41 protein-coding genes (1 of these 41 running past the window's edge) are annotated in these 57,671 nt (G+C 59.4%); 19 read left to right on the top strand and 22 right to left on the bottom strand.

Features of this window, described 5'->3' with window-relative positions; all coding sequences use genetic code 11:
• Positions 1 to 325: the 5' portion of a zinc-binding dehydrogenase gene (locus AAF358_17225; protein MEM7707303.1), read on the bottom strand. Its footprint begins 680 nt before the window's first position; only the first 325 of its 1,005 coding nucleotides appear in the window; it begins with the start codon at positions 323 to 325; its stop codon lies beyond the left edge, outside the window.
• A 96-nt stretch (positions 326 to 421) separates the two neighbouring features.
• Here AAF358_17225 and AAF358_17220 point away from each other — a divergent pair, with 96 nt between their 5' ends.
• Positions 422 to 1,093 (top strand): GntR family transcriptional regulator, encoded by a 672-nt coding sequence (locus AAF358_17220; protein MEM7707302.1) that lies wholly within the window; start codon positions 422 to 424, stop codon positions 1,091 to 1,093.
• Here the strand turns inward: AAF358_17220 and AAF358_17215 are convergent.
• Together AAF358_17215 and AAF358_17210 are read right to left on the bottom strand one after the other, a co-directional pair.
• A complete protein-coding gene (locus AAF358_17215) occupies positions 1,071 to 2,324 on the bottom strand; it encodes a CaiB/BaiF CoA-transferase family protein (protein ID MEM7707301.1) in 1,254 nt (417 codons plus the stop codon). The genes AAF358_17220 and AAF358_17215 overlap by 23 nt on opposite strands.
• Entirely contained in the window at positions 2,321 to 3,097 is a 777-nt protein-coding gene (locus AAF358_17210) for an enoyl-CoA hydratase-related protein (protein MEM7707300.1), read from the bottom strand. Before AAF358_17210 ends, AAF358_17215 begins: the two co-directional genes overlap by 4 nt.
• 85 nt (positions 3,098 to 3,182) lie before the next feature.
• On the opposite strand from AAF358_17210, the gene AAF358_17205 reads away from it, so the two are divergent.
• The 5 genes from AAF358_17205 (at position 3,183) to AAF358_17185 (ending at position 10,020) form a co-directional block, all read left to right on the top strand.
• The gene (locus tag AAF358_17205) at positions 3,183 to 4,013 is read left to right on the top strand and encodes a M55 family metallopeptidase (protein MEM7707299.1); all 831 of its coding nucleotides are present in this window, start codon (positions 3,183 to 3,185) and stop codon (positions 4,011 to 4,013) included.
• A complete protein-coding gene (locus AAF358_17200; GenBank protein MEM7707298.1) occupies positions 4,010 to 5,005 on the top strand; it encodes a dipeptide epimerase in 996 nt (331 codons plus the stop codon). Before AAF358_17205 ends, AAF358_17200 begins: the two co-directional genes overlap by 4 nt.
• A 7-nt stretch (positions 5,006 to 5,012) precedes the next feature.
• On the top strand, positions 5,013 to 6,017 hold the full coding sequence (locus AAF358_17195; GenBank protein ID MEM7707297.1) for a DUF1611 domain-containing protein: 1,005 nt from the start codon (positions 5,013 to 5,015) through the stop codon (positions 6,015 to 6,017).
• 154 nt (positions 6,018 to 6,171) lie between these two features.
• The gene (locus AAF358_17190) at positions 6,172 to 8,400 is read left to right on the top strand and encodes a TonB-dependent siderophore receptor (GenBank protein MEM7707296.1); all 2,229 of its coding nucleotides are present in this window, start codon (positions 6,172 to 6,174) and stop codon (positions 8,398 to 8,400) included.
• Between the two features lie 48 nt (positions 8,401 to 8,448).
• Positions 8,449 to 10,020, top strand: coding sequence for a sulfotransferase (locus tag AAF358_17185; GenBank protein MEM7707295.1), 1,572 nt, complete (start codon positions 8,449 to 8,451; stop codon positions 10,018 to 10,020).
• Positions 10,021 to 10,080: 60 nt separating this feature from the next.
• On the opposite strand, the gene AAF358_17180 is transcribed toward AAF358_17185, so the two are convergent.
• From AAF358_17180 to AAF358_17165, 4 genes are read right to left on the bottom strand one after another with little or no spacing between them, the layout of a single operon-like run.
• On the bottom strand, positions 10,081 to 10,377 hold the full coding sequence (locus tag AAF358_17180; GenBank protein MEM7707294.1) for an SCP2 sterol-binding domain-containing protein: 297 nt from the start codon (positions 10,375 to 10,377) through the stop codon (positions 10,081 to 10,083).
• A gap of 17 nt (positions 10,378 to 10,394) precedes the next feature.
• Entirely contained in the window at positions 10,395 to 12,551 is a 2,157-nt protein-coding gene (locus tag AAF358_17175) for a 3-hydroxyacyl-CoA dehydrogenase NAD-binding domain-containing protein (protein ID MEM7707293.1), read from the bottom strand.
• On the bottom strand, positions 12,548 to 13,759 hold the full coding sequence (locus AAF358_17170) for an acetyl-CoA C-acetyltransferase (GenBank protein ID MEM7707292.1): 1,212 nt from the start codon (positions 13,757 to 13,759) through the stop codon (positions 12,548 to 12,550). The genes AAF358_17175 and AAF358_17170 overlap by 4 nt, the downstream gene beginning before the upstream one ends.
• Before the next feature lie 21 nt (positions 13,760 to 13,780).
• Entirely contained in the window at positions 13,781 to 14,923 is a 1,143-nt protein-coding gene (locus AAF358_17165; GenBank protein MEM7707291.1) for an acyl-CoA dehydrogenase family protein, read from the bottom strand.
• 105 nt (positions 14,924 to 15,028) lie between these two features.
• Between AAF358_17165 and AAF358_17160 the strand changes: the two genes are divergently transcribed.
• Genes AAF358_17160 through AAF358_17150 form a run of 3 tightly spaced genes read left to right on the top strand, consistent with a single transcriptional unit; the run spans position 15,029 to position 17,852 of the window.
• Positions 15,029 to 15,697 (top strand): TetR/AcrR family transcriptional regulator, encoded by a 669-nt coding sequence (locus AAF358_17160; protein MEM7707290.1) that lies wholly within the window; start codon positions 15,029 to 15,031, stop codon positions 15,695 to 15,697.
• Positions 15,694 to 16,743 (top strand): CaiB/BaiF CoA-transferase family protein, encoded by a 1,050-nt coding sequence (locus AAF358_17155; protein MEM7707289.1) that lies wholly within the window; start codon positions 15,694 to 15,696, stop codon positions 16,741 to 16,743. Before AAF358_17160 ends, AAF358_17155 begins: the two co-directional genes overlap by 4 nt.
• Positions 16,704 to 17,852, top strand: a complete 1,149-nt coding sequence (locus AAF358_17150; GenBank protein ID MEM7707288.1) for a DUF819 family protein — start codon at positions 16,704 to 16,706, stop codon at positions 17,850 to 17,852. The genes AAF358_17155 and AAF358_17150 overlap by 40 nt, the downstream gene beginning before the upstream one ends.
• Here the strand turns inward: AAF358_17150 and AAF358_17145 are convergent.
• The 6 genes from AAF358_17145 to AAF358_17120 form a co-directional block, all read right to left on the bottom strand.
• The gene (locus AAF358_17145; protein MEM7707287.1) at positions 17,842 to 19,947 is read right to left on the bottom strand and encodes a TonB-dependent receptor; all 2,106 of its coding nucleotides are present in this window, start codon (positions 19,945 to 19,947) and stop codon (positions 17,842 to 17,844) included. The genes AAF358_17150 and AAF358_17145 overlap by 11 nt on opposite strands.
• A gap of 96 nt (positions 19,948 to 20,043) precedes the next feature.
• Positions 20,044 to 21,639, bottom strand: a complete 1,596-nt coding sequence (locus AAF358_17140; protein MEM7707286.1) for a serine hydrolase — start codon at positions 21,637 to 21,639, stop codon at positions 20,044 to 20,046.
• The gene (locus AAF358_17135; GenBank protein ID MEM7707285.1) at positions 21,633 to 24,041 is read right to left on the bottom strand and encodes a TonB-dependent receptor; all 2,409 of its coding nucleotides are present in this window, start codon (positions 24,039 to 24,041) and stop codon (positions 21,633 to 21,635) included. The genes AAF358_17140 and AAF358_17135 overlap by 7 nt, the downstream gene beginning before the upstream one ends.
• Before the next feature lie 229 nt (positions 24,042 to 24,270).
• Complete coding sequence (locus AAF358_17130) at positions 24,271 to 24,720, bottom strand: hypothetical protein (GenBank protein MEM7707284.1); 450 nt, start codon at positions 24,718 to 24,720, stop codon at positions 24,271 to 24,273.
• Positions 24,721 to 24,748: 28 nt separating this feature from the next.
• Positions 24,749 to 25,540: a DUF3100 domain-containing protein gene (locus AAF358_17125; protein ID MEM7707283.1), complete on the bottom strand. Its 792-nt coding sequence runs from the start codon at positions 25,538 to 25,540 to the stop codon at positions 24,749 to 24,751.
• Positions 25,533 to 26,882: a serine hydrolase gene (locus AAF358_17120; GenBank protein ID MEM7707282.1), complete on the bottom strand. Its 1,350-nt coding sequence runs from the start codon at positions 26,880 to 26,882 to the stop codon at positions 25,533 to 25,535. The genes AAF358_17125 and AAF358_17120 overlap by 8 nt, the downstream gene beginning before the upstream one ends.
• Before the next feature lie 228 nt (positions 26,883 to 27,110).
• Here AAF358_17120 and AAF358_17115 point away from each other — a divergent pair, with 228 nt between their 5' ends.
• From AAF358_17115 to AAF358_17105, 3 genes are all read left to right on the top strand, one after another.
• Positions 27,111 to 28,454 (top strand): acyl-CoA thioester hydrolase/BAAT C-terminal domain-containing protein, encoded by a 1,344-nt coding sequence (locus AAF358_17115; GenBank protein ID MEM7707281.1) that lies wholly within the window; start codon positions 27,111 to 27,113, stop codon positions 28,452 to 28,454.
• Positions 28,455 to 28,537: 83 nt separating this feature from the next.
• The gene (locus tag AAF358_17110; protein ID MEM7707280.1) at positions 28,538 to 30,325 is read left to right on the top strand and encodes a serine hydrolase domain-containing protein; all 1,788 of its coding nucleotides are present in this window, start codon (positions 28,538 to 28,540) and stop codon (positions 30,323 to 30,325) included.
• A gap of 3 nt (positions 30,326 to 30,328) precedes the next feature.
• Complete coding sequence (locus AAF358_17105) at positions 30,329 to 31,606, top strand: MFS transporter (GenBank protein ID MEM7707279.1); 1,278 nt, start codon at positions 30,329 to 30,331, stop codon at positions 31,604 to 31,606.
• Between the two features lie 37 nt (positions 31,607 to 31,643).
• Here AAF358_17105 and AAF358_17100 read toward each other — a convergent pair whose 3' ends face one another.
• Both AAF358_17100 and AAF358_17095 read right to left on the bottom strand, forming a co-directional pair.
• Positions 31,644 to 33,041: a serine hydrolase gene (locus AAF358_17100; protein MEM7707278.1), complete on the bottom strand. Its 1,398-nt coding sequence runs from the start codon at positions 33,039 to 33,041 to the stop codon at positions 31,644 to 31,646.
• Positions 33,038 to 34,024: a hypothetical protein gene (locus tag AAF358_17095; GenBank protein ID MEM7707277.1), complete on the bottom strand. Its 987-nt coding sequence runs from the start codon at positions 34,022 to 34,024 to the stop codon at positions 33,038 to 33,040. The genes AAF358_17100 and AAF358_17095 overlap by 4 nt, the downstream gene beginning before the upstream one ends.
• Positions 34,025 to 34,165: 141 nt before the next feature.
• On the opposite strand from AAF358_17095, the gene AAF358_17090 reads away from it, so the two are divergent.
• From AAF358_17090 to AAF358_17075, 4 genes are all read left to right on the top strand, one after another.
• Positions 34,166 to 36,475, top strand: coding sequence for a DPP IV N-terminal domain-containing protein (locus AAF358_17090; protein MEM7707276.1), 2,310 nt, complete (start codon positions 34,166 to 34,168; stop codon positions 36,473 to 36,475).
• A 43-nt stretch (positions 36,476 to 36,518) separates the two neighbouring features.
• Positions 36,519 to 37,595, top strand: a complete 1,077-nt coding sequence (locus tag AAF358_17085; GenBank protein MEM7707275.1) for a PepSY-associated TM helix domain-containing protein — start codon at positions 36,519 to 36,521, stop codon at positions 37,593 to 37,595.
• A gap of 184 nt (positions 37,596 to 37,779) precedes the next feature.
• On the top strand, positions 37,780 to 38,949 hold the full coding sequence (locus AAF358_17080) for a PepSY-associated TM helix domain-containing protein (protein MEM7707274.1): 1,170 nt from the start codon (positions 37,780 to 37,782) through the stop codon (positions 38,947 to 38,949).
• On the top strand, positions 38,946 to 39,371 hold the full coding sequence (locus AAF358_17075) for a hypothetical protein (GenBank protein MEM7707273.1): 426 nt from the start codon (positions 38,946 to 38,948) through the stop codon (positions 39,369 to 39,371). The genes AAF358_17080 and AAF358_17075 overlap by 4 nt, the downstream gene beginning before the upstream one ends.
• Before the next feature lie 74 nt (positions 39,372 to 39,445).
• On the opposite strand, the gene AAF358_17070 is transcribed toward AAF358_17075, so the two are convergent.
• Together AAF358_17070 and AAF358_17065 are read right to left on the bottom strand one after the other, a co-directional pair.
• A complete protein-coding gene (locus AAF358_17070; GenBank protein MEM7707272.1) occupies positions 39,446 to 41,635 on the bottom strand; it encodes a TonB-dependent siderophore receptor in 2,190 nt (729 codons plus the stop codon).
• A gap of 302 nt (positions 41,636 to 41,937) precedes the next feature.
• Positions 41,938 to 44,022, bottom strand: coding sequence for a TonB-dependent receptor plug domain-containing protein (locus AAF358_17065; protein MEM7707271.1), 2,085 nt, complete (start codon positions 44,020 to 44,022; stop codon positions 41,938 to 41,940).
• 1,196 nt (positions 44,023 to 45,218) lie between these two features.
• On the opposite strand from AAF358_17065, the gene AAF358_17060 reads away from it, so the two are divergent.
• Positions 45,219 to 45,785 (top strand): AP2 domain-containing protein, encoded by a 567-nt coding sequence (locus tag AAF358_17060; GenBank protein ID MEM7707270.1) that lies wholly within the window; start codon positions 45,219 to 45,221, stop codon positions 45,783 to 45,785.
• A gap of 114 nt (positions 45,786 to 45,899) precedes the next feature.
• Here the strand turns inward: AAF358_17060 and fur are convergent, their stop codons facing one another.
• From fur to AAF358_17040, 4 genes are all read right to left on the bottom strand, one after another.
• Positions 45,900 to 46,304, bottom strand: a complete 405-nt coding sequence (gene fur / locus AAF358_17055; protein MEM7707269.1) for a ferric iron uptake transcriptional regulator — start codon at positions 46,302 to 46,304, stop codon at positions 45,900 to 45,902.
• Positions 46,305 to 47,123: 819 nt separating this feature from the next.
• On the bottom strand, positions 47,124 to 48,461 hold the full coding sequence (locus AAF358_17050; GenBank protein ID MEM7707268.1) for an ATP-binding protein: 1,338 nt from the start codon (positions 48,459 to 48,461) through the stop codon (positions 47,124 to 47,126).
• Entirely contained in the window at positions 48,458 to 49,138 is a 681-nt protein-coding gene (locus AAF358_17045; GenBank protein MEM7707267.1) for a response regulator, read from the bottom strand. Before AAF358_17045 ends, AAF358_17050 begins: the two co-directional genes overlap by 4 nt.
• Before the next feature lie 188 nt (positions 49,139 to 49,326).
• Positions 49,327 to 50,955: a pectin acetylesterase-family hydrolase gene (locus tag AAF358_17040; protein MEM7707266.1), complete on the bottom strand. Its 1,629-nt coding sequence runs from the start codon at positions 50,953 to 50,955 to the stop codon at positions 49,327 to 49,329.
• A gap of 197 nt (positions 50,956 to 51,152) precedes the next feature.
• Here AAF358_17040 and AAF358_17035 point away from each other — a divergent pair, with 197 nt between their 5' ends.
• Both AAF358_17035 and AAF358_17030 read left to right on the top strand, forming a co-directional pair.
• Complete coding sequence (locus AAF358_17035; protein MEM7707265.1) at positions 51,153 to 55,499, top strand: Ig-like domain-containing protein; 4,347 nt, start codon at positions 51,153 to 51,155, stop codon at positions 55,497 to 55,499.
• Between the two features lie 4 nt (positions 55,500 to 55,503).
• Positions 55,504 to 56,490, top strand: a complete 987-nt coding sequence (locus tag AAF358_17030) for a hypothetical protein (protein MEM7707264.1) — start codon at positions 55,504 to 55,506, stop codon at positions 56,488 to 56,490.
• Positions 56,491 to 57,452: 962 nt separating this feature from the next.
• Here AAF358_17030 and AAF358_17025 read toward each other — a convergent pair.
• A partial coding sequence (locus AAF358_17025; protein MEM7707263.1) for a hypothetical protein occupies positions 57,453 to 57,671 on the bottom strand: 219 nt, incomplete at its 5' end.

Below are 57,671 nucleotides of genomic sequence, written 5' to 3'. Positions count from 1 at the left end.
GTTCCCTGGCGGCTCCCAGGGTGACTTCACCAAGCATGCCTCGGTCGGGAACCATGGGAAATCCGGTGACGGGATCGCCGACCTTGAGCGGGGTATCGACCTGACTCCCTAGCGCGCAAACGCGACCGGCAAAATCCCCGCAGGGCACCATGGGCATCGGTACCTTAAGGCCGGTCGAACCGGCCAGCATCATGGGGTCGAAACCGTTCAGCGCGACCGCTTCGACTCTCACCATGACCTCGCCTGACGGCAGGTCCGGCTCGGGCCAATCAGCAACGTGAAGCGCCTCCGGACTGCCGTGATCCTGATAAGTCGCGACTTTCATCACACCACTCTTTGGATACGAAATGATCGCTATTGTATACAAACATTCATCGGATAGGTGCAAGGTTATACTGGCAAAAAAGTTGCCGAGAGTTTCATGGACGAGTTTGACAGTGCAGAAGCACTGACCCACAGCCAGCGCATCGCTCAGGCGATCGAAGATGAGATTGTGAGTGGAAAGCGAGCGCCTGGATCCCATCTGAACGAGCAGGAAATCGCCGATCAATTCGACGTATCACGAACGCCGGTGCGGGAGGCGATGCGTCACCTGGCATCCAGCGGTCTGGCGCAGATGCGGCCGCGGCGTGGTGCCGTCGTGGCGCAGGTGCCGGTCACACGACTCATTCAGATGTTTGAGGCAATGTCAGAACTTGAAGGGATCTGCGCGCGCCTGGCGGCACGACGGATGACCGATGAGCAGAAAGCTCAGCTCAAGCATGTTCACGAAGGCTACGCTGAACTCGCGAAACCCGAATCGGCCAACGAGTACTACGATGCGAGTCTGGAGTTTCACCGGCACATCTTTCGAGGAACCCAGAACGAGGTCCTGGCGGAGGTGGCCAACCGGCTATTTCGCCAGCTCAACGCGTACCGTCGCCGGCAGCTGCGCCAGGCTCAGCGAACCAGTCAGTCATTCGAGGAGCATCAAGCGGTGTTGGACGCGATTTTGGCAGGCGATGAGCAAGAAGCGGAACGCCGCATGCGCGACCATACCCACGTCGTGTCCGACAGCGTCCTGGACTTCATCAGTTTGATTGCGCCAGCGTAACCACCGGATCGGTAGTATCGGTAGCAAAGATTGCCTCGTCACGAAGCAGCCCATCAATCGTCTCAGCAGAATAGTCAAGCTCAGCTAGAACTTCCCGGGTATGCTCACCGAGCAATGGCGCAGCGGTCAGCGCTGGGTCGTCGTGATTGGAGAACTTGATTGGACTGCCCATCGTTTTCACGTTGCCCAGGACCGGATGTTCTACATCGCAGATCATCTGACGTGCAGCAACATGCGGGTCCTGCAGCATGTCGCTTGTTCGATTGATCGGTCCGCACGGGACACCGCCGGCGTCTAGGCGCGCGACCCAGTCAGCGGTGCCTCGCTCTTTGAAAACCGGCTCGAGAACCTCGATGAGCGCTTGCAGGTTCTCCACGCGATCGGGGTTGTCGATAAACCGGGGGTCCTCGGCCAGCTCCTGACGTCCGATAACGTCCAGCAACCGAAGCCAGTTTGCCTGATTGGCCGCGCCCACAATCAGCCAGCCATCGCTGGACTCAAAGGCCTGATAAGGAGCGTCGAGCGGGTGTGCCGTGCCCATGGGAACGGTGTCCATACCGTTGGCAAAAAAAGTTGCCGCCGGCCAGGCCATAAACGACAGGCACCCTTCGAGCAGAGAAGTGTCAACGCGCTGACCAAGGCCCGTGGCTTGTCGCTCCGCATGCGCCGCCAGGATGCCGATAGCCGCCAACATGCCGGCACCAACGTCCCCGACCGGCACGCCAGCTTTCACCGGCGGCCGGCCAGGCCCTTCACCGGTAACGCTCAGAATGCCGCTCATCGCCTGCGCAACCAGATCAAAGCCGCCGCGGTTGGCGTAGGGACCGGTTCGGCCGAAGCCCGAAATCTCGCAGTAGATCAACCCAGGGTTGGTTTTTCGCAGCTCCTCGTAGCCGCAGCCCAGCCGATCCAGCGTGCCCTTGCGAAAGTTCTCCAGCAGCACATCTGATCGGGCGGCCAGATCGAGTAGCACCTTGAGGCCGCCGGGCTTTTTTAGATCAACGCAGATCCCGCGCTTGTTCCGGTTCAGCATGAGATAGCCTGCCGCCTCGTCCCCTTGCCAGGGCGGCGCCATCCGCCGGCTGTCCTCACCGCCGGGGCGCTCCAGCTTAATGACATCCGCGCCCAGATCAGCCAGCAGCCGTCCACAGGTCGGGCCCGCCATCACGTGCGACAGCTCGAGCACCTTCATACCGGCCAGAGGTCCCGCTTGATCGCCAGGCTTGGTCATCGGCCAGTGAACTCCGGCTTGGTTTTATCCAGAAACGAGCGGTAGCCGATTCGATAGTCCTCGGTTTCGAAGCTGAGATAGTGCTCGTCGATATCCGCCTGCGTCAGCGCCGGATCGAAGGTCAGTCGATTGAAGAACTTCTTGTGCCAGCGGTGGACGCGCGGTGGACCCTCCGAAATCGCCTGTGCGCACACCGCTACTTCCTCCGCCAAGCGTTCTGGCGGCACGACTCGGTTAACCAGTCCACGCCGCAACGCGTCGTCTGCCTCAATGATTCGGCCTTCGACCAGAAACTCAAACATCGTGGCCCGGTTAGTGATCCGCCAGATCGGCAACATCTCCTCGTACGCCATCGTCAGGCCAAGCCGGTTCAGCGGCGCGCCGAAGCGGCTTGCACTCGAGCAGATACGCATGTCGCACATCGCTGCAATCTCTAACCCCCCGCCGACACACGCTCCATGAATCTGTCCAACAATGGGATGCGGGCAGGCCAACATCGCGTTGCGCCCCCGGTTCATGACCTCAGACAACACCCGCGCTTTGGCAGCGTCAGACCGGAATCGATCGAACTCGCTGATATCGTTCCCTGGGCAAAAGCCCCGCGTACCGTCACCGGTGACCACGATGCAGCGAACGGAATCGTCCTCGTTGAGCTCGAGCCACAGGTCGCCAAAGGACACCCACATGTCGCGAGTCATGGCGTTCAGCTTTCCAGGGTTGCTGAGGATGATTCGGGTGATTCCACCCTCCCGCTCCTGCCGAATTTGTCCCACAGCCCGTCCAGTGTTTTCCAAGAACCTTCGATTGTATACAAAAAAAGCTTAATCAAATACACTTTTGTGGACTTAGGGAGGAGCCGTGCGTCTCTACATTTCTGCGGACATTGAAGGAATTGCTGGCGTGGTGTCCACCGCCCAAACCCTTGAGGATGGCTTCGAATACGAACGGGCATGCCGATGGATGACCGAAGAAGTGCTGGCGGCATGCCGCGGCGCCATGGATGCCGGTGTCACCGAGGTGGTCGTCTCCGACTCTCACGGAAACGGCCAAAATCTGCTGCTTGACCTCCTTCCCGACGGGGTCGAATTGATCCGGCACTGGCCCCGACCTTGGGCCATGATGCAGGGCATCGAGCATGGTACCTACGACATGGCGATGCTGATTGGCCACCATGGCGGTGCTCAGCATCATCCGGCTACCCTGGCCCACACTTTTGCCGGGCGGATGATCACCCAGGTTCGTGTTAACAACGCGGTGGCGAGCGAAACCACCGTCAACGCAGCGATCGCCGCGAACTTTGGCGTACCGGTCGTTCTTGCCAGCGGCGATCAGGCTTATGTCCAGCACGTGAAGGAGCTACTGCCAGACGTGCTGACGGTTGTAACCAAAGAGGCGCACGGCCGCTATAGCGCCCGCACACGTACACCCGCGGCCGTTTGCCGGGAGCTTACGGAAAAGGCTGGTGAGGCGGCGGCCGCAGTCTCCAGCGGACGATCGTTTCGGCCGTTTATGCTTGAGGAGCCGGTCACGCTTGAGATCGATTTCCAGCAGCATGCGGTGCCCGAACTACTTGAGCTGCTGCCCCAGGTCGAGCGAAATCACGCGCTGGGAATTCACTTCGAGGCTCGGTCGGTTGAGGAACTCAGCCGATTCTTAAGCTTTGTAATTGCGCTGGGGCCGCTCCAGTGACGGCGAGCATCAGCGTTGAACCCGCCGTGGTGCGGTGGCCGATGCGGAAACCGTTCAAAGTGTCCGGCTACACCTGGCACGAAATGGCGGTACTGCAGGTAGCGATTACCCGGGATGGCCACCTGGGCCGAGGTGAGGGTGCACCCTTGTTTTATCGGGCTGAGACCGCCGAAGATCTTTGCACCGCAGTCCGGTCGTTGGGTTCTAAGCTACCCGCGGATGCCCTGGAGCCAGGCTGGGTCGAAAGCCTCGATCTACCGGGCGGCGCTCGCAACGCGCTTGACTGCGCACTGTGGGATCTGAACGCCAAGCTTTCAGGGATGCGGGTGCATCAACTGCTAGATTGCCCGGAACCGCAGCCGCTGAATACGGTTGTCACCGTATCGATCGATGAGCCCGACATTATGGCTCGTCACGCAAAGGCGCTGCTGGGCTGGCCGGTACTGAAGCTCAAGCTCGGGCGAACGGCAAAGGATGCCGATCGGATTGCGGCGGTTCGTGAGGCCAATCCCGACAGCGAACTGATTGTCGACGCCAACTGCGGGTGGAGCCGCGACGAACTGGAGTCATTGTCGGACACCCTTATCGATGCCCGCGTCGCCATGCTGGAGCAGCCGCTGCATCCCGACGATGATCACGCGCTCGCAGGTTTGCACTTCCCTTTTCCGCTATGCGCCGACGAATCATGCCAGGCCAAAGCCGACTTACCGAGACTGGCCGGAAGCTACCAGATGATCAATATTAAGCTGGACAAGTGTGGAGGGCTGGGTCCGGCAATATCGCTGGCCGAGGCCGCCGCTCAGCGGGGGTTTGAGCTGATGATCGGCAACATGCTGGGATCATCGCTGGCGATGGCGCCGGCGCACCTGGTGGGACAGCGCTGTCGCTATGTCGATCTCGACGGCCCGCTGAACCTTGCGGAAGACGAAGCGCCCCCTATGCGCTTCGACGGCGCCCGGATCTATCCGGCATCACCAACCTTGTGGGGCTGACGTTGCCATGCACGATCTGAAGCCACCTTATCTGCTGTTTCTGGGTGATGGCACCTCCCGGACGCTGGCCAAGACCGCCGGCGGCCTGGCTCACTGGCGGCCGGATTGGTGCGTGGGCCAGTATCGGCTCAAGCCCGACGCGGTCAACCTGGGCTTACCCAACCTCGACCCCCAGGAGGCCGCGAGCCAGGGCGCGAAAGCCTTGGTGATTGGCGTCGTGAATCACGGGGGCTACCTCGACCCGTCGTGGATTGACGCACTGACCGAGGCGATGGAGTCCGGTCTCGACCTCGTATCAGGTTTGCACCAGCGGCTGACCGACCATCCGGGGTTGCGCGACGTTGCGACACGGACCGGACGCCGGCTGGTGGACGTTCGCCATCACGACGAACCGCTGACCGTCGGATCAGGTGAACCGCGCCCCGGCCGACGCCTGCTGACTGTCGGCACTGATTGTGCCATTGGCAAGATGTTCACCTCGCTGGCGCTCACGCGGGCACTCGAGAAGATCGGCGTACCGGCAGTTTTCCGTGCGACCGGCCAGACGGGGATTCTGATCGCCGGCACAGGCATTTGTGTCGACGCCGTGGTCGCCGACTTCATCTCCGGCGCCGCTGAACAGCTCGCGCCCGCGGGGGTGGCCGATCGGTGGGACATCATCGAAGGTCAAGGATCACTGTTTCACCCCTCCTTTGCCGGCGTCACGCTCGGCTTGGTTCACGGCGCCCAGGCGGAAGCGCTTATCTTGTGTCACCACGCCACGCGCCGGCACATGATCGGCACGAAACGCCCGCTGCCTCCCGTCGACGTCTGCCTCGATGCCTATCGGGACGCGGCCCGACTCACCTGCCCTACATCGCGCTGCGTGGCGATATCGGTCAACACTTCGGAGATGACCGAAACCGAATCCGCCGTCTATCTCCGTCAATTGGAAGATGAGACCGGCCTGCCCTGTGCTGACCCCGGGCGCGGCGGCGATGCAAAGCTCGCGCAGGTTGTGCAGTCCCTCTGAAACGCGCTTCAGACTGCCCGGCAGCTTACTTTACGATTCCCGACCGACCGTACCGGAAATGCCCGGCATGGTGTCTCGCCGAATTTTGTCGTATGCATTGGACCATATTTTGTATACAATCTTTGCCTGATTGAACACACTTGAGGGCGCAACGATGAAAGTCTCCACTCTTTGCCAGGCCATCCGTCGTTCCCTACGAACCGGCTCACACGCTGCCGGGGCTGCCCTCCTCGCCGTTGGGAGTTCTGCCATCGCGCAGGACGAAGATGAACTCATTGAGGAAGTCGTCGTGGTGGCGGAACGGGCTGAATTCTTCCGCCCCAGAAACGCCATGAGTTCGACCAAGTTGAATCTGCCGATCGTCGAGACGCCTCAAGCGATTACCGTACTCACCGACGACATACTCGAACTGACCGGCTCGTTGGATCTGGAGGACACCGTTGGATTGGTGCCCGGCTACGTGAACAAAGGCTCTTATGGCGGCTTTGACAACCGATTTAACGCGCGCGGCTTTGATCTGAGCGTGGCGGAGGGTGTGCTCCTAAACGGACTGCCGATTGCATCAAACGTTGATCGCGACCTTCTGGGCGTGAGCAGCATCGAGTACCTGCGTGGGCCAACCTCGATTGTTCTTGGCACCCTGAATTACGGTGGCGCGGTCAACATCATCACCCGGCGACCCAGCGCGGAAAGGGAAATCGATATTTCTTACCGCGGCGGTTCGTTCAGCGCGCACCGCCTCGAACTCGAGTACTCCGGTCCGCTCAACGAATCGGGAACGGTTCGGGGCTACGGCGGGCTGGGCTATGAGACTCGCAATGGTTTCCGGGACGGCGAGGGACTGGAAAAAACACCGATCAAACTCGCCCTGGACGTCGACTTCGGTGAGAATACCCAGCTGCAGATTGACGCCAGCATCGAGTCTGGCGAAGCCGATCCCGTAAGCTTGTTTTCCCAGGACTATCGCGATGGGTCGGTCCCAGATTTTATTCCTTCGGATTGGAACGGCTGTTCTTTTGTGGAAGGCTGCTTCAACGACTATGACAACCGAGATATTACGGGCCGGGTCCTGCACCGATTCAATGATTCTCTGTCGGGACGAATCACCTCGGGCTACGCTGAAACTGAACGCCGCCACCGGTTTGTGAGTTTCCTGGGTCTGGGCGGACCCGAGGCGTTCGGCTTTGGCGTTCCGGGCCCTTTCGCCTTCTGGTACACCTACGATGACGAAGACACCTTCGAAACCTACTTCACCGAGCTTGCGCTGACCGGGAAGTTCGACGCGTTCGGTCGCGAGAACGACTTTATCCTGCTCGCCGAGTACCGCGATCGGGAGATTACGGAGAACTACCAGCTCCAGGATCCGAGCACCTTTTTTGCCCAGTTCGCCAACATCTTGGCCCCAACGACGAGCTTCGGTGTGGGCGATATTCCGATTTCCGTTCAGCCCGTTTTCCCCTGGGATCAGAGCATGCGCAACGAAGAAAATCTGGCCTTTACGGCGCAGGTTGTGCTCCGTCCGACCGACCGCCTGCAGCTTCTGCTCGGCGCGCGCTACGAATCGGAGGATTTTGATCAGACGGGAATCAACAACGGCGGCTCAGGCGGACCCTTCGGATCCAGCCGGGATGTGAATGTGAGCGGAGACGTCAGCGACACGATCTTCCGCGCCGGCCTGGTGTATGAGGTCACCGACGGGGTGTTTGGCTACGCCAGCTACAGTGAGGGCTTCCTGCCTACCAACGTCAACGACGACGCCGGCCAACCAATTCCAGCAGAAACCGGCACCCAGCTGGAGGTTGGCCTGAAGGGTGAGTTTTTCGATGGTGCGCTGGGCGCTGGCATTACCGCCTTCAGCATCGAGCGCGACGACGTGGCGTCCGTTGTCGGCGACGGCGTACTGGCCAGTCCGTCTACCCGTTCCCAGGATCATGAAGGCGTTGAGCTTGAAGTGATCGGCGCGGTGACAGAACGGCTGGATTTGATTGCCACCTTTTCATACCTTGACACCGAGGTGACGAAAGAGCTCACCGATGACAGTCTCGTCGGCAATGAGATACCCAACGCCCCAAACAATCTGGCCAGCATATTCGTCCAGTACCAGCTGCCGCCGCTGGGCGGCCTGGATGGGTTCAGTGTGGGCGGTGGCGCCCGCTACGTGGGCACGCAGTGGGTCAACGACGACAATAGCCTTCAAATCGATTCGTATACGCTGGTTGAGGCCAACCTCACCTACCAGCCGAAAGACCAGGTCCGAGCACAGATCGGCGTGCGAAACCTCACCGATGAGGAATATTTCGTTCAGTTCCTCGGCACCGGCTTTGCCGGCTGGGGCTATGGTGAAACCCGAGCGCTTTACGGTACCGTCTCCTATCGCTTTTAGCTTTGGCCGAGTTCGGCCCCGTTCCGGGATCTGGCGAAGCGGGTCACGATGGACGGCCTGAGCGCCCAGTTTGCCGACGCCAGTCGCAACCTGCGCCGCGACGTAGCCGCTAGCCTGCGCGCTGGCGACCTCGGCGCGGCGCTGGCCGCCATGCATAAGATGGCTCGTATTCCGGGCGCACCGGCCGCGGTCCACTCGGATCTGGCCAAACTCCTGCTTCAAGCCAAACGCCCCGACCAGGCTATCGCCCCCCTCAAGCGCGCCATCGAGCTCTACCCGGAGGACTTCGAAAGCTGGAACAACCTGGGGGGTGCGTGGCGCCGGCTGGGGCGGCTTGACGACTCGGCGGATGCCTATCAGCGGGCGCTGGCGCTGCGGCCAATGGCCAGCGTTGCCGCCAACCTCGGGCTCGTACTGAGAGATTTAAATGAGGCGGACCAGGCCGCGTCAGCTTTTGCCCAGGCGATCGAACTGGATCCGCAGACGGTGGCCGCCCGGGTGCACCTGGCAAACCTGGAAACGGCTCGCGGACACTTCGATGAGGCCCGTCAGCTTTTGGTGGAGGCACTAGCCGTTAACCCCGACGACCCGGGCGCCCTCGCTGCCCTGCTCAAAATGCGGGGCGGCACGCCAGAGCCGGCGGTTGTGCAGCGAGCTGAAGCACTGTTGGAGCGAGCACAGCCTGGCAGTCACGACACGCGGCTACGCTTTGCGCTGGCCCGGGCCTGGGAACAGCAAGGCTGTTACGACAAGGCTTTTGCGCATGCTCAGCGGGCCAATCAGCAGCTGGCCCGCCAAAGCGGCTTCGATCTGCAGCTGCTGCATAACGAGTGTAGTCAGCTCAAGGCGTCGGTTAAGGCCGGCGGTTGGAACGGCCCAATCGGCAAGACAGGTCCAGGCCCGCAACCGGTTTTTGTCATTGGGCTACCGAGAAGTGGCACCACGCTCGTCGAACAGATTCTGGCAAGCCATCCGCAGGTGACGGGCGTGGGCGAGTCGCCGCTGATACCCCAGCTCGCCAGTCGGCTCCCGACGTTCGGCGCCAGCGCACCTTATCCTGCTGGGATTGAAAACCTGAAGGCACAAGTCCGCGAGCGCCTGGCCCAGGCATATATCGACGGGGCCGGCCGAGGGGTTGAGGAACCTATCTTCGTTGACAAGCTTCCTTTCAACTTCATCTACCTGGGCCTGATTCACGTGCTGTTCCCGGGGGCGCCCGTGGTCCACCTGTCCCGGGACCCCCGTGCCCTTTTCGTATCCAACTACTTCACGGAGTTTTCGGCGCCGCTGCAGGGATTCCGCACCACCCCCGAAAACTTCGTTGGGTTCTTTGAGCTGTATCGCAACCTGATGGCGTTTTGGCAGGAACATCTGCCTGAGCTTCGGCTGGCAACCTTTCGCTACGAGTCGCTGGTCTCGAAACCCGATGAGGAGGTCCAACGACTGCTATCGCACTGCGGACTTCCCTGGGATGAGCGGGTAATGAGCTTTCACCAAACGGAGCGGCTGGTGAATACGCCCAGCCGCTGGCAGGTTCGTCAGCCTATGTACCAGAGCAGCATCGATCACTGGCGGCGTTACGAGCCGTGGTTACCCAAGTCGGTGATCGACCTGACGTAGTGTCGAAATGAGCCGGTCTCCCCGAGCAGGGGAATGATCTTTCGACCATGCTAATGAAAGCTAACCCTTCATGACCGAGCTAAGCTGCACGGCGACCGCCATATCGCCGGTCACCTGAATGCGACCCATCATAAAGGCGTTCGCGGCGTCCAGCTCGCCGTCAACCATGTCGTTCAGGTCATCAGCGCTCACGGTAATCGTACATTCGGTATCTACGGCGTTGTTATGCACGGCCGGCGTTTCGTCCGGCTGAATCACCACAACGCCGTCGTCACCCAGATCAAACTTCACTGATCGAGTCAGGGCGTCCGAGCTTTGAAATTTGTTCTCCACCTTACGGGTCAGATCCGCTAGCATTTTCTTCTTCCTTGGCGTTAATCGTTGAAAAATTGTCGTTGGCCGGACGCGAGCTCCCGCAGCAGGCCGTTCGGTTCAAAGCGGCGGCCATAGGACGCCGCAAACTGCTCGCAGTCCGCGAGAAATCTCTGCCAGCCGACGTGGGTTTCGCCGTAGCTAATGACCCCGCCGGTGTGCGGCGCAAAGCCCCAGCCCAGGATGCTCCCGATATCGGCATCATCAGCCGCCATGACAACGTTTTCTTCAATGCAGCGCAGCGTTTCCAGCGTCTGAATATGAAGAAAGCGCTTCTTCAGATGCTCTGTATCGGGGTTAGCCACCGTACCGGGATAACGCTCGGTCAGGCCGCTCCAGAGGCGAGCCGTCTTGCGACCATCGTAATCAAAAAAGCCGGCGGCCGCTTTCTGGCCTGGGCGGCCCGAATCGTTGACGATCCAGCTCAGAAGGTCGAGGTTATAGAAGTTTTCACCCTGGGCCTCCATAGCCTCCTGGCCGAGCTCGTCGCGCGCCGACTCGTAGATTTTGAGCGCGGTGTCGATCCCAATCATGTCGATCAGCTCAAATGGCCCCATGGGCATTCCCGTCGAGCGGCCGACGTTCTCGATCAACGCCGGCGCAATGCCTTCATGAAGCATTTCAAACGCTTCGCGCCCATAGGTGCCAAACACGCGCGACGTGTAGAAGCCGCGGGCATCGTTTACCACGATGGGTGTCTTCCCGATGGCGGCGACAAAGTCCATCGCCACCGCCGTCGCCCGGTCGTCGGTCTTTTCGCCCCGAATGATCTCCACCAGCGGCATCTTTTCCACCGGCGAGAAAAAGTGCATCCCGATAAACGACTCGGGCCGCCGACTGGCGTCGGCCAGCCCCGTAATCGGCAGCGTTGACGTGTTGGAACCAAAGACCGATTGATAGCTCGTGACCGCCTCGGTTTGCGCGGTGACTTTGGCCTTGAGTTCGCGGTTTTCGAAAACCGCTTCGATGACAAGCTGGGCGTTCTTGAGGTCGGCATAGTCAGCGGTCGGCCGGATGTGTTCCAGGCGTTCTTCCATAGCTGCTTTGGCAAGCCGACCTTTCTTGACCTGGCGCTGCCAGTAGTCTCGAGCGTAGTCTTTCCCTTTTTCCGCGTTCTCCTGCGACACATCCACCAGCCAGCAACGCATGCCGGCCTCCGCCGCACAGATAGCGATGCTGGCCCCCATTACGCCGGCGCCCAGGACACCGACCTCCTTAAGGTCTGACGGATCAATTCCTGGAGGACGTTTGCCCAGCTTGTTGGCTTCATTTCGGGCAAACCACAGCGTGCGGATCATCGTTTTGGAGACGTCGGACCGGACCAGCTTCACAAACTGCCGGCCTTCGTATTTCAGCGCGCTGTCGATCGGGAGCTGCAGCCCCTGATAGACGCAGCTCAGGATCGCCTGCGGGGCCGGCATGTTGCCGTGCGTTCGCCCACGCACAAGCGCCACCGCAGCGCCAAACGTCTGAACCCATTCCGGCGAATCAACTTCGGGCGTAGCCCGCCAGGCCGGCTGGTCCCAGGGTTGCTTGGGCTTCACCTCACCGGCGCGAATCATCTCTGCAGCGCGGTTCACCAGCGCGTCGCGATCGACCGCAGCGTCGATGAGCCCCAGTTTCAGCGCCTTCTCCACCCGGATATTGGCACCGCTGGTCATGGCCTTGATCGCCTCCTGCGCGCCGATCAGCCGTGGCATCCGCTGTGTGCCACCGGCACCGGCCAACACGCCAAGCATTACCTCCGGTAGCCCCATCTTCAGAGGCACATCCGCAGCGGCCACGCGGGCGTGACAGGCCATGGCCAGCTCGAGCCCTCCCCCCAAGGCGTCGCCGTTGATCGCCGCTACCAGGGGTTTGCCCTGGGTTTCCATCCGCCGGAACAGCTGCGTCAACTCCTGATTCTGCGCAAGGATTTCCTCTGGCGGTAGATTGCGAATCTCCGTGAGCACCGAGATATCCGCGCCGACGATAAACTTGTCCTGACCGCTGGTGATCACCACGCCCTTCACAGCGTCGTCTGTCAGCAAGGCCGCCAGGGCTTCGTCAAAAGCCAGCAGCACGTCACGATACAGGCAGTTCACCGGCCGGTTGGGATCATCCCAGGTCAGGACGCCAACGCCGTCAACCGTCTCCGTTGTAATCGCCGGCCTATTCACGACGCCACCCGCTCGATCACCAAAGCGATGCCCATCCCACCGCCGACGCAAAGCGTCGCAAGGCCCGTTTCGAGGTCCCGTCGTTCAAGCTCGTCGAGCAGCGTGCCCAGAATCATGGCGCCGGTGGCGCCCAGCGGATGCCCCATCGCAATGGCACCGCCGTTGACGTTGACTCGGTCATGGTCCAGAGACAGCTCGTCCATGAAGCGCAGTACCACCGCGGCGAAAGCCTCGTTCAATTCGTAGAGATCAACGTCACTCGGCGCCATACCGAGGCGTTTCAGAAGACGTTCCGTCGCAGACTCCGGGCCGGTCAGCATAATGCAGGGCTCGGTGCCAATGACGGTAAACCCCTTAATCACAGCCCGGGGCTTCGCATCGAGCCGGCTGGCGCCCGCTTCGGAGGCCAGCAGAACGGCCGCTGCGCCGTCAACGATGCCGCTGGAGTTGCCGGCGGTATGGACGTGCTCGATCCGCTCGACGTCAGGGTGTTTCTGAATGGCCACGGCATCCATTCCGCCCATCTGACCCATCAAGACAAACGCGGGGTTGAGGCGACCCAGTGATTCTGGCGTGGTGTCCGGCCGCACGAGTTCGTCACGGTCGAGCACGGTGAGTCCGTTTTCGTCGAGCACCGGCACGATAGAACGATCAAAGCGGCGTTCTGACCACGCCTCCCCGGCACGTTGCTGCGAAGCGGCAGCATAGGTATCCACGTCGGCTCGGCTGTAACCAAATTTGGTCGCCATCAGGTCCGCCGCAATACCCTGGGGCACGATGTAGTGAGGCATTGCCAGATCGGCGTCGAGCGCCATCGGAATTCCGGACGCGGTCATCGGCACCCGACTCATTGACTCAACGCCGCCGCCGATCGTGAGGTCTGCCTGGCCGGCCATAATTCGGCTGGCGGCGGTCGCAACGGCCTCAAGGCCGGAAGCGCAGTAGCGGTTGATCTGCATGCCGGCAACGTCTTCGCCCAGCCCAGCCTCAAGTGCGGCGATGCGAGTCAGATTCCCTCCCTGGTCGCCGATCGGCTCAACGATGCCCAGCACCACATCCTCAACCTGGTTGGCGCCGACGTGATGCCTATCGGCGACCGCGCGCAAAACGCCTGCGGCCAGCTGGGCTGGCGGCACTTCATTCAGCGCGCCGTCAGCGCGGCCGCGACCACGCGGGGTTCGCAGCGCGTCAATAATATATGCGTGCAAGAGAGTCTCCCTTTTAGCCGGTCAGAGCGACCGCGCCACAATTTCCTTCATGATTTCCGAGGTGCCGCCGTAGATGCGCTGCACCCGCGCGTCGGCATAGCAGCGGGCGATCGGATACTCCATCATGTAGCCGTAACCACCGTGCAGCTGCACACACTCATCGACGACGCGTCCGAGCATTTCCGAGGTCCAGTATTTGGCGCTGGCCGCGGCGTCGATGGGCAGCTTGCCCTCGAGATCCAGGCCAAGGCATCGGTCCACGAGGCATTGGCCAAGCTGAATCTCGGTTTTCATCTCGGCAAGCTTGAAGCGGGTGTTCTGGAAGCGGTTCAGCGGCTTGCCGAACGCCTCACGGCCCCGCGTGTATTTCACGGTTTCCTCAAAGGCCCGGCGGGCACCGGCCACGCAGGCGACCGCAATCATCAGTCGCTCCCAGGCAAGCTCTGCCATCAGAATCGGAAAGCCCATACCTGGACTGCCTAGGATGTGATCAGCCGGGACCCGGAGATCGCTAAAAAACAGCTCACCCGTGTCTTGGGCCTTCATGCCCAGCTTGTCCAGCGTCCGGCCTTTGGAAAACCCCGGCGCGGCCGATTCCACGACAAACAGCGTAATGTTGTTGCCTTCGGTCTTGCTACCGTCATCAATGCGGGCACAAACGATGGCCAAATCACAGTGATAGCCGTTCGTGATAAACGTCTTGCTGCCGTTGATGACGTATTCGTCACCCTCTTTGACCGCCGTGGTGGCGATGCGCTGAAGATCCGACCCGGTGCCAGGCTCCGTCATGGCAATGGCGCCGACCCATTCGCCCGATCCCATTTTGGGAAGCCAAGCCGCTTTCTGAGCCGCGCTGCCGTATTTGTGGATGTAGGTAGCGACAATGTCGGAGTGCACCGAAAACCCGAGTCCGCTGGACATGCTGTGGGCAACCTCTTCCAGCACAATGGCGCTGTGCAGTCGATCCCCACCTGAGCCGCCGACCGATTCAGGCAAAGCGGTGAGCAGCGCACCCGCTTCGCCGGCCTCACGCCAGATTTCGCGATCCACATGGCCCTGCGCCTCCCAGCTGGCGTGCTTCGGTACAGCGCGCTCATCGAGAAACCGGCGAAAGCTATCGCGAAAAGCGTCGTGTTCTTCAGAAAACAGGGATCGTGGAAGCATCGAATTTATTTACAGTACGGTTGTACTGTATTATTCCGCAATCCCGGCAGTGCGGTCAACGGTATGATGGCGACGCTTCGGGCAAAGGTAGAGGAAAGAACGCACATGTCGGCAAGCCAACCCGCCGGTCGAACTCAGGCCGAGCGAAGTCGAGAGACGCGTGAAAAGATCATCCAGGGCACGTTGCGCTGCCTCCAGCAGCACGGCTACGCCGGCACGACCGTCAGTCGAGTTTTGGCAGAGTCAGGGGTATCCCGCGGCGCCTATCTGCATCATTACCCCAGCAAGGCCGATCTTTTTCGCGATGCAGCGGAGCAGCTGATGCGAGCAGCCTATCGCCGGCTCGGAAAGGCGACACAAAGCACCTCTGGCGAACGCGAGACCCTGGCACGGATGTTCCGGGCGGCGTGGCAGGACGTTTTCAAGCAACCGGAAGCGGACATCTTCATCGAACTCGCGGTGGCCTCGCGCTCCGACGACACGCTCGCGCGAATCTTTCACCCGTTAGCGATGGCCTACGTCACCACGCTGCGCCAATCCGCGGGACATTACTTTGAAGGCCAGGGAACACAGGATCCGGCCGACTTGGTGATGCTGACACAGTGGCTGTTTCGGGGCATGGCCATGGACCTGCCGCTGGCAGACCAGCCCGATTACTTTGACCGTTTTATCTCTCTGTGGATCGAAATGATGTCGAGCCAGCTAAAGCTGCGCAATGAGCTCCCCGAGAAACCGCCCCGGCCTGCCTGGCCCGGCGACCAGGGCCAGTCATGACCAACGCTGGCCCTCTGTCCGGCATTCGTATCGTCGATCTTACCCGGCTGCTGCCTGGGCCTTTCGCCACGCACTACTTGGCCAGTCTGGGCGCCGAGGTGATCAAGGTGGAGTCCGGACCGAACGGCGACTACGCGCGGAACCTCAACCCCGCGCTGTACCAGCTGCTTAACTCCCAAAAGCGCGTTGTGTCGCTGGATCTTCGTTCGGAAGAGGGTCTTGAAGAACTGCGTGCGCTGGTTGCCGAATCCCACGCGCTGCTGGAGTCTTTTCGCCCGGGCGTACTGGAGGCGATGGGCCTCGCGTTGCCGGCCCTGCACAAGATCAACCCGGCCCTCGTGCTCGGTTCGCTCACCGGCTACGGTCAGACAGGCCCCTATCGGAACCGCGCCGGGCACGACCTGAACTACCTTGCGCTCAGCGGCGCACTGGATCAGTTTGGGCGCAATCAGGAGCGGCCTTCCCTCATCAACATCCAGCTTGCCGACCAGGCCGCCGGGGGCCTGACGTTTGCGCTTGGCGTCGTTTCAGCGCTGCTGAAAGCTAAAACGACCGGTCAGGGCAGTCACGTGGATGTTGGCATGGCCGACGCATCCATGGCCCTGCTGTCCGTGGCGGTAGCTGGCTGGAATACGTCAGGAGAAATCCCGCGGCGCGGGGACGAAGCGCTAAACGGCGGCCTGCCAAACTACGACGTTTACGTCTGTGCCGACGGGCGCTGTTTTGCCCTCGGCGCGCTCGAGCCAAAGTTCTGGCTAGCGTTTTGCCAGGCGGTGGAGCGACCGGACCTGATGCAGCTGCCCCTCGGGCGGGGTGAGCAGGGTGCGGCGCTTCGCGCTGCACTGACCGACTTATTTCGGAGCCAGCCGCGGGACTACTGGACCGAGCGGCTGCTGACCATCGATGCTTGCGCAACGCCGGTCCTCAATCTTGAGGAGGCTTTTGCCGACCCGCAAATGCGCCACCGCGGCGTGCCGCGTGGGGAGCCGGGTCAGCGGACCCTCGCGTGTCCAATCAAGGTGACTGCGCTGAACCCGGACACCTGAGCATGGGTTGGGCAGTGCCGATCATGATGCTCGCCACCTGCGGCTTAAGCTGGCAGCTCGGGAAAACTCGGATCGGAAAGCTCTTGTCCCCCATCATGGTGGTACTGATCCTGGCCGCGTTGCTCGCCAATCTGAATGTCGTTCCCCATGGGCACCCCAGCTATACGTGGGCGGCAGCCTTCCTGGTGCCGCTTGCCATTCCCCTGCTCCTCGTTCAGGCGGACCTAAAGCGCATTGCTCGCGACGGCGGACGCCTTCTCGTAGTTTTTTGCACCGGTGCCGTTGCAACCATGGTTGGCGTTATCGTGGCGACGGCCCTGATGTCCCTGGGCCCAGAGCAAGGAGCGCTGGCCGGGGTTTTTGCCGCCACCTACATCGGCGGTTCGGTGAATTTCGTCTCCGTCAGTCAGCTCACCGGATTTTCCGCTTCGGACACGCTGGGCGCGGCGCTGGCAGCCGACAACGTGATTAGCGTGATTTACCTCGGTTTGCTTGGTGTCGCGGCGGGCAATGAGGCTCTAGGCCGCTGGTTTGCGCGGGGCGGTGTACACGCCGAAACCGTTACCCAAGACCAACAGCCAGCGGCTAAAGTTCTGTCGCCGGGTACTTTCCTGGCGCTGGTGGCGGCTGGCGTGATCGGCGGTTTGGGCTACCTGTTCGACTGGGCCAGCGGCGGCTACTCCATGCAGCTCCTGTGGATTACGCTGCTTACGGTGGTCCTGGCGACGCTCTTTCCCCGGCAGGCTGCCGCGATGTCGGGTGCTTTTCCGATCGGGTCCATGCTCCTGTTACCGTTCTTTTTTGTCATCGGCGCAGGTGCAGACCTGGGCGCACTCACCGGTTCAGCGATGCAGCTCCTGGCGTTTGCGGCAGTGATTGTTGTACTTCACGCGATCATTCTCGGTGCTGCCGGGCGACTCTTCGGCTGGCCTCTGGAGTACCTGATTGTCGCCTCCAACGCTTGCGTGCTCGGTCCGGCGCCCGCCGCCGGCATGGCGGCGAGTCGGGGTTGGCCGGGACTCGTCAGTCCCGCGGTGCTGTGCGGCGTGTTCGGCTACGTAGTCGCCAGTTTTCTGGGTGTTGCGATCAGTCGAGTGCTCAGTAGTTGAAGGTGAGCGTGGCGCCGGTGAGCCGGCGCAGCCCGAGCGAGGCGCAGCAGTCGAAGTCGCCGATCACATCTCGATAGACGAAATACTCTTCGTCAAAGGCATTGTCGGCGAATACCGTCAGCGTCCAGCGATCGTTGCGGTAACCGGCTCGAAGGTTCACCACGAAGTAATCGCCCACCTCATCAACCGGCGCGTTTTGCAGGTCGCGCGCCAGATATTCCGACACGTGCTTGGCGTCGAAGCCGGTGAAAAAGCCGCTGTTGTGGTTGTAATCCAGCCCGAAGGCCAGGGTAAGGTCGGGCGACTCGGGAAAGTCGAGGCCCGTAAAATCGCCAGCGGTGCTCACGAAGCTGTCGAACTCCGTGTTCAGCAGCCCCAGCGAGACAAACCCCGTCAGGCTGTCGGAAAAGGTGATCTGACTTTCCAGCTCAGCGCCATAGAGCGATGATTCGCCCGCGTTCAGAGTCACCGCCGAGGTAAAGTCGCCGGGTACAAGCTGCACTTCTACCTGCTGGTCTTCCCAGTCGGTATAAAACACATTCGCGTTGAGGGTCGCTCGACCGTCAGCGATCACGCTGCGGTAGGCCAGCTCCGTCGTCCAGGTGTATTCGGCATCGAATTCAAACGGCGTACCGTCAACAGAGTCGACGCCCGCGCCGCCAATGCGAAAACCACGCTGAACGGTCAGCCCCAGGGAGCGGTCGTCCGCGAACTCCCATTCCACCCCAACCTTGGGCAAGAAATTTGTCTCATTGGCTTCTGAACGACCGGTCACAAAAATATCGGCCGCCTCCGGGTTGAAATTATCCCGCGAAAAGCTGATGTCGGCGTCTGTCTCAACCCGATCGATGCGGCCACCAACAACGGCGGTCCAGTCCCGGGCAAACGGCCAGTTGATTTCGCCAAACAGGGCGTAGTTCTTCAGATCGAAGGTCTGATTGGAAACGTCCTCCCGGCCGCCACCAAAAAAGGTCGAGCGGCGACGGAAGCTGGTGGTGTCTTCCTGAGAATAGTAAAAGCCGGCTACCCAGTTGCGTTCCCCGTCGCTGTTGAGTCGAAACTCTTGGGTGATCAGTTCCTGGTCATCAAACCCCAGCGTCGTAAACACCTCGCCCGGCGTACCTTCGTTGATGGAGGGCACCTCAAGGTCTGTCTGGTTGTAGGAGGTGAGCGACGTGAAGGTCAGCGGCCCGCCCATGTCATGGGTGATTTCCAGTGAAGCCGTATCGTTGTCAGCTTCACGGTTTTCCTGAAAAAACGGCAGTGAGGCGTTCAGATCACCGCGGCGCTCGCTATATTCGAAGCCAAGACCCGGGCCGGCAATATCGTCGTAAAGCGGTGAGTCCTCGGCTGTGGAGATCGTCAACAGCGCACGCGTGTCGCCAAAGTCGGCCAGCAGCTTACCGCGAATATTCTTGTACTCATCTTCGATAAAGTTATCGAAGCGAACGAACCGCTCATAGCCCGGATAGTTCAGATCGCTTTCCCGGGATTGGTATTCAGCGGCAATGCGAAAGCTCAGAATGTCGTTGATCGGTCCACCGAAAGCGATAGCGCCTTCCCGATTATCGTCCGATCCGCCCGTAATCCGCGCCCGGAAGTCCCACTCCTGAGTGGGATCCTTCGAGCGTACATAGATCGCGCCTGCCAACGAAGCGCGGCCACTTAAGGTGGACTGCGGGCCCCGATACACCTCGACCTGCTGGACGTCCCAAAGACCACGCCCGCCTCGTCGGGCCCCCTGAACCGTCTGCTGGGCGCCGTCGAGATAAATCGCCGCCAGCGGTTGCCCGCCCGGTGTCAGGCCCTCGCTATTCACACCACGGATGACAAACCCGGCGTCAGCCCAGTCGGCATCAATCACGTTACCAAACAGCCGAAATGCGTCCCGGAAGCTTTGAATATCTCGCTGCACGATATCGTCCGCCGTAATAACGGCAACGCTGGCCTGAGTGTCCTGAAGGGTCTTCGCGGACTTTTCGCCGTAGACCACAATTTCATCTAGCGTCCCGTCATCTTGCGCAACGGCGCCGTCGACGGTGAATAGGGCGAGCAAAATACCCGCTAGAGCGGGCGGATTCGGTTGATGAGGCATGGTCAGCTCCTGTACTCAATGGGAATCGTTCGCATTCTGATGCTACTCCGAACAACTCTCGCATACAAATTTAATATTTTTGTATACGAATCAGGTTTAGTCGTCAGCATCTCCACTTCGGCGAACAAACACCTCTGACCTGGCGAGCCAGCAGCTGATGCTGAGGGAGGTGACGCGTTGACCGGTGCGCTCAAACTTGAGCGTGAATTCTCCCGGGGGGTGATGGTCTAGCGCTCGGTAGCAGGGCAGAAGCCACAGGTCTTCGCTGACGGGTATGACCTTTAACGCAGGTGTACTGCCGAGAGGACCCAGGAATCGAATCGTCCGATCGAACTCCACAAGGACAGTCGTATCCAGCTTCGGGGAGTGGTAGCTGCCCAGATAGTCATAGCGGTCAGCCGGCGTCTCCACGACTGGCTCCAACGACAAACGATGGTTATCCGCCCGGTAAAGCAGTGAAGGCGGTTTGGTAAGACTCAGCTCAACGTCCCGGCTGGGGGACTCAAAAACTAACGCATCGTCCGTAGCGAACAGTCTGTCGGTGCGCCCGCCGCACGAGACCTCACGGCGGTTGTGCTGCTCACCTATCCCCACAAGCAGCTTTTGGTTGGAAGAGAACCACCGCTTCGAATCGCCCATCACCGTTTGTTCCGGCGATCGAACTGACCGCCCCAGCGCCAGCCGCGCCAGATTTTCAGCGATAGGCCCTGGGTCAGACATATGGTTAAACAGGACCAGCACACTTAAGGCTTGATCAGGGAGGCGCAGGCGAACCATGCGCCAACCGCGCAGCGCGCCGTGGTGGGTTTCAGTCGTGTCTTCATCGAGCTGGCCAACCCGAATCCCCAGCCGATAGGGAGCAACACGCCCGTCGGTGTATCGGAGGGGTTCCGTCAGCGAACGCACCGCGGCGTTTAAGGGATGTTCCGGCTCTTCGAAGACCTGGTTCCAACGTTCCAGATCCGCAAGCGTGCTGACGATACCCGCATCACCAAACCATTCGATATCGACCGTGCACGGAACTCGGCGGCCGTCCGGTGCGTATTCATAGCCGGTTGCCAGGCCCTCGAGTTTCGCGCTCGTAACGGGAGCCAGCAAGCTGCGATTCATCTTCAGCGGCTCAAAGATCTCGTCCCTGAGGATCTCGCTGAGCGGCTGACCGTAGACGCGCTCCGCCACATTACCCAGCAGCGCAAAGTTGGTGTTGCTGTACGCAAACGCGGAACCCGGCGGGAACATAAAGCTGAGCGGCGGTTTCAGCAGGCGCTGTGCGTCCTCGCTACGAAACGTCGAATCGGCCGTCGCACCGGTTAGCATCGCCTGGCACCAATAGTCACAGATGCCGCTTTGGTTACTGGCCAGATGGCGCAGCGTCGGCTGGCATTCATCGTCACGGTAAGCGGGCAAATGATCTGCCATCGGCTGATCCCAATCGAGCAGGCCGCGCTGCGCCGCCAGCGCAATGAGTGTTGCGACAAACTGTTTAGTGACCGAACAGATGCGAAATCGCGTGTCGCGAGTGAACGGCTGTGCCGTCTCCGTATCTGCCCACCCGAAGCCGCTCGATAACCTGATGCGCCCTTGTTGAGAGACGCTGATAGCGGCGCCCCCACCACCCGCAAGGGCCGGTCCCAGCAAATTCCGAGCGTCGGCCTCCAGCGCGTCTCCCAGGTTGTGCCCTCGCGCTACCAACTCAGCGTGACGCCGGCACCTACGACGCGGGGGTCGCCCATGACCACCGCGCCGCCGGCGGCCTCCGCGTTGACGAAGTAGTCCTCATCCAGCAGGTTTGAGCCAAATAGGAACACCGAAAACTCTGTGAAGTCGTAGCCCAACCGCGCGTTGACCGTCGTTCGCGAATCGTTTTCACGGCCGAGGATAAAGTTAGGCAGCAAAGGCTGGCTGTCAGACTGATAGTTGACGTCGACCGTTGCAGAAAAGCGCCCGACCGGATTGTAGGTAAAGCCAACGTTGGCGGTAAGATCGGGCGCAAACGCAAACTCGTTTCCGACCAGGCTGTTCCCCGTCGGAATCGTCCCCGGCATCCGGGCATCGTCCGTAATCTCCGTGTCCAGCAGCCCCAGCGTGCCAAAGACTTGCAGGCTGTCGGTAACGCGCGCAGAAAGCTGCGCCTCCAGTCCCCAGAGCTCGCTCTCCCCGACGTTGAGCACTACCGTATCCTGCGGCGTTGGGGTCAGCTGCACCTCCAGCTGCTGATCTTCCCAGTCGATCAGGAACAGGTTGGCATTGAACACGATTCGGGAATCCATCCAGGTGCTGCGAAAGGCAAGTTCATAGTTCCAGGCAAACTCGGTATCGACTGAGTAAATGAAAGACTGGACTGGATTAATACCCAGCCCCCCAGGCCGATAGGCGCGCTGCGCAGAAAACGCGAGCGACATGTCGTCATTCACCTCATAGCGGGCGACAAACTTCGGCAGGAAGACATCGAAATCGTCCTCCTGGCTGATATCGACCAATCCTAAGGGGTCAGGATTGCCAAAGGCCGCTGCCAGCGCCCCTTGAGCAAAGGCGGGATAGAAGCCTGCGATGGGTCCCGCAGCCGCGTCTGCGAGCGGGCCTGGGATTCCCAGAGCGCCAAGCCCCTGCGCGATCGCGGGCGCAAGCCCAGGATTACCGCTCGTCACGGCAAGAATGTCGGATTGTTCCAGAAGCCGATTGACCTGAGTGCCTCGGAAGCTGGCGTCCTCCTGCTCATAGCGGAAGCCCGCTGAAACCGTCCACTGATCGGTCAGGTCAAACTCCACATCCGCAAACAGCGCGAGCGTGTCGAACTTGGGTGCAAAGGTGAAATCGGTGGTCAACGGCAAAAAGGTGCCGAGCAGCAGCGGGTCGGCGAGATTGGACGGCACGGTCGGCGGCGTAGGAATACCTAGGGCTCCGAGGTATACCTGATCCAGTCCCAGCAGCCGAAGGTCTAGCGGAGGGACGGGAAATACCTGGCTGACCTGGGTCGCAGCATTCGCCTGACGCTCGGCGTACAAGAAACCAAACAGGCCACGCAGATTGTCACCGTTGTCAAACTGGAGACGAAACTCCTGCAGCCAGTCCTTTTCGTCCCGCCGATCCAGACGAGTCGGGGCTATCGGCAAGCCCAGCGCCGGTAGGCCATCAAAGTCATTGATCTCATCCGTTTCGAGATCCGCGTAGGAGCTCAGGGACGTGAAGATCCATTGATCGTTGATTTCATAGTTGAGTTCACTGCTGAACACGGCAAGATCGCGCTCGATGTCTGCCGCCACGTCGGTGATTTGGATGCGATCGCCCGGGTTAGCCGCAGACACCAGCGCGCTGCCGTCGTCCTCATCGCTTAAGGTTGCCGTCAGCCGCCACTCGAGCCCAGGGATCCCCGCCGGCTCCCAAAGTAACTTGCCGCGGAGCAGAGTGCTGCTTTCCTCGTCCCCGTTGCTGCCGTCCAGGCGCCGCACAAATCCATCGTTTTCAAGGCGCTGGGCCGTGAAACGAACCGCCAGTTCGTCCTCCACGAGGGGCCCGCCGACGGCGATCGAGGTTTCCCAGTTACCATCGGTGCCATAAGTCGCGCGTGCGCGGCCGCCCCAGCTATAGGTTGGATCAGCCGTTCGGACAAACAGCGCACCAATCAATGAGTTTCTGCCCTGAACCGTCGATTGCGCCCCTCGGAGCACTTCAATCTGGGTTACATCCCAGGCGTTGGAAATTGCCGCCCCAGCCGCCTGGTTCGGGATCACCGCACCATCCAGATAAAGCGTAGAGACCGGCGTGTTCGTCCCTGCCGTTACGCCCTGTGAGGACACGCCGCGCAAGGTGAACTGCTCATTGGTGCCGCTGCCGGTGGCTACAAATCCCGCGTTGCCAACGCGCCGGAGCACGTCCTCGATATCGACAATATTGAGGTCCTGGATATCCTGCTGGGTCACCACCGAAACGCTGGTGACGGTATCTTGCAGGCTCCGTTCGATCTTCTCGCCACGCACAATGATGGTGTCCAGAAGCTCTTCCTGTGCCCCATCTGTCGTATCCGGCGCTGGATCCTGCGCCAGCGCAGCAAGAGGCAGCAATGCGCCCACCCCGATGAATGCGAATCGCCTCATTTCCTCATCTCCAGTACGATCGTACTGTAAATAATATACAAACCTATAGTCGATTGCATCCAAGGGAGATTTCGAAGTTAGCCTGGCCGGTCAATGCGATCGTCGTTTGCAAGCAAGCAGGCGGCGCAGCCAGGTGTTGCTGCACCAAAACCGCGAGTCGGTGTTCGGCAGCCAGCCTCGGCAGGAACGGTGTTTTAGGTTTTGGAAATCCGCCGCATGACGCGGCCCACTAGGAACCAGTCAGCTGGAGCGCTACATGAGCCACAATGGCGGAACCGAAGTAGGTTCCCAAAAAGACCAATAAGGATATGAGAATCATCTTGTAACCGGTGGCGCGAAACAACGTCACCTCGCGACGACGCAGACTCAGCGCGGCGAACGCCAGCACTGGCGTAATCATCGCAACAAACCTAAGAGGCTGAAGGCTTTTTAGAAACCATTCGGAACCAGGGACAAACGGCAGACCCGCAAGCGTTGTGACCATGGAAATCCAGAACAGGTCTGGCAGCCGCGTTGGGATGGCAATGGCCACGACATACCCAATCAGCACTGCCCCACCGAGGAGCAGCAGACCGGGCAGCACCGCCAACGCACCGCTGAAGCTTAGTTCGGAACCTGCAGCTCCGAGGTGTCCCGCCCAGGTGAGCGTCAGGACGAGACCGGTGGTCCGCCCGATCATCCACAGCTCCGTTAAGGATCTGCGCGGCTCAGCCATGCGTGGGCCGACGCCGCGTGAGCTGACGATAGAGCCACTCGGTCAGCGGCAGGGTGATGAATATGATCACAAACAGATTGGAAAGGCCGCTCATTAAATTACTGGTGGCAGCCAGCGCCGCAATCTGATCGGCCATCTCCGGATAACTCGACGCCAGCGCGCTGGAGCATGCCCCGGTCATGCTGGCGCTGCCGGTGCCGCAGGCCATGGCGAGCGCACGCGGATCCAGCCAGCCCAGCGAGGCGATCAATGGCGGAAGAAAACTAAAAAAGGCGGCGCCGAGAAACGTCCCGCAAACATAGACGGCCATGACGCCCGTGGCTTCCGGGCTGTCGCCGCCATAGCGGCCGTAGATGAACGCCAACCCGCCCTCGCGGCCGATGGAAAAGGTGGCGCCGACGGACTCACGGCCCATGCGAAAAACCACTACCGCAACAGGCAGCGCAATCAGCATCGTGCCGAGGTTGCCCAGTTCCTGCAGCACGAGGGCAACGCCCACATCGGATATCTCCTCGAGGTTGGGGCCTATAAAGGCGGACAGAAACGCAATCAGCGGCATCACCGCAATCGGCAGCTGGCGGGCAGCAGACTTCGCTGCGTTATCGTCCAACAGGCGGTTGGCCCGGGCGTTGACGTTTGGGTTCAGGATTAGACCGAGGACAAACGCGAACACCAGCGGTAGCAGGACGATGGTCAATTCGCCCAAGGGAATTCGCACGATGCCGATCAGCTCAGCGGCAACCACACACACAAGCAATGCAAAGAAGAGTCGAACGCTAGCCACGGCGTGCGCTGAGAATTTTCTTGAGGACGTCGGGCAGACAACCCCGGGTGCCGTCCGCACCAAGCACGTGACCCAGACGGACAATCACCAAGTCGAGCGACGGCACAACAAACGTGTACTGACCGCCGACGCCAAGCATAAAGCAAGCGTCGGAGGGCAGCGGCCACGCGTCCTGAGGGGGATAGCGGTTCAGCCAGAGCTGGCCGCCGTAGATGGAATCTTCCCAGCCATCCGGCCCGGGTTCGGTCCAGTAACGGCCCGCCCAGGCGGGGGCTGGCGCGCGCAGCAATCGACAAAACGCCTCAGGCAGCAAACGCCGACCGGCAAACTCGCCGTTGTTAAGGAGTAGCAGCCCCAAGCGCACCCAGTCACGGGCAGTACCAAAGTTATTGCCGCTGGACATGAAGTTACCGTAGGGGTCAGGCTCCAGCACCAGCCTGCGTATGCCGATGTGATCGAATAGCTCCCGCTGAGGCCAGCTAAAATAGTCCTCGCCGTTCTCTCGGCAGTACTGCTGAATCAGGTAGCCGAGGATGAGCGTGTCGCCATTTTTGTAAGCGCCCAGCGTGCCGGGTGGCTGGGTTAGCGGTCGGGTCAGCGCCAGCGCAAAACAGTCGATGCCGGCGCTGTACATGTAGGCGTGATCGGGATAGCCGTCAACAGCGTCGTAGTCCGGCGCCCATTCGGCGCTGAACCCGAGCCCGCTGGACATCTGCAGCAGGTGGCGAACAGTGATGGCCCGCCGCGGATCGCCACTGCCCTGCCAGGCGGCGATCGGCGCAGGCTCATCGACCGCCAGTTCACCCTTTTCCACCAGGCGGCCAATCAGCATAGCGGTCAGCGTTTTGGCCATGGACCAACTTTGAAGCTGAGTTGACGAATCGATCCCAGGTCCATATCGCTCAAGCACCAGCTGACCCCGATGCGCAACCAACAAAGCCGCGGTTTGAGACTCAGGATGGCTTTCGAAGGCGATCGCAGCCGCGCTTTGCAGACCCGCCTGATCCCAGTCGCTGTCGATGGTTTTGGCCTGGGCATGGGCATCGCCAAGCGGCCAGTCTGTTTCGTCAGCTACGCCAAGGCGAGACGAGACCTTTGATGGCTCAAAAAAAATCTTGCTGCCGGCGACGGGGAGCAGCACCACGCCCTGATCTCCGGCCAACACAGCACGTCGGCGAAGGCCGCCGGGCAAGCTCGCCTCAACCGTCTTGGCGGCTTCATCGATCGCAAACTGAATCGGCTGACCCTCCAGCCGCGCCTCAACCGTGGTCCCGAGTAGATGCTCCAGCGGCCGGCCGGAGATAAAAATGCCTGAGCAAATGGCCTTGGCTGCCAGCCCCAACGTGAGCAGACTTTGCTCCGCTGTCGTGAGCGTCGAAGCCGCGTGCTGCGCGTAGTCGGCTGATATTTGGTCTTGACGCTTAATGGGTCATGTTCCGCTGGTTTTGAGGTAAGAGTATTCCCGGCGAGTATTGGGCGACCAGGCTGGGGAAGTTCAAATTGTATATTTTTGGCGTGAAATTGCACACAATATGAAAATGACCTCACCTGGAACGACATTCTGTTGCGCTTGAAATTACCCGATCAGGTCCTGCAGCAGGAAGATGCTGAGTTAGTTCTCATTCGGCTCAAGCCGGGCGAACCCGTCAGCCTGCGCTGCGAAACCGTCGATAACGAGCAGCGACTCTGGTGCAGCAGCGTCACGTTCCTTCCGTCGGGCGACGCCATCTCCACCCGGCTGGACGAGGCTACGGGCAGCTACGACGGCGCCGATGTTGGCGGCCTGTACTGGGCGCTGCAGCCGGCGCAGCGAGACTATCTAAGTGAGGTGTTGTGCCGGCACGAGCCACTTTGGCCGCAGCTCGGGCCACTTGAACCACTGGTTTATCGGGTATCGGCGCGGCAGGGTGAGCTCGAGGCGGAACAAACCCTAGTGCGGCATCGCGTGGCGCCGGATGTACGTGTCACCCGGCTTGGAGGGCCTATTCACGGGCTCCTTTTCGAACCACGCGACACGCCGGCGCGCGGCAGTGTGCTGGTGCTGGGAGGGTCGGAAGGGGGTGTTGTACCCGGCCGCGCGGCCGCGCTCGCGGCGGAGGGTTTCGCCGCACTGGCGCTGGCTTATTTTCAGTACCCCGGTCTGCCCAGGTCCGGCCTCAACCTTCCGCTGGAATACTTTCGATCCGCAGCCGACTGGCTGCGGCAGCGCCATTCGCTGCCGCTCTGCATTTGGGGAGCTTCGCGGGGATCCGAAGCGGCCATGCTGAGTGCCATAACATGGCCCGAACTTTTCGATGCCGTCATCGCGTGGGCGCCCAGCCATCTGGTGAATACGGGTTTCGAGATGGCCGCCGGAGAAGACTTCGCGGCAGAAACACGGGCCATGTGGACCCTGGATAGCGCGCCGGTTGCCGGAGTACCGTTGGCGGCGCCGGATGTTGAACGACGGAGGCGTCGCGCTGAAGCGATGCAGCAACCTCCAGGCTATGCGTTCAGGGGAGAGTTCCAGGAGGTGTGGGTGGCACAGGACCAAAGCAGCCCCTACGCCATACCGGTGAACCAACTTCGGATTCCCATGCTCGCAGTGGCGGGTGAAGACGACCGGCTATGGCCCTCTGCCAAAGCATGCCGTGCTCTAGAGCAGAAGATGGCCCGCGGCTGCGGCTCCTTTGAGGCGGTTTACCTCGCAGACGCCGGACACGGTATCGGGATGCCGAACGATCCCCGCCCTTTTTCTCATCTCATGCACTGGAGCGGAGGCTATTCAGGCGTGGAAAACGGTTTTGTTCACTATGGCGGTACGCCGCAAGGAAACGCGAAAGGCGCGCGGCTGGCGTGGCGCAAAGTGGTCGAGTTTTTAGGTGAGCACCTGGTGTCTCAGGCATCTCGCCACTCGCGGAGGTTTGCGCCATGAATCGGTTGAGCAGGTTAATCTGGCTACTGTGCGGCCTTTGTACCGCTAACGATTGCGTTTTTGCTCAGGAATCGCCGACCGATTTGGACGATCTGGAAGCAAAGATCCAGAGCATGCTGGAAGCGTCGTCGGTGCCAGGCGCGGCAGTGGTCGTCGTGGAAAACGGCGAGGCGGTCCTCGCCCGCGGTTTCGGCCTCGCCGACGTGGCGTCGGGCAGAGTGATGACCGCCGATACGCGGCTGCGCGCCGGGTCGTTATCGAAAAACCTGACAACCCTAGCTGCCATCAAGCTGGCGGCCGAGGGGCGTCTGAACCTGGACGCACCCATCAGCCGGCTGGCTCCCGACGTGGTGCTGGAAAACCCCTGGGAGGAACAACACCCGCTGACCCTCCGTCACCTGCTGGGTCACACCGGCGGGCTTGAGGGATCCACTTACTACGAATATGCCACCTCCGAACCGGACTACCCAATTAACCGCTACGTCCGCGAGATGCGTGGCAAGGTGGCGATTCGCTGGCCGCCGGGGTTTTTCTTCAGCTACGCCAACCCAGGACACACCCTCGCAGCGGCGGCGATTGAGCAAGCCTGTGCCTGCGCGTTTGATACCTGGGTAGAGGAAAATCTATTTGCTGCGCTGGGCATGGAGCAGACGACGTTTCGAAACGCGCCGGATGATGGACCGCCGCTGGCGAGCAGCTATCATCCCGACGGGGTGACGGAATCTGAATCATGGCTCATGCCCATTCGCCCATCTGGCTCGCTGGTGACCACCATCAACGACCTCGGAAAGCTGGTCGCCTGGTACGCTGAACCTGAACCTTCCAGATCGGGACTGCAGCTAGCAGACGCCTGGCTGGAGCAAATGCGGGCACCCCAACAATCCGCTGCCGGCCGCCAGGGGGTCGCCAGCACCGGCTACGCGCTGGGTACCTTCAAATTCAGCGCGGCAAATGGCCACCTGCTCTGGGGCCACACCGGCTCCACGGAGGGCTTTCAAACCTGGCTGGGCTACGAGCCAGGAGGCCGACGCGGCTTTGCCCTGATCATCAACGGTGATGATGGCGGCCTGCGCTGGCGCCTGCGAGGCCTGCTGGGGGCGTACCTCTACCGTAACGAACCACCGGCAACACCGGTGCCTGCCATTCCCGCTAAGGACCTGGGCCTGGGAACGTATGAAGGATGGTACGCGCCTTTCAGCCACGACATGCCACTGCGAGCGTGGTTATGGCATGTATTCGGAGCCGTTCGGCTCGAGGCCACCGACGAAGGCCTAAGGCTGCAGCCGCTTGCACCCGGCGAACCAACGGCTGATCTGATTCCAACAACGCCAACCACTTTCCGCGTCGGCGATTATCCTGAGCCGGTCTACGCGCTGGTTCAGGACCCAGACGGCAGAACCGTGCTGGTAGGCAACGAGTCCTATGAACCTATTTCCGGCCTAAGAGCATTCGGCCGTTTCGGGCTTCTGGTGGGCTCCCTCCTGATTGCGGTCGGTGCAACACTGGCCTGGCTCCTTCGCTGGGCGGGTCACTGGGCGCGCGGCTGGCAGCGTCCCGGAACCGCCAGCTTTGGTTTGATGGTCAGCGGCCTGAGCATGGCGATGTTGCTGTGGCTTTTCGTTCGTTTCGGGCTCACCGCACCCATGGACGCGCTGGTGGCGATCGGTCGGCCGAGTTCAATATCGATCGGCCTGCTCATGCTGAGCCTGCTGGGGCCGCTGGCGGCGGTGTTCGCGCTCTGGCGAGCAGCACTGAGCACGCAACCACTATCGGCTCGCCCGCTTGCATTCGCGTCGGCACTCATTCTGGTATCCGGATGGACGCTGTTTGCCGTCAACGGCTGGGTACCCCTGATGACCTTTCAGGCCTGAGCAGTGACAGCTCTGCTTCAACGCCTACGGCTACCCGGAGACGGGGCAACCTGGCGCAAATATGGCGTGCTGATGACGCTCATGATGGCCCACGACCTTCCCAACACGCTGACCGGAGTCATGGTGCCAACGGTGTTCACGCGTCGGCTCGACATGCCGCTGGAGTATCTGGGCCTCTTCACCCTGCCTCTGCTGGTGACCGCCTGTAAATGGACCTGGGCGCCCCTGGTAGATAACCATGGTTCGATCCGGTTCGGCTGGCGAAAGTCCTGGTTGGCGCCCTGCGCGCTGGGCGTTGCGCTTTGCCTGGCGGCGGTGGGATTGGTGCGTCCAAGCCTTGAGGCACTTGCGCTGATCGTCGGGCTGCTAATGCTCAAGCAGCTCTTCTACAGTACTTTTGAGATCGCCGGGGACGCATACATCGTTGAGAACCTGAAGCCCGAAGAGCGCGGCCTTGGGTCCTCTCTGATTTGGCTTGGCCGCGAATTTGGCCAGCTGATCGGCTTTGCCGGCCTCCTGTATGTGACCGATCGCTTCGGCTGGCGGCCGGCCTTTTTTTGTGCTGCCGGACTATTCTTGCTGTTCTGCCTGCCGGTACTGCTGCGACGAGAGCCTGCCCGGTCGGCCGATCACCGCGCAAGCGTTCGGCCCGTCACACGCCTCCGGGCGTTCTTCTCTCGGTCGACCAACTGGTGGGTGCTGGCCGTGGTGTTCTGTGTCTCCTTTACCGTGCAGATGCCGGTCGCGGTGATTGGCCCATTTCTCGGCTCTAAGGGACTTTCGCTATCACAAATCGGCATTGTGATTGGCATTTCTGCCAGCCTGGGAGCCGTGCTTTCACTCGCACTGGCGGCACCGGTGATCGCCCGAATCGGCCCAAAGCGGATGGCCAAGGTAATGCTGGTGGTGGCACCGATGGCGTTACCCGGCTTTCTTTACCTGGCGCATGTGGAAGCGGTCACGACCCCCGTAGTCATGGGCATCATTTTCTTCAGCGCACTCTGCACGGCGCCTATCCGCATGGTGGTTTATGCCGCTCGCATAGGCTGGGCATCTGAGGGCCAGGTTGGGACGGACTTTACGGTCCAGCAATCCACCTGGTTTCTCGGTTTTGCCGCTGCAGGTGGCGCTTCTGGGCTGCTGGCGGCGCAGATTGGGTGGTTTGGCTTTTTTCTCGTGAATTTCGTGCTGACGGTCCTGGCGATCGCATTTTTCATCTTGATGCACGATCCCATTGAACAACGCCTGAAACCGGCGTCAGACGTCCCGAAAGCGCGATAACGGTTTTCGATGCTCGGCTTGGCGAGCTCCGCATGGCTCAGGCGGCCACGGCTTCGGCAATTTCCCGATAGACCTCGTTGAGCGTGTTGTCCAAATCAAAGACAAAGCCCGCGATATGGCCCATCCGCACAACGACCAGATCCAGGGAGGGCACAATCATCACCCGCTGCCGACCGCCACCCGACATCCAGAATGCGTCATTGGGCAGCGTCGGGATAATGCCGGTTGCGTTGGTGCAGAAAAAGCCGCCGTAGTACGGATCGTGGTGCCACGCCTTCTCAGCAGGCGTCTGGACAAAGTCTACAAATTCCGGCGCCAGCAGCTGGTTTCCCTGCCAGTAGCCCCGGTTAAGGTAAAGCTGCCCTAAGCGGGCCCAGTCGCGCGCCGTGCCGTAGTCGTGCCCGGAGATCAAAAAGTGGCCGAACGGGTCGGTCTCGAGCACCATGTCGGTGCAACCCAAGGGGTTGAACAGATGCCGCTGCGGCCAATGAAGAAACTCCTTCACGTCGCCACCGGCTGCTCGTTCGCGTACAAGCCCAACGGCCAGCAGCGGGTCACAGTTTCGGTAGCGGCCGTTGGTCCCCGGCGCATGCGCGAGGGGTTTGGAGACAGAAAACTCGAAGCTGTCCACGCCGCCGGCATAGACGTACGTGTGGTCGAGGCACAGACCGTTTTCGGCTTTGACGGTGTGGTCTTCTGACCGACCGTAGCTTCCAGTGAACTCAAGGCCACTGGCCATATTGAGCAGATCACGCACGCGGATGTCACGACGAGGGTCGGTGGGCGCCTGCCAGGCTGCGAATCCTGCCGGCTCATCGAGATCGATCAGCCCCTGCTGGTGAGTCAAGCCAACCAGCGTTGCAGCCAGGCTCTTGCCCATCGACCAAGCCTCGAAGCGGCTGTTTTCGTCGTAGCCATCAGCATAGGCTTCGGCAACAATCTCGCCCCGATGCGCCACAACCAGTGCGTTGGTGAATTGAAAGCTGTTTTTAAAGGCGCGGGTCAGTGCCGGCTGGAATATCGGATCGGGGTCTTCGACCGAACCTGAAAAGACACCTGCTTCCGGGTTTCTTTTCAACTTCTGCGGCGCAAAAGCCAGCTCAGGGTGCGGTTTGCTTGAGACCACCGATCCCTGATCTGCGTGATAAAACGCGTACGCATCCACGCCGTCCAGCTCAAGCCGCACGCCCCGGCGCTCGTGGTCAACCTCGATCGTTACCGGCAGGTTCATCAGCGCCGCGACATTTCGGTTTTCGGTCGCTTCCTGGAGAATTTCCTCTGATGCAGCCATCCACGCACAGCTTGCCCGGAACGTCTCTCCGGGGTCGCGGCCCGTGATAAACACGCCCGAGCAAACCACTTTGGCCGCCCAGCTTAACCCGCAGCGCGCGACGTCATCCTGCGGAATGGGGTTTGGCGCGGCGTCGGCCTTCAATGATCGACGCAGACCCGCTGGGGAAATGCCCCGACATTTTTCAGCACGTGCTTTATCGCAAAGTTTTCCAGGGACACGACGTAGAGCTCGCCGGACGCCCGGCAGCTGATATATGCCAGCTTGCAGTCTTTCGACACCGTCAGATAGCTCGGCTGCATTCCGAGTTCTATGGTCGTGACCAGTTCGAGCTCCGGAAGGCGGTAGACAGCTGCGTAGTGCCCGGTGGTTGCCAGAAAAATAGCGTGACGCCCATCAGGCGTAATCTCCGCGCCATGGTCACTGGTAAACGGGTACTGCGCTTCAGAAACCGGATGGTCAGCGGGCAGCTCGGGCAGGTCCACAGATCCGGTCACCTTAAGGGATTCCAGATCGACAATTTTGAAGCCATGGAACCGGCTGAGCTGCACGTACGCCGTTTTCCCATCAGGTGTCAGGGCAAACGGGCGAACGTTGTCTTCAAAGGTGAGGTGCCGTTTCCATTTCATCTTTTCTGCGTCGATTTCATCGAGCGAGCCCCACACGATAGAGCCGACGTAGACACGGGTGCCGTCGGCAGAGACTCTTACCTTGTGTCCACCCAGGTTGGCGATGCTGATCGGCGTAACCTCCTGGGTCTGGGTGTCAACTCGGCTCACCATTTTTCGGTCGTAATGGGCGTTGTAGACATAGCGACGGTCCGGACTGATGGCAAAGTGCTCCACCTGGCCCACCAGCGGCACCCGCCAGCGCTCCTCCAGCGTATGGGCGTCAAAAGCAGCAAACACGCTCTCGTTGTCTGCCAGCGGGTTCTGCCAGCAGTGCATCCGAGTCGAGCCGTTGACATAAAGCTCGCCATAGTCAGCGGACAGGGCGACACTATCAGCTTTGAAATTGCCGCCGAGATCGAGTCGGCCGACTTCCTTATAGACTTTCGTTTCATCAAAAACCGCGACATCACCGCCAATCGTGTTCTGCTGGTAAATCAAAGCTACTTCCTTATTCACTGATTCTCTGGGCTTTTACAGTATGATCGTACTGTAAATAACTATCAACCAGGACCTACGAATCCGGGTCTTTTCATCCCAAGGGTTTTGTATGCACTTCAAGCTGTTTAGTATACGGATTGATTCGATGCCGAGTCGCCAATGATGACTGTTTGTACCTTTTTGCGTGGCTGTCTCGTCAAGCTTGTCGTCGCCGGAGCGCTGCTCAACCAGGCCAGCGCCACCGACGCCATTAAGCCGACCTTTGATGTGGCCGCAACCCGACAGTTTCTTGACCAGATGGCTGAATCGGTTCAGCTCCCTGACCTCGATGTCCACTGGCCTGAGGCCGGCAAAACCATGTGGTACGCCGAGAACCACCACGGTGTTACCCAGGCAATCTGGCAGGTGGTTCTCACAACACCGGTTTCCCGCAATCCCTTGGCGAACCTTGACCTGGTTCGAGAGTTAATCGGTCAGCACCTGGCTTTGGGGTATTCGCCCGGCATTCGAGTGCTCGATTACGACTTTGACACACAACAACTCACCGTCTCGTTCGGAGACCGTCGCTATGAAGTTGAAATCAACAGCCGGCAGGTCAGAGAGATTCCGTTGTCGAACACGGCACGCTTCGACCAGATCGGCGTAGCAAGAAATCAGTTTCCCATTCAGTACGCGATCCGTGAGGAACAATCTGCTGACGGCCGGTGGATCCTGACGTTGAGCAACCACGATGTGGCCCTGCGCGACGCTCAAACGGGTCAGCTAACCCAGGCCACGGACACTGGTACCGAGGATGTGCCCTGGTATTTCGCGCCCGATATTATGGAGCCCGCTGGACCGGCCTTCTCTCCCAACAGCGCTAAGGTAGCGCTGCGCACCCACGACCAGACCAAGGTGACCGCCTGGCCGATTGTGGACTGGCTGTCGTTGCATCCAGAGACTAAAGATTTTCGTTACTGGGCCAAGGCCGGACAGCAGATCCCCATTACGCAATTCTGTGTTTACGACGTTTTGTCCCGCAGCCTTACGCCGGTGTCGGTCGGCGGCGGCAAGGACCACTACGCGGTGTTTCTCGGCTGGAGTCCCGATAGCTCGGAAATCTGGTTTTACCGCGCGACCAGAGACTTTCGGCAGCTGACCCTGTGGGCCGCAGATGCTGAGTCTGGGGAAGCCCGCAAGGTCCTCACCGAATCCCGCTCCGATGGCTACGTGGAGTTTCCCTGGAACGGCATTCGCAATCTGAGGTTCATTCCCGGGAGCAGCGATTTTCTCTGGTACTCCGACCGGTCCGGCTGGTCGCATTGGTACCGGTATCGTCGAGACGGAGAACTGATCGGACCAGTGACACAGGGTGAATGGGTAGCCGGCGACATCGCCCGCATCAGCGACGATGGACAGTTCTGGTTTTCGGCGCAGCCCGACGCTAATCGGCCCTACAACCGACACTTACTCAAGGGCCAGTTGGGCCGACGCGGCAAACCGGTCACGCTGACACGCGGCCCAGGTCTTCATAATGCCGAGCTGTCGAGTGACGGAACATGGCTGATCGATACGGTCCACGGACTGGGAATACCGCCGCGGATTGAGCTAAGGGCTGCCGACGGAACCGGAGAGCCGCTGGTCCTCGCAACCGCCACTATCGATTCCTTGCGAGATGACTGGTCTGAGCCAGAACCGTTTGTGGTCATGGCATCCGATGGCGAGACTCCAATGCACGGTGTGCTGTTTAAGCCGTTTGGGTTCGATCCGGGGAATTCCTATCCGGTGATCGAGCGGATTTACGGGGGGCCGCAATCTCAGGTCCTGGGGCGCGGCTACTTCGGCTTCCAAAGCACGTATCCCGGGGCGGAGTACCAGCTCATGCTCGCGGCATTGGCTCGCGCAGGCTTTGTCGTGGTGGCGATGGATGCACCGGGTACACCAGGTCGTGGGCGGGAATACAACATGCGAGGAGTCCCAAGCTGGCCCAAAGGCGTCGTGGCGGATCACGTTGCTGGACTGAAAGCGCTGGCAGCCGATCGCCCCTGGATGGACCTGAACCGGCTAGGAATCGACGGCAACTCCTGGGGCGGCTATATGGCACTGCGATCGGGCATCGAGGCGCCGGAATTTTATCGAGCGATTTCTGCCAGCGTGCCGGAAAATAATTTTCATGACCACGCTGCCTGGATCGAAATGGTGGTGGGAAGCCCAGCCGACAACCCCGACGCCTACGCGGCGGGAAACCTCCTGAACCAGCTTGACCAGCTCGTGAGTCCACTTCTGCTGGTGATGGGAACCAGCGATGGCAACGTTGGCTTTTCCACGCACGCCAAGCTGCTCGACGGTTTGGCCGAGGCAGGTAAACCGTATCAACTTGTCCTGTTTCCCGGCACCAACCACGCCCATCAGGGCCGCGGCGATCGCTACGCGTACGCGGTCACCGCGATCACGCAATTCTTCTACCGCCAGCTTGGCAGAGCGCAGTAGTGGGCCGCCGGAGACCAGAGGTCATTCCGCCGGCAGAAAGCTGATGAAGCTCGTTCGCCTCTTACACGGCTGGGCGGGCATCTCGCTCGGTCTGCTTCTGACCCTGGTCTGCACGACGGGAACGCTCTGCGCCTACCGGCACGATCTCAATCAGTGGTGGCACGCCTCGATACCGCAACGATCCCAACCGCCCAATTACGGCCGACTTGCGGCGGCAGTCCAGCGAGACTATGGCGACGCTACGCGGGTGTCCTATGTCGGTGCTCCGGCTTACACCGGGAACGTGATCGAGGTATGGGCCAGGCAGAAGACTGAGACCGGCGGCCAACGCTCGTTCCTCGCCTACTATGACCCGTTGGATCTTGAGTTGCTCAGCGATACCAAAGGCTCAACCTTTAGCGCAGTGCTCGCGTGGCTTGCAAACGGGCACGTTAGTCTGTGGGCAGGATCGTCAGGCCACCTGGTTGTTGGTGTGCTGGGTTTTCTTGGGTTGGCGTTCGTGGCAACCGGCACCTATCTCTGGTTGCCGAGGCTCAAGGTTCGCAGACCGCTTCAGCTACGCTGGCGCGCAAGCCGTAGAGTTCGCCATGGCGACCTTCACCATGTCGGCGGTCTGCTGGCCGCCGTGCCGCTGCTGCTGGTCTCTTTTTCTGGCGTACTGCTGGTGTTCCCGCAATCGCTGTCGCTTACCACGGCGGCTCTCGGAGGTGAAACGTCCGTTGACCAAGCGCGGGAGCCGGTGTCGGGTACCCCAAAGCCGATTGGCCAACTGATCCAGGCGGCGGAATCCGCCGTTCGCGGCGGCAAGGTCGCCTGGATACCCGGGCTCCCGCTGACGGGCGAAGAACCGCTGGTGCTAACGCTGACCTATGACGGCAACCCCGATCCGTATAAAGGTGGTGTGCTGGTTACGCTTGATCCGACCTCAGGGCAGATCCTTCAGCTGATCGATCCTCGACACGGGCCGGCGGCAGTGTGGATGGAACGAAGCCATTTTGGTCTGCATACCGGCGAGGTTTTTGGTGAGGGTGGCCGAGCCCTTTTTGCCGTAGCGGGTTTGCTGCCGTTGCTGCTGGCCTGGTCCGGTTGGGTGATTTGGTTGCGGCGCCGACAGAGCTAAAGGCGCCGCCGCGTTGGCCGACCGTTTGCCCGCGTAAAGCCAGCCCGTCAATCAACGTGGCAAAGACGATCCGTACATGCCGGTCAGTCAACTGCTACCCAAAAGATGCAATATCACGAACGATTCTCATTACCATTTTGAGCTATAATCGCCCGCGTTGAGAGCATCTGCGGAGTAAAGTTTGGTGTCCAGCGCACTGCCCGTCAGCACCAGTAAGCAAGGCGATCAGAAAACGACAACTTTCCGGCGATCGATGTTCAAGCTGCACTCGTGGCTTGGACTCAAGCTTTGTGTGCTTACGGCCTTTATTAGTCTGACCGGGGCTCTCGCAACGCTCGCGCAGGAAATCGACTGGTTACTCAACCCTCAAATGCGAGTCACCGCCCCCGATTCCGCACAGCGGCTTTCCTTGGGTGAGCAGCTTGATGCTGCGCTTACCGCCGGCGTGGCAGGAGAGGTTGCGACCGTTATCCAGCGACACGATCCGTGGTTTGCGACCGAGATTCAGGTCATCACTCCATGGGCTGAGCGGGTCAGGCTGTGGGTCGATCCCTACACCGGCGATTATCTCGGCGCAACGTCGTGGTTTAACGTGCAGCGCTTTCTCCGCCAGACCCATCGACATCTGATGATGCCGGTACAAATCGGCGTGCCGATTGTGTCATCGCTCGGCGTTGTACTGCTGTTGGCCGTCGCCACCGGACTGGTCGTTTACAAGAAATTCTGGCGTGGCTGGGGGAAGCGTCCTCGTTGGAACCTCTCCAGCCGCGTTTGGTTAGGCGACCTCCATCGTCTGCTCGGGCTATGGACGCTTTGGTTTATCTTGATCATCGCTTTGACCTCGGTTTGGTATCTGGTCGAAAGCCTTGGCGCCCGTGCCCCAGCTTTGCCGCGTCCGACAATACCGTCAACGGCAGAGCTAGGTCGTACCAGCGGCTCCCAGCTTGACAAGGCCATCGCAACTGCCAGGGCGGCCCGGCCATCATTGAACCCGCGGGTGATTCGGTTTCCGACCGAGCGACTTCCGGCTTTTGTCATCCAGGGTCAGGATCAGACGCTTTTGGTGCGAGACCGGGCAAATGCTGTTTGGACGGACCTGGGCGGTAAGCAGCTAGGCAGCTATGACGGCGAGTCGCTCGGCTTACACCAACGCATTGGCGAAGCCGCTGATCCGCTGCATTTTGGCACCTGGGGTGGTGAAGGATGGATAGGCCTAATGGTACGCGTCACCTGGTTTGTGCTCGGCATGATCCTATTCGGGATGTCGCTAACCGGTGTTGTCATCTATGGCACCCGAACCGTTGACCGCCGGCGCAGCGGCAGGCGCGCAGCAGCGCGACAGTCGACGTCATGAGTGGGCGCAAACACTACTGGCGGGACGTCGCTCTCTCGACCTGGCGGGCCATGGGCTGGTGGCGGTGGCTGGCCATGACGCTGATCGTCATTAGCCTTGCGCTAACGCCGCTGGCCGGGCCCGCGCGCATCAAGGAGATCACCTACGCGGCCGAACCCGCTCCAGATGCAGAACCCACTCCGTTTCAGCTCGTTTCCTCGGCTCGTTGGAAGACTACGAGGACGTTTCGCCTTAAAGCGGCTCAGTTAGAACGCTGGCGCTATCGGCTCAATTCCGGGCTCTGGGTTGAAATGACCCAACCCGAGGCGCATTGGTCCGACGAAGGCGACGAAGCGGTAAAGGTAGAAGCCTGCACAGCTTCGCCCGCCTCCCGGTGCTGGATCTTCGAGCCGACGTCAAGCCACCGCGACCGAGCGCGGTAATCCACGACGGTACGAGCATGGTGCTCGCTACTTCGCCGTACAAAAGCTTGAGCCCTGCCCGTGCCGTTGTGCTGTTACCAGGTGTAGTAGAGTTCGACGAAATAGGTTCTCGGATCTCCCGGAAAGTGCCCGGTCCTCTCGATAAAGCCCGAAGCGGCGTAGGTTTCATCGAACAGGTTTTCGACGCGAGCCAAGACTTCAAACGGACCGCGCTCCCAGATGATCGACGCGTCAAAGACGGTGTAAGACTGGACCGCCTGACCGCTCAAGCTGACCCGGTCGTCGACGTAGTCGCCGCCCAGGGCAAACGCGGTCACGGAATTCCACGGCGTTTCGATCTGATACCGGGTCCAGAATCCCAGCTGGTTGCGCGGCGCATTGGCGAAGCGATCACCGACACTGTTGCTGAAACCACCACCTCCGTTGTCTTGGGTGATTCGCGTGCTGTTGTACGCATAGGACGCAGTCAGCACCCAGTCCTCGGTGATGTCAGCCGACAGGTCGAACTCGACACCCTGACTGGTGACCTCTCCCAGCGAAACAAAGTTGTCGACGCCATCACCCTCCGGATCACCCAGTGGATCGGCTTGAAGCAGATTCTGGCGAACAATCTCATAGATCGCGGCGCTGGCCTGTAAGCGCCCATCCAGCAGCTCGGTCTTTACGCCCGCCTCAACCATCTCACCAGCCGTAGGATTAAACGGGCCGCCGGCTTGAGGATTCTGCGACGAGATGGACTGCGGCTCATAGCTATCCGCCCACTGAGCGTAGAGCGAAACGTCGTCGCGAATTCGATACACGGCACCCGCGCGGAAGGTGGTTTCGTTGTCAGAAAACGAGGCGGCGCCGATCGTGTCCTCATAGTCGTCAATGCGCACGCCGCCGATCAAGATGAGCTTGCCGAAGGTTGCCTCGTTAAGGAGGTAAGCCCCCTGGCGCTCCTGCTGCGTCACCCGGACTGGCGAAAACACGGTGTCATAGCTCGCTGGATCGGTCAGTCCATATTGCGGATTCCGGAGGCTCAGCGGCAAGATGTCCGAGGGCAAGGAACTTCCGGCCAGAAATCGTTCGACAAAAGCGGCGGAAGTTCGCGCTCGGCCCGCCAGGAAATCGAGCTGGCCATCGAAGTATTCAAAGCCCGCCAGCAGGCGGTTATCAAAACCATCGAAGCTCTTGGACCAGACCAGGTTGGTGCCAAGGCTGATCTGTTCTTCTTCCCGCAGCTGATCTCGCCATTCGCGGGCGGTGAGATCCGTGATTGAATCCCCGTCGACGTCAAACAGTCCGCGAGGCTCGTGGTATTGCTGCGCCTGCGAGGAGTCGTTGTAGCGTAACTTGAAGTCCCAGGTCAGGCTGCTGCCAATGCTGCCCTCAAGCGATGCCTGGAGCACATCCGATTCGAGATTCAGAAAGTCGGTTGGCTCGTTGTGGTTCCAACGCCGATCGGTGAGAAAGTTGCCTCTGTCGTCAACGGGAACACCCCGCAGCCGATTGCCGGCAAGATCCTGCTCGTAGCGCGTCGCCTGCAGCACCAGTTCGGTGGTGCTGCCAAGCGGAATGCTGAGGCCAAGATCGTAAACGCTCACGTCGTCGCCGGAGTTAAATCGCGGCGTGTCTCGATCCTCGCGGAAAATTGCGGCGCGCCACGCTGCGCCGTTGGTGCCGATCGCGCCGTTGAGATCTACCGCAGCGCCAAAGCGGCTGCGATTACCGCCCACAACGCGGAGGCGGTTTTCCGCGTTTGCGTCGGGCTTCTTGGTCACGTAGTTGAACAGTCCGCCCGGCGCCCCGGGGCCGTAAAGCATCCCCGCGGGCCCTTTAAGAAAGTCCACCCGTTCGATGTTAAAGAGCTGCGGGACGCCGAAGCTGATGTAAGGATCACCGCGCAGGCCGTCAAAAAAGATGCCTTCTTGCCGAAAACCGCGTGCGGTGACGCCCGCATAGCTGAACACAGTCACGCCGGAGATATTGCGGTAGATATCCTGGGCATCGCGAGCGCCCTGATCCTCAATCAGCTGGGCGTTGATGCTGGTGATGAGCTGCGAAGACGCCAACGGCTCTGTGATCAGTTTGCCCGTGTCAGAGGCAGGCACCCGATAAAGCCGCTGGGCGCGAGCGCGAACAATGACCTCCTCGATGACATCATCCGATTCATTGTTTGCGTCTTCTGGCGACGCACCTTGGTCCTGCGCGATCGATGGCCAAGCGGCGGCCAACGGCAGCAAACAGCAAAGCGTAGATCTCAAAAGAATTCTTGTCGGCATGGTGATCTCCCAAATTTGAATCGCTGCTCCCGGAGAGATACTACCTTTATTACGAATCTAAATACAACCGATTCGCATTTGCATTAATTTATTTTGATGGGTATGCTGGTGGCGTTCGAATGGCACGTCGATGACTCTCTCCAGAAAAACCGGGAATGACTGGTCCGGTTCCGCCTTCGGCGGTTTCAGCCAGGTCCAGGAACCCGCCAGCCGACGCCAGGGCTGGCGGGCAACTGGGGCCTAGATTCTTTAAACCGCACCCGTCGCGCACCTCGAGGCGTTAAGTCAGTATGGCTTGAGGGTTAAAAACTTCCTTCGATATCCAAGCCGATCAGCAACCCGAAGTCTCGTAGCCTGTCCTCGCGAAAATCGACCGTATCGGTCAACCGGTCGGCAAAAATCGTGCGCGAAAAATCGAGCCCGCGATCGTTCAGATTGGATAGGCTTCCCCGCAGCGTCATTCCCCAGACGTCCTTGTTCTCGATAAAAAGCCTGGAAAACGCTCGCGTCGGGCGAAAGAGACTGGTCTCATCGAGTCGTATCGAAGGACGGTTTTTGCGGTAAGAAAGCTCCAGTCCCGCCGCCCAGGGGGAACCCGAAAAGTCTTGCCGAATGGTCACCTCAAAGTCCAGGTAGTCGTCATCGGTAATCGGGCGAACCTCTCCGGTCAGCGGGTCGGCGACCTCGGAGTCGGTATAGCTTGCATCCGCATCCAGCCGAAGTCCCTGCCAGCCGATCGGGTCCAGCAACAGCGTAACGTTGGTCGAAACCGACCACCGTTCAGCGGCGTCCAGGTTTCCCGGTGCCTGTCCGCCCCCTTCAATGGGTATCTGATCGACAATATCAGTGATGTCTTCGAAATTTGCGCTTAACGTCAAGGACCCGAGGTCGCCGAGCGACCGCTGCGCCTGTAGCGACAGAATCCAGCTTTGTGGCGGCACCAGATCGACGTTGGAGACGTTGACCCGTTCCTGGTTGATATTGACCGAGGAGATAAAATCGAAAAAGCGTAGCTGCCCTACTTGTCGTTCGAGCTGCAATGAGACGTCGAGGGCATCCGAGGGAGCCCAGTTTGCCGAAACGAACCCTTTGGGTCTGATGAAGTCTCGAATCTGGCCACCGGAACCCGTCTGGCGAATCTCCGAGTACTCGCCGCCGACGGAATACTGCAGCTGCAGTCTTTCGGTCAACGTTTGGCTGTAGCTCACAGTCAGTTCCGCGCGATCTTCCTCGACTCTGGACGAGGCGCCCGGCAGCTCCGCGGGAACCAAAAGCCCACTCTCATCTCTCACCTGCAGCTCGCCGTCAATGTCCAGGTAGTTGTGTGTACCCTCCGCAGCCCACTGCCAATCACCACCGAGCGCTTTGTGCGTGTACTCACCCCGCAGCACCGTCTCGGCTTCCTCCGCCCGGCGTTTGAAGACCGTCCCCGCCGGGGCGCTTTCATCGACAAAATCAAACCGCACTCGCGCCTCGGTCGGACTGTCTTCATACCGATGTAGTGCGATGAACTTCAGGCGACCATCTCTCAGTCCAAACTCATAATCAGCGCCAAGCTCAAAGTTGAACTCATCCTCCGTCTCGACAAGCTCGCGGGTCTGCGCAATGCCGCCAACCGGATTGCGTGAAGACAACTCCTCGAAGTCATAGATGAACCAGTTCACTTCCGCCGACAGATTCAATACCTCGCCCGACTCCCAGACGCGCGTCAACGAGCCCGCAACACCCGGCTGGTCAATGAACTCTTCGGCGCGCTCCTCTCGCAAATCGATCAATGCGCCGGCTCCATCGGTTACCCGCTCAGGCCCCTCGGTTCCGCTCGATGACTGGTTGCTGACAACGTTGAGCGTCCATTCCGTTGTGTCGCTACCACCGGAAATCGCGACCGAGCCATTGCCCCAGCGGAAGGGGGCGTCGTCGGTTCTGCCCTCCGGAGAGTAGCGAAATTGGCCCGTGATTCCGCCTCCGGTCGCGGTGACCACATTGAGTACCTGCCCGGACAATCCCCCTATATCCAGACTCGCTCCGTCCAGCACCTCTAGTCGAACAACGTCCTCGGCCGGTATCCGACCCAGCGCGTCAACGGGCCCGTTTGACTTGCCGGAGATGCGCCTGCCGTTGAGCAGGATGTTCGTGTCGGCCTGCCCGAAACCGCGTTCGGACTCCCCTTCGTCAATGGGGAAACCGGGTACCTGGCGCGCCATATCCAGCGCCGTGCGCGGAGCAAACCTTTCAAACGCCTGCGGCTCAAAGACCTCCCTTACGCCCGAAGCGTTTGCGAAACTACAAACGACCACTAAAAAGTAAGGGACAACCAGCAAAGGAACGAATGAATAACCGCGCCGCAATTTGGTCAGCGTAAGGTCTTTTTGGGTCGATAGAATCATTAGTAACCCGGGTTCTCTATCAAAAAATAACCTAGAAAAGATCGTTTAGCACGGTGCCCCCATGGGTTCGCTCAAGCGACGATGTCGCCTGCGGGGCACAGTGGCAGACGCCACCGTACGCAGCTGGCAATCAGATCAGATCGGTAGAACGACATCGGAAACAGTGCCTGCGAGCGCAACGCAGGTGCTTCTCGACCGTTGACAGCTGGACGTCGTGCTAGCTCGCAAGTTCCTGCTCGGTGTCACCCTGGAAGTGGTTAGCTGAAAAACCGATGCATCAGCAGCGGAAACTCGCCAACCGTATCGTAAAAAGCCTTCAAGAAAACGGAGCGGATCACCCACGCCGCCGCCGCGAGTGAGCAGCTTCTCGGCCATAGCCTGCAGCACGTCATTGGCGCGATCAATGAATCTGACGAGCTTCCGCAAATAGCTGGGGATTGATGTATCGGATATCAGCTGAAGGTAGTCATCGATAGGGTCGTCCACCCAGTTCTCTTCGCACAACAAATCTAATAAACCATATTAGTTCTCATTCGCATTTACTATAGCATTGGTTGTCTCCATGCCCATAACGCTCCAATAGGGTTGGGTTGAAAGCGCAGCGGTATCGGGCTTCTTCGACTGCTCAACCTGCCTCTGCCCTGCCGCATCACACGGCCATGGTTCAACTGGCTTTCCCCTCAAAACAGACATTTGGGGATCAGCAAGAAAAACCGTGAGCAAACACATTGTCAGATAATGCTATCGCCACCCAATTGGATAGAAAGCGGTACTCGATTATGAGTTGGCAAGGTGAAGGTTGGCCCCCAAGACCGCTGGTATCGCAATGCCTTATTGCAAACCGTAATTCCAATGATTATCATTTGCATATCGAGGCGGTGGCAACCCGTCAAGATGTAAGACAAGGTTGGATCAGCGATGGTGGATCATGGACTGCCATCGCGACCGCCAGCCAACCTTAGCCGGCGCCGAATTCCCCTTCCGCGCCGGTTTTTTTGCGTCAAGGTGCGTCGGCATTTGCGAATAGTCGGAGGCTGCTATCCGGCGATTCGAGGCTGCAGACATAGCTGGTGCCACCTGTTTCGGGCTAGTTAGGATCTCCGGCCGAAAAAGGCTTCGCAAACACTAACGCTAATGATTCTTATTTGCGTATAATCGAGTGCACCTATTCACAATCTCAATGCCGGAGCAAATGAATGTCACAGGACGCGAACGCAGAACTCGGCAAATATGGCTGGTACGGCTTAAGCCGGATTGATGATCAGAAAAGCCGCTGCTACGGCTGGCGAGTCAGCCTCAGACGAGACGGAACACAATACGTCAAGACTTTCCACGACAAGAAGTGTGAGGGCCGGGAAACGGCGCTTGAGCTGGCAAGAAAGTGGCGTGACCATCTGGTAGAGACCGTTGCACCGATGTCGCGCTACAAACTTGCGCAGATTGTCCGGGCCAACAATCAATCGGGCATTACCGGGGTTTGTCGCTATACCAAGCGCCATCGTCGCGCCGACGGCTCATATGGAGAGAACAGTTACTGGGAAGCCAACTGGCCCACCGTTCCCGGTAAGTATGGTCGGGCAACCTACTCCGTCAAAATCTACGGCGAGGCCAAAGCCCGAGAGCTCGCTATAACAGCGCGAAGCAAGGCGCTCACGGCCCTCGAAGGATTTTATTGGAAAGCCGACACCCCAAGGTCTGTTCGTTCGAACTTTGCTGACGACGCCGCTATCGAGATCAACGCTGACAGCGTTGCGGGATCCTAGCGAACTGATAAACCCACCGCGGCCACCGGCATGGAAGGTAAGCAAGGCACGACATCCGGACTACAACCGTGTGTGCCCTATCCGGCCGTTGGCGTTTTAGTGCCGAGGTCGATCTCAGGATTTCTTACGGACGTAGAGCACCATAGTGTGGTCAGCCAGCTCATAGCCGCGCTCTTCGCACAGCTCGCGCTGCAATCGCTCCAAGGCCTCAGAGTAAAATTCCGTCACTTCGCCTGAGTCGATATCAACCATATGATCATGGTGAGCACCGGTGTCGAGTTCAAAGACGGACTTGTCGCCTTCAAAATCGTGTTTGACCACCAAACCCGCCGCCTCAAATTGGTTGAGCACTCGGTAGACGGTTGCCAGCCCAATTTCCTCTCCCACCTCCAACAACCGGCGGTAAACATCCTCGGCACTGAGATGGTGGGTTTCACTCGAAGCCAGTATCTCGAGAATCTTAATTCGTGGCAGAGTGACCTTCAGGCCGGCTTTGCGCAGTTCGTTTCGGTCGGGCATAGAGGGTCGTGTTCCGATTGAGATTAGCTATTTGACCGCAATGGCGTAAGAACTAAGGCGCACTTTTCCGCCGTCGACACTCTAACAAACCTCGCTGTGCGACCGCACACAAAACGGAACTGACAACAAAGCCCCGAGGCCTTGGCAAGGGACGCGAACGCTTCTTCGGGCTTGCTCGCCACCAGCATTTTAGCAACTCAGATTTCCTGGAAACCCAATTGTTGCGGGTCACTGGACCGTCTGCTGACTGTTTGACCTCCAATGAGTCTTTGTAGCAGTGGACGAGCTTGGTTCGAGCAATGCACAGCAATCTCGGCTGCAAGCCTTAGTCTCGTAATTCTCATTTGGTTGACGACGGGCGACCATATCGCAAAGACACTTGGTGAGGGACTGTGGGGAGTTTCGGGTGTGAATCCACTAATACTTGCAGGGGGAGTTTGTGGAATTCGGGCCTGTTACTGTCTGAAGAGAGCATTCGCTAACCTCGGCGACTCGTCTCTAACCCGGATTTCCGTCAGATAAATAATTTAAAACCAACCGTTTAGCGGCGGCCGCTCACTGAAACACGACGCCAAACGACACAGAAAAACAGCCTGTTTGACACAAAATTGGCACACCCTATTCTGGGATTTTTGACCAGGTAAAGGCGTGCTTCGAATGTGATCGGTTCTACTTCGCCCCCGCGTTGGTAACGGGGCGCCGGTTCACCAACCGATTCCGATTGACCATCGGCCGATTTCTTCGCCGTCAGCTTGTGCCTCAACGTCCGCTCTCCCATCCTGTCCGACGCGGTACCAGTGTCGGCGAATGGACTGAGGACTAAGACGCTCCGACAAAATCGGGTTGCACCGGTAGCCTCATGGAAACGAGAAGCCCGCCGTCGCTGCGGTTGAGCGCGCTGATCTTTCCATCATGAAGCTCTATGGCGCGACGAGCTATCGCCAAGCCAACGCCACTGCCGCCGTTCTGCGGCGAACGGCTTTCATCAACCTGGAAAAATGGATCGAATAACTTTTCCAACGCATCATCCGGGACCCCGGGGCCCTGGTCCTCAACGTCAACGGTGGCGTACTCGTTCGACTGAGTTAACGTTACCAGCGCCGACTTTCCCTGCGGCGTATAACGAACGGCGTTACGCAAAACGTTTTCCAGGGCGCTGTGTATCAGCCCCGCATTGACCCGTAGCGTCAAACGCTCCGGCCCCTGAAACTCCACGCCGACATCGTTGTCCCCGATCTCTACCAGCGCATCGTCGATAATCGTTTTGAGCAGATCGGAGATGTCCGTCGTTTGTCTTGTAATTTCTTGACTGGCGTTGAGCCTGGCAAACGAAAGAATCTGTTCAATAAGCTCGTTCAGCCGCTCAGACTCGTAGTCCATCCGGTCGAGAATGTGCGTGTCGTCCTCACCGGAAAATCGCTGGCGAGCCAGAGACTGGAGAGCCTGGAGCCGGGCCAGCGGCGAGCGCAGCTCGTGGGAAACATCACGCATGAGGCGTTGCTGAGATTTCAACAGATGGTCAATGCGCTCTGTCATGGCGTCGAAGTCACGTGCAAGCAAGGCGATGTCGTCCTTTCGTCCTCGAACGGTATGGCTTACTCGAACGCTTAAATCACCGGCGGCTACTCGATTCCCAGCCTGCCGAAGGTGGCGAATCGGAAGCACAACGAACCGAGCCAATCCGTAGGAAACAACGGCGCTGACCAAGAACAACAAGACAAACAGCAGGGGTCTATCGCGGGATTTCAGTATCAGGCTGGGGTGGCTCGCGAGTAGGCCGACCACGCGGTATCCGTCTACGCTTTCGGGATGTACAAGAACTCGTCCATCTCCCGATGGTTCCGGATCGTCTAGGACCTCGACTACCGGAGCTGGCAACTCACGTCCGATGAGATCTCGACTATTGCTATCGATGATGTAGATATCCAGGAAATTTTCGAATCCAAGGGAAAAACGATCAGCCAGCGACTCGGCGGGCTCACCCGAGTCGAGCGTTTTTTGGAGGTCTCTCGTTATGACCGCGAGCGTTTCGGCGTGGTACCGCGAGGAGCCCTCATTGGCGGAATTTAAGAAGCGGCCACCGACGACCGTCGCCAATGCGGCCAGCAGCAGAATCAACCAAACTGAAAACATGATTCGGCGAAAATAGTGATTCATGAAGCAGTGACGTACAGGTACCCCAGACCGCGCAGCGTCTTGATTCGCTGCAACCCGTTGGGAAGGGGCCCAAGCTTTTTTCGTAGGCGTGCGATGTGGGCATCGACACTTCGGTCGTAGGCCATAATCCGTCGGCCCAGCGCGTTTCGCGCGATGACATCTTTAGAGGTCACCTCACCGGCCGCCTCGGCTAGCGCCCACAACACCCGAAACTCCGCGCCGGTGAGATTGATGAGCTCTTTGCCGACGAAAACGGACTGGGAGCCCGTTTCCATCACCAGGTCTCCAACGGCCAGCCTGGATGCGTTGCCATTCGAAGGAGGTTCTGCCGAAACCCGCCTCAAGATCGCCCTTATTCGAGCCACGAGCTCACGCAGGTTACAAGGCTTCGGCACATAATCGTCGGCACCGATCTCCAGCCCCAGAATGCGATCCAGGTCGTCACCTCGAGCCGTCAACATGATGATTGGCGTATCTGAGACTTCTCGAATCGCCTTTAGCACATTGAAGCCATTCATCTTCGGAATCATGACGTCGAGAATGATCACGTCGAACGACCGGCCAATCGCAGTCTCGACACCCGATTTCCCGTCATGACGGGCGGTAAAGGTAAATCCACCCTCAGCGGCAAGAAACTCGCTGAACAACGATGTCAGGCTGACATCATCGTCAATCATCAGTACATGTATGTGACCGTTCACGCTGAAGTTGAATCAGGCCGTTTCAAGCCTAAGCTCCTGCTCTTAGGTAGCGTTCTCCTGCATCGAATCGTACACCGACACAACCCGCGACACACACCGTATCCGATAGTATTCGCCTCTGAGTCCAGCCGATTAATGAGGAGAATCCTGGCGTCTCGAAATACTCAGTCGCTTATCGATACCCATGCGGCATTGCCGTCCAGCATATCCGTCACCCACTGGCGAACCGTCGTGCCCCCGATGGCATAATCGAACTGTCTGAGGATAAACGTATGTTCGTTGCCGTCGGCGATCAAACTTCGAAATCGATCGGGAAAAGCCGCTCTCAATTCGGCCATCGCCTCCAATAGCTCTGCTTCAAAGGCAGCTCCGCTGATCATCAGGCTGTCTACTGCCACAACCTCGTCTTGTTTGGAGCTGATAAAGCCCATTCGAACGTTCCTGTCCTCGGCAAGCTGGTACCGATGGTAGCCTGTCAGGTGCCCATCTTCCCCGATACACCCGCTGCAGCTGGACGGAATAGACGAAAACGCGTTCCAGTAGTCAAGCAGCTCTTCGATAACACCTGGCGCTAGAACCCCCACGCCAGAATCATTGAGGACTTCGATTGCAACTCCCGGGTAAAGCTTCCTTACTAGGGGCAACGCGTTATGCACACCCGATCCGCCTGCGCTGTTGCCGGCCAGCAGGATTTTACCTGGCGAGGGGAAAGTTCTAGCAATGACGTCCAGCGCAGCTGACAGGTTTTGCACCCCCCGAAAGAAACGATCCGCCTCGCCATCGCCATCGCTGTCCACGTCGTTGTCACCGCTGAACAGTGTCCCGTCGCAGTACGGCACATAACCAACATCGTAAGCTGCGGTGGGGTTTACGCCATCGGCCGAGTCCAGGATACCAATGGCTGGCAAGGCCGGGCCTGTGGATTCGGTAGCGCCGCACGAGCCCGGCCCGCATGCGCCACCGCCCTGAAGGAAAATCATCAGAGCGCCTCCAGCGCCCGGTCGGGTGCTAACAGAATAGGGGTTACCGGTAAAGCACAGCGGGCCGCTTTCCTGATCAAACTCGTGGACCGTCACGCCAGTATCCAGGCGTTGAACCGTATTGGGTGTAAAAACCCCCAAGTAACGGTCAACTCCCTGATCATATAGCTCCTGAAACGGGAGCGCTGACGTTGTCGGAGGCACTTGTTCACAGGGCGAGCCGCCATCAGCCAGACGCACGGCGCTTAGTACTTTCCGGCCGTCTACACCGTCCAGCTCAAATTCGGCGCGTTCGCAGTCTTCGGCCGTGACCGTCAGCATGCCCCAGGAGTTGACGGGCGAGTCCGGCACCGCAAACGTCCCGCTGTCTCCCTCAACCACCTCAACAACGACCGGTTCAGCGGCATAGACCCCGCTTTGAATGACGTCGCTAACCAGCCATAGACGCTCGCCTCGTGCGTCGTAGCCGAAGAAATAAATGACAATTCCGGCGTTACCTTGAGTCACGGTGAAACCGTCTCCCGGTGCGTTGGGATCGAACCATATGCCCGAAATGTTGAGAGGGTCCCCGGGCTGAATCACGCTTGCCTTGATTGCCGCGTTGCTGTTGCCAGAGGCGCTGCCGGCCGCGCAAATCCCGCGTTCATCCGTTTCCGTAGCACAACGAGCCGATTGGGGTGAGCCGTAGCTGGGATGCCAACCGGCGGACCGGACAACGTCGCCTGAAGCTGCCAACGGTATAGCGAGCCAGCCTAGCGCCCACAGTATCCAGCGGCGCCTGGTCTGCATATGATTCGCGCCGATTCCGTCCATCGTTCTCTCCTTGCCTGACCGCTGCTTTGACGATCTATAGCTTGTCTCAGCCCGCGAAAAGGAACGCCTACCGGCGGAGAGGAATTGTGAAGAAACGTGACGGAGTGCGAGGAAGTGCTCAGTGTGACGTACGCCACCAAACGACCTGCGACGAAATTGCTAGTCTTCGATATGCTGCCTCTTGAGATCTTCCCTTTATGAACCACACAGCTTGGGCCGGGCTCTTCGCGGCATCGTTGTTCGCCTCGTCGGTTTCAACCGCACAAACAGCGCCCGTGCAGCACTTTGACGCAGCAAACGAAGCCACTGTGGTCCTAGCTGATGACAACTCGACCGTCAGCCGTCTGATTGACCTCTCGGACAACGCGTTAGACGCACTGCCTGGGCGTGGAGCCGTGATCTATCCAAGCACAATCCTCTCAGAGAGCGGGTTGCCGGGCTTGCATATGGGTTCCGATCGCAACGATCTGATCGCTTTAAGTCAGGAGCAAACCGACAACTTCCTGAACTTCCAGGGCAGCGCTGCGGGCAACCAGGGATTCACCATTATCGTGTCTTTCACGGTAGATGAGCTCATTGGCAGGGATCAGTTTGTATTGGGAACGACGCATCTTGGGTTCCACCTGAAAATTCGTGCGGACAACCTCATCGGTATCCGCCTCACCAATCCGGTCATCACGGCGGGCAGCTATGAGGTTCAACCCGGTGACACCGCTGTCGTCAGCATCAGCTACGACGCGGCTAGCGGCGCCTATACGTTGTGGGATTCCAAAAACCAAAGTACCAGGACCGGCACTGTTGGATCCAACATCGACTTTCAAGAAGGCCGCAACTACCGCCTGGGCGAAGCCAGACATACCGGCAACTCCGACAACCACTTTCGTGGAATGATTGGTGAGGTCATGCTGTTTGATGAGCCGCTGTCCGCGGCTGATTTATTTGTCCTTCAGCAGGACCTGACCGAAAAGTGGACTGGCATCCGACCCGAGATTCCCGAGGTGCCGCCCGGCCCTGGTTTTCGCAATATTGATCGGCCATCCTCAGACGTCGAAGCTGTCTATTACAGCAACGTGTTCGTTGACCCCAGCGACATGAAGGCGCGGACGGTCGACATGGGCTTCATCAACGGCTTCCTGCACATGACCACTCGGGGAGACGCTGCCGGCGAGTTTTCAGTGTGGGACGTCTCTGACGAATTCAATCCGCTTCGCGTAGCGAGCACCAATATCGGCGGCAAAATGCATACCGCCGTGACGTTCGTCCCATCGGGTGACCCGACCGGGTCGGTGTACTACTACAACAACAACTCGTTCTTGAACGTTCGAGACCCGCTCGCTCCTTTCGGTTCAAAACCGCCGGGATACGACACCGGGCGAGCCGGCGCGCGCGGGCTTAGCGTGCTCCCCTATGAATACTCCGGCGGGTCCTCCATTCGAATCAGCGACGCTCGCACGGGGAGGACTATTGCGACCCTAAGCGAGCACGGTTTTGTGGCGACTCCAACCCCGCTTGGAAACCTGCTGCTGGTTTCCGGTCTGCGCGGGCAGGCCCGCGGAGCGGCGATCTACGACATCAGCGACCCGTCGAATCCAGCGTTGCTCGACGTCATGGCTCCGCGTCCATGGGAAAACGATGGTAATCCCGGCTATGAGTATGCAGTCTGGAAGCACTTTATGGTGCTGCCGAACGCCCTAAGGGTTAGAGACGCCGGTTTTATCAGCTTCGAGGACCCAACGTTTCTCAAACGAGTATCGTTCATCCGGGATCTGCCCGGCGCTACGCGATACGCGCAGTTCCAGGATGACTACATGTTCCTTGGCCACGGGAAATATCTCATGACGCCGCTCGACAGCGGCAATGACCCTGAGATGGTCGCGGTCTTTTCGGAGCAAGGTCACGAGTACATGCTGCCGCTGGGTAACTTGATTGCGTCCGCCGAGAACACCGAGCAGGGTCGGCCCTACGGTTTCCGAATGTACGCGCACCAATCAGAGGCCGACCGAACCCCGCCGCGCGTTTACTATCACAGCCCGGCAGCCAATGCCCGATTCCAGCACGTAAGAAGCCGAATCGGCGTCATCATCCATGAGACCCTCGATCTTGGAACCGTCAATACCTCAACGTTCCGCGTTTTTCCAAGCAACGCGCCGATCGGCGCGGACGTACCAGGCACCTTAAACGTCCACGACAAAGACATTCTTAACTTCACCCCTGACGAGGAGCTGTTGCCGGAGACCACCTATACCGTGCTTTTGGACGGCATCGCGGATGTGTCTGGCAACGTGATGCATCCATACCAGTTCGAGTTTTCCACCTCCGGGCCTGGCGACCCGCCCCCGGTCGAAATCGTGAATATGAACGCATCGGACTACCCTGCCCCAATCGGAGCGGCGGTCAATTTCTCGACGGCCGCCACAGGTGGCTTGGGAGCGCTCGAATATCGCTGGGATTTTGGTGATGAATCGACGCGAACCGATTGGAGCTCTAACCCCAACACGACGCACGAGTACGCCTCGGAAGGACACTACACGGTTAAGGTCCAGGTCCGGGATGAGTCGGGCCGATTCGCCAAGACCTCATCCATCGTGATCACCGCAACTGATGTCAACGATATCGCGACGAAGCCTCCGACAAACAGCAGCCAGCTCGCGGTCGACACCTCAAATAGAACGGTCTGGGCGGTCAATCCTGACAACAATACGGTGACGGCGGTTCATAGCGAAACGCTGGGCAAGATTGGCGAGTACCCGGTCTGTATTGACCCTCGAAGCGTCGCTCTGGACGCCACGGGACGACTTTGGGTGACCTGCATCGACTCCGACTTGGTGCAACGATTGGATGCCACAAGCGGGCGTTTTCTGGATGAGATTGCCCTACCTCCAGGTTCCCGACCTTATGGCGTTGTTTTCGACAACGAGGGAAAAGACGCATGGGTCAGCCTGCAGGGCAGCGGTCAGATCGCACGCATATCGATGTCGTCCGCAGCCGCGGAATTGATTGATGTCGGGAAAACGCCACGAGCCATGGCGGCGCCTTCTGATGTTGATGAGCTATGGGTAACCCGATTTGTCTCGCCCGACAGCCACGGTGAGGTAAGCGTATTCGAGACAAACGGAGCGCTTATTCACAGCACCGCGACCTTACAAAAAGACACAACGTCAGAGGATTCCGGCAACGAGGGCCGGGGCCTGCCCAACTACCTTGCGGGCATAGCCATCAGCCCCGACAACAGGTTTGCCTACGTTGCATCGAAGAAGGACAACATCGACCGGGGCGACTTTAGAAACGGAAATGACCTGACCTTTGAGACAACATCTCGTTCCATCGTCTCGAAAATCGATCTAACTACCCGGCAAGAGGTATTTGCCGACCGTCTGGATATCGACAATGCCTCACAGCCCTCAGCGCTCCAATTCTCCCCGCTGGGCGACTACCTGTTTGTCGCCTTGCAGGGTTCAAACGAGATCCGGGTTTTCGATATGTTTTCCGGCTCGCTGAGCACGGTGTTGTCAACAGATCTTGCGCCGCAGGCACTCGCCTTCGACGCCGAGACACAACGGCTGTTCGTCAAGAACCTCAACAGCCGAACACTGACCATTTTTGATCTGGAATCAAGCCTACGCTTGGGCTTTGGCAACGAACCTATTGTTACTACCGTTTCAACGGTGGCAAATGAACGCCTTTCAACAAGCCCTGGAAACAACGTGCTTCGCGGGAAGCAGGTATTTTATAACGCCGCCGACCCTCGAATGAGCCAAAGCAGTTACATAAGCTGCGCGCTCTGCCATCAAGACGGTGGCCACGACGGCCGAACGTGGGACTTTACCGATCGAGGAGAGGGGTTGCGCAACACAACCAATCTCCGAGGCCGATCTGGCATGGCCCACGGGCGGGTTCATTGGAGTGCCAACTTTGATGAGATCCAGGATTTTGAAATCGATATACGTCGTTTCTTCGGCGGGACTGGGTTCATCAAGGACGGCAACGGCAATGCGCTGCAGGTCGAAAGCTCTCTGGCAGGTCCGAACGCCGGCCGCAACAGCGACCTGGACGCGTTGGCGGCCTACGTCACTTCCCTGGGTGCCAGCAGCTTAGAGGTGAGTCCGTTCAAGAGTCTGGACGGCTCCCTGACGGACGAGGGTCGCACCGGCGAGATGGTTTTCGATGCCCTTGACTGCGGCAGTTGTCACAACCCCGCCACTGCCTTCACCGATAGCGCGACCGGAGTGTTGCACGACGTTGGAACGTTGAAGAGTTCCTCTGGCAATCGTTTAGGCCAGAACCTTTCGGGCATAGATACGCCAACTCTCTTGGGCGTCCACGCGTCGGCCCCGTATCTTCACGACGGCAGAGCGGAAACGCTGGAAGCCTTATTCGATCCGTCGTCGTCCTCAGGACGGGGCGGCGAGGTCAACCAGGTGCATGACCTGGTCGGCCGTTACAATCTGAGCACTGCGGATGCGACCGCCTTGGTGGCATTTCTACTGCAGCTCGATGGCGGTGGGCCACAACGAGAACGAATCTTCAGAAGTGGATTTGAGTAGGGCGATGAGGTCACTTTTTTTTGCCGTCGCCGCATTGATGGGAGCCAGTGACATTACCCCTCTGGGAATTGCTGATGAGGTGTTCCTTAGCGGATTTGAGGCAGACGACCCGGGTGTTGATTCGGGCTCCATAACCATGCGCTCAGATTCAATTCGAACCTATGAACATCTGGACTTTCTTTACGCTTGGCACGAAACGCAGGTTCAGATGTACGGTGATCGTCCAAGGTTGGTCGAAGCAGATACCAACCCGCGTGTGCCTGCCAGTCAGACCACTTTCACGGGTGGTTTGGAAGGCGACACCTTTGGGTTTCGCCTCTCCGGAGTGGCAGATTGGGATTCAGACGCGGCGCTGGCCGCCTTGGAAAACGGCAGCTTCGAGACTTACGTTGAGTCAAGGCTGAGCGGCGATGATGGAATTCGGATTGATCGACATGCGGATTTTTCAGGACTCAAGCTTGGCTTTGGCGTGGATAGTTCAGCCGTTCAAACCGACAGCGGCGATAGCATCAACCGTACTGATCGCGTAAGCCAACCCGGGGAAGCTCTGGTGCTTGTGATCGATACCGACGGCACCTACCAACCCGACGAAAACCTTCCAGGCAATACGCACTATGAGTTCGTTCCCAACGGCTTTACCTTTGCCAACAACGGATTGAACCAACAGACCCAGCTAGTGCTGGAGAATCTTCACCTCGAACCCGTCAACGTGAACCCCCGAAATATCTCCTGCACTGTCGACTACTTCGTCTACGACATCAGCGAGCAGGCGGTGATCGCCGGGAGAACGGGCGCACCGGGATATACCATCGGGCTGCCTCTCACGTCATTGAACAACATAGGAACGCTTCCCGGATCCTGGGAGATGGAGGACGGCGACATCATCGTTATTGCCTACAACAAAGACACCGCGCTGTTCGGCAGCGATGGCCGTTCTCTAAAGCACAGCTGGGGTCTTTGGAGTCTTAAGTGGGACCTCATCGAAAGGTGAATTGCTAGAGGGCCTTACACCGAAGATGCTTACTCAAATCCCGATATCGCGGCTGTCGTCTGGGCACAGTTAGCCATCATGTTTGAAAATGGTCGACTGGGGTTTACACCAATGTCTCGGGCTGAATCGAACGGAACATTGCACGTCCCGCAACAGCTAGAGCGAGCGCGCCTTTGATTGGCTTAATGACCAGAAATGCTCGGGACACAACGGTTTCGGGCGCAGCAAGCAGCGCCAAATGACGGATTCCTGTGGCCGGTTTCGGAAGGCTGGGAGATTGGCCCAGCCAGCCGTCGATGATCCACAGCAATGATGCAGCCGAGAAACACCAAGCGGTTCGGCTGTCGCTTCGCCGTTGCGGGAGTGCTGACAACACTCATCGTTATGCTAGCTGGATTTTTAGTCTCGGCTGCTCTTGCTGGCCATTGCCTAAAAGTCGGCCGCTGGCTTTGCCTGGGGTTGGCAGTGCTGATATGGTCGGCGCCCGTCAGCTGCATTATTTTGACGAGTGCCCATTTTCTGAGCCGAAAAAAGCGAGAGCCGCCTCTGGCAGGATGGCAAACCTTGGCAACGGCAAGCGCCATTTTGACGCAGCTGGTTGTTTCTGGCTTCGGCATCTACTTGCTCTTGCCCTATAGTCTTCACGGTCTATTTTGGACGTCGTTATTCATACCCTATGGGCTGGTTGCAGGAACGATCACAGCTGCGATCCACATTGCCCTTTTCAATGTTCTCCAGCGGCACGTACGAACAGTTTCATCATTTGTTGGGACGGAGATTTCTCGTGGTATAGCAGCCCAACACCATAAAGCCAGGGGCCAGGACCAAGTGTCAGGTCGGACTGCCAATCCTCTGCATTTCCACGTCGATTGCCTAGGGCTCGGTGTGTATCTGAGCAGTAGACAACTACCTAGCACAACCTCGCGTGGCTGTCCTGCGTGGCGACGGATGCATTGTAGGACTCACTCTCCCTCGAACCCATCCGAGAACAGCAGCCCGCCGGCTAGCTGCTCGATGCGAGTGACCACGGGCAGGGAAGTTAGACCCTCGTCATCCCGGGCGATAACCGCCACGTCATACAGGCCGGTCACGTCGGCGAGAGCCTGCGTCTGAACAACAAAACGGGACTCCCCTGCGTTTTGCATCGGCAGGCGGATCTCCTCGCACGTTGGCAACGTGAT

It is taken from the genome of Pseudomonadota bacterium (genome assembly GCA_039033415.1).
GTDB lineage: Bacteria > Pseudomonadota > Gammaproteobacteria > Xanthomonadales > SZUA-38 > JANQOZ01.
The sequence above is the reverse complement of the archived record's forward strand: the minus strand, read 5'-3'. Positions and strand labels throughout refer to the sequence as shown.

Bases quoted from the DNA above. Each gene is read 5' to 3' on its own strand.
- AAF358_17220 (MEM7707302.1), top strand. From the start codon at position 422: ATGGACGAGTTTGACAGTGCAGAAGCACTGACCCACAGCCAGCGCATC.
- AAF358_17215 (MEM7707301.1), bottom strand. From the start codon at position 2,324: ATGACCAAGCCTGGCGATCAAGCGGGACCTCTGGCCGGTATGAAGGTG.
- AAF358_17195 (MEM7707297.1), top strand. From the start codon at position 5,013: ATGCACGATCTGAAGCCACCTTATCTGCTGTTTCTGGGTGATGGCACC.
- AAF358_17190 (MEM7707296.1), top strand. From the start codon at position 6,172: ATGAAAGTCTCCACTCTTTGCCAGGCCATCCGTCGTTCCCTACGAACC.
- AAF358_17185 (MEM7707295.1), top strand. From the start codon at position 8,449: ATGGACGGCCTGAGCGCCCAGTTTGCCGACGCCAGTCGCAACCTGCGC.
- AAF358_17180 (MEM7707294.1), bottom strand. From the start codon at position 10,377: ATGCTAGCGGATCTGACCCGTAAGGTGGAGAACAAATTTCAAAGCTCG.
- AAF358_17165 (MEM7707291.1), bottom strand. From the start codon at position 14,923: ATGCTTCCACGATCCCTGTTTTCTGAAGAACACGACGCTTTTCGCGAT.
- AAF358_17160 (MEM7707290.1), top strand. From the start codon at position 15,029: ATGTCGGCAAGCCAACCCGCCGGTCGAACTCAGGCCGAGCGAAGTCGA.
- AAF358_17155 (MEM7707289.1), top strand. From the start codon at position 15,694: ATGACCAACGCTGGCCCTCTGTCCGGCATTCGTATCGTCGATCTTACC.
- AAF358_17145 (MEM7707287.1), bottom strand. From the start codon at position 19,947: ATGCCTCATCAACCGAATCCGCCCGCTCTAGCGGGTATTTTGCTCGCC.
- AAF358_17135 (MEM7707285.1), bottom strand. From the start codon at position 24,041: ATGAGGCGATTCGCATTCATCGGGGTGGGCGCATTGCTGCCTCTTGCT.
- AAF358_17130 (MEM7707284.1), bottom strand. From the start codon at position 24,720: ATGATCGGGCGGACCACCGGTCTCGTCCTGACGCTCACCTGGGCGGGA.
- AAF358_17090 (MEM7707276.1), top strand. From the start codon at position 34,166: ATGATGACTGTTTGTACCTTTTTGCGTGGCTGTCTCGTCAAGCTTGTC.
- AAF358_17085 (MEM7707275.1), top strand. From the start codon at position 36,519: ATGAAGCTCGTTCGCCTCTTACACGGCTGGGCGGGCATCTCGCTCGGT.
- AAF358_17075 (MEM7707273.1), top strand. From the start codon at position 38,946: ATGAGTGGGCGCAAACACTACTGGCGGGACGTCGCTCTCTCGACCTGG.
- AAF358_17070 (MEM7707272.1), bottom strand. From the start codon at position 41,635: ATGCCGACAAGAATTCTTTTGAGATCTACGCTTTGCTGTTTGCTGCCG.
- AAF358_17065 (MEM7707271.1), bottom strand. From the start codon at position 44,022: ATGATTCTATCGACCCAAAAAGACCTTACGCTGACCAAATTGCGGCGC.
- AAF358_17060 (MEM7707270.1), top strand. From the start codon at position 45,219: ATGTCACAGGACGCGAACGCAGAACTCGGCAAATATGGCTGGTACGGC.
- fur (MEM7707269.1), bottom strand. From the start codon at position 46,304: ATGCCCGACCGAAACGAACTGCGCAAAGCCGGCCTGAAGGTCACTCTG.
- AAF358_17050 (MEM7707268.1), bottom strand. From the start codon at position 48,461: ATGAATCACTATTTTCGCCGAATCATGTTTTCAGTTTGGTTGATTCTG.
- AAF358_17045 (MEM7707267.1), bottom strand. From the start codon at position 49,138: ATGATTGACGATGATGTCAGCCTGACATCGTTGTTCAGCGAGTTTCTT.
- AAF358_17040 (MEM7707266.1), bottom strand. From the start codon at position 50,955: ATGGACGGAATCGGCGCGAATCATATGCAGACCAGGCGCCGCTGGATA.
- AAF358_17035 (MEM7707265.1), top strand. From the start codon at position 51,153: ATGAACCACACAGCTTGGGCCGGGCTCTTCGCGGCATCGTTGTTCGCC.
- AAF358_17030 (MEM7707264.1), top strand. From the start codon at position 55,504: ATGAGGTCACTTTTTTTTGCCGTCGCCGCATTGATGGGAGCCAGTGAC.